At 70.5% G+C, this 57671-nt stretch carries 47 protein-coding genes and 1 tRNA gene (1 of these 48 running past the window's edge); 11 read left to right on the forward strand and 37 right to left on the reverse strand.

Annotation, left to right across the window (positions count from 1 at the left end; genetic code table 11):
- Nucleotides 1-119: 119 nt before the first annotated feature.
- Both ACTWOL_RS14335 and clpS read right to left on the reverse strand, forming a co-directional pair.
- The gene (locus tag ACTWOL_RS14335) at nt 120-713 is read right to left on the reverse strand and encodes a DUF2017 domain-containing protein (RefSeq protein ID WP_474297076.1); all 594 of its coding nucleotides are present in this window, start codon (nt 711-713) and stop codon (nt 120-122) included.
- Nucleotides 713-1024 carry an ATP-dependent Clp protease adapter ClpS gene (gene clpS / locus ACTWOL_RS14340; RefSeq protein WP_474297077.1) on the reverse strand — a complete coding sequence of 104 codons (312 nt, stop codon included), beginning with the start codon at nt 1022-1024 and terminating at the stop codon, nt 713-715. The genes ACTWOL_RS14335 and clpS overlap by 1 nt, the downstream gene beginning before the upstream one ends.
- A gap of 224 nt (nt 1025-1248) precedes the next feature.
- Between clpS and ACTWOL_RS14345 the strand changes: the two genes are divergently transcribed.
- Together ACTWOL_RS14345 and ACTWOL_RS14350 are read left to right on the forward strand one after the other, a co-directional pair.
- On the forward strand, nt 1249-2580 hold the full coding sequence (locus ACTWOL_RS14345; protein ID WP_474297078.1) for a nicotinate phosphoribosyltransferase: 1332 nt from the start codon (nt 1249-1251) through the stop codon (nt 2578-2580).
- A gap of 153 nt (nt 2581-2733) precedes the next feature.
- Nucleotides 2734-3318: an isochorismatase family protein gene (locus tag ACTWOL_RS14350; protein ID WP_474297079.1), complete on the forward strand. Its 585-nt coding sequence runs from the start codon at nt 2734-2736 to the stop codon at nt 3316-3318.
- Between the two features lie 100 nt (nt 3319-3418).
- Here ACTWOL_RS14350 and ACTWOL_RS14355 read toward each other — a convergent pair whose 3' ends face one another.
- A complete protein-coding gene (locus ACTWOL_RS14355; RefSeq protein ID WP_474297080.1) occupies nt 3419-3709 on the reverse strand; it encodes a hypothetical protein in 291 nt (96 codons plus the stop codon).
- Between the two features lie 146 nt (nt 3710-3855).
- Entirely contained in the window at nt 3856-6288 is a 2433-nt protein-coding gene (locus ACTWOL_RS14360) for an immune inhibitor A domain-containing protein (RefSeq protein WP_474297081.1), read from the reverse strand.
- A gap of 417 nt (nt 6289-6705) precedes the next feature.
- On the opposite strand from ACTWOL_RS14360, the gene ACTWOL_RS14365 reads away from it, so the two are divergent.
- Nucleotides 6706-7026, forward strand: coding sequence for a hypothetical protein (locus tag ACTWOL_RS14365; RefSeq protein ID WP_474297082.1), 321 nt, complete (start codon nt 6706-6708; stop codon nt 7024-7026).
- Here the strand turns inward: ACTWOL_RS14365 and ACTWOL_RS14370 are convergent.
- Both ACTWOL_RS14370 and ACTWOL_RS14375 read right to left on the reverse strand, forming a co-directional pair.
- The gene (locus ACTWOL_RS14370; RefSeq protein ID WP_474297083.1) at nt 7012-7767 is read right to left on the reverse strand and encodes an RDD family protein; all 756 of its coding nucleotides are present in this window, start codon (nt 7765-7767) and stop codon (nt 7012-7014) included. The two genes, ACTWOL_RS14365 and ACTWOL_RS14370, sit on opposite strands and share 15 nt — an antisense overlap.
- Nucleotides 7768-7866: 99 nt before the next feature.
- On the reverse strand, nt 7867-9372 hold the full coding sequence (locus ACTWOL_RS14375; protein WP_474297084.1) for an RDD family protein: 1506 nt from the start codon (nt 9370-9372) through the stop codon (nt 7867-7869).
- 253 nt (nt 9373-9625) lie between these two features.
- On the opposite strand from ACTWOL_RS14375, the gene ACTWOL_RS14380 reads away from it, so the two are divergent.
- Entirely contained in the window at nt 9626-10135 is a 510-nt protein-coding gene (locus ACTWOL_RS14380; protein WP_474297085.1) for an SsgA family sporulation/cell division regulator, read from the forward strand.
- 257 nt (nt 10136-10392) lie between these two features.
- Here ACTWOL_RS14380 and ACTWOL_RS14385 read toward each other — a convergent pair whose 3' ends face one another.
- From ACTWOL_RS14385 to ACTWOL_RS14395, 3 genes are all read right to left on the reverse strand, one after another.
- Nucleotides 10393-11484 (reverse strand): IS630 family transposase, encoded by a 1092-nt coding sequence (locus tag ACTWOL_RS14385; RefSeq protein WP_474296322.1) that lies wholly within the window; start codon nt 11482-11484, stop codon nt 10393-10395.
- 33 nt (nt 11485-11517) lie between these two features.
- A complete protein-coding gene (locus tag ACTWOL_RS14390; protein ID WP_474297086.1) occupies nt 11518-11898 on the reverse strand; it encodes a VOC family protein in 381 nt (126 codons plus the stop codon).
- A gap of 158 nt (nt 11899-12056) precedes the next feature.
- Nucleotides 12057-13436 carry an FAD-binding oxidoreductase gene (locus tag ACTWOL_RS14395; RefSeq protein ID WP_474297087.1) on the reverse strand — a complete coding sequence of 460 codons (1380 nt, stop codon included), beginning with the start codon at nt 13434-13436 and terminating at the stop codon, nt 12057-12059.
- 108 nt (nt 13437-13544) lie between these two features.
- Between ACTWOL_RS14395 and ACTWOL_RS14400 the strand changes: the two genes are divergently transcribed.
- Complete coding sequence (locus ACTWOL_RS14400) at nt 13545-15485, forward strand: tetratricopeptide repeat protein (protein ID WP_474297088.1); 1941 nt, start codon at nt 13545-13547, stop codon at nt 15483-15485.
- Nucleotides 15486-15737: 252 nt separating this feature from the next.
- Here the strand turns inward: ACTWOL_RS14400 and hppD are convergent, their stop codons facing one another.
- Nucleotides 15738-16883, reverse strand: coding sequence for a 4-hydroxyphenylpyruvate dioxygenase (gene hppD / locus ACTWOL_RS14405; RefSeq protein WP_474297089.1), 1146 nt, complete (start codon nt 16881-16883; stop codon nt 15738-15740).
- Nucleotides 16884-17004: 121 nt separating this feature from the next.
- On the opposite strand from hppD, the gene ACTWOL_RS14410 reads away from it, so the two are divergent.
- On the forward strand, nt 17005-17481 hold the full coding sequence (locus tag ACTWOL_RS14410) for an Lrp/AsnC family transcriptional regulator (RefSeq protein WP_474297090.1): 477 nt from the start codon (nt 17005-17007) through the stop codon (nt 17479-17481).
- 114 nt (nt 17482-17595) lie between these two features.
- On the opposite strand, the gene ACTWOL_RS14415 is transcribed toward ACTWOL_RS14410, so the two are convergent.
- From ACTWOL_RS14415 to ACTWOL_RS14440, 6 genes are all read right to left on the reverse strand, one after another.
- Nucleotides 17596-18390: a YlbL family protein gene (locus ACTWOL_RS14415; protein WP_474297091.1), complete on the reverse strand. Its 795-nt coding sequence runs from the start codon at nt 18388-18390 to the stop codon at nt 17596-17598.
- 68 nt (nt 18391-18458) lie between these two features.
- On the reverse strand, nt 18459-19100 hold the full coding sequence (locus tag ACTWOL_RS14420) for an IclR family transcriptional regulator (protein ID WP_474297092.1): 642 nt from the start codon (nt 19098-19100) through the stop codon (nt 18459-18461).
- Nucleotides 19101-19624: 524 nt separating this feature from the next.
- Nucleotides 19625-21337, reverse strand: coding sequence for a DEAD/DEAH box helicase (locus tag ACTWOL_RS14425; protein ID WP_474301160.1), 1713 nt, complete (start codon nt 21335-21337; stop codon nt 19625-19627).
- 219 nt (nt 21338-21556) lie between these two features.
- Nucleotides 21557-21946 carry a type II toxin-antitoxin system death-on-curing family toxin gene (locus ACTWOL_RS14430; protein ID WP_474297093.1) on the reverse strand — a complete coding sequence of 130 codons (390 nt, stop codon included), beginning with the start codon at nt 21944-21946 and terminating at the stop codon, nt 21557-21559.
- Complete coding sequence (locus ACTWOL_RS14435; protein WP_474297094.1) at nt 21943-22143, reverse strand: hypothetical protein; 201 nt, start codon at nt 22141-22143, stop codon at nt 21943-21945. Before ACTWOL_RS14435 ends, ACTWOL_RS14430 begins: the two co-directional genes overlap by 4 nt.
- Nucleotides 22144-22192: 49 nt before the next feature.
- A complete protein-coding gene (locus ACTWOL_RS14440; RefSeq protein WP_474297095.1) occupies nt 22193-23710 on the reverse strand; it encodes an MFS transporter in 1518 nt (505 codons plus the stop codon).
- 249 nt (nt 23711-23959) lie between these two features.
- Here ACTWOL_RS14440 and ACTWOL_RS14445 point away from each other — a divergent pair.
- Nucleotides 23960-24034, forward strand: a tRNA-Cys gene (locus ACTWOL_RS14445).
- A 32-nt stretch (nt 24035-24066) separates the two neighbouring features.
- On the opposite strand, the gene mycP is transcribed toward ACTWOL_RS14445, so the two are convergent.
- From mycP to ACTWOL_RS14485, 8 genes are all read right to left on the reverse strand, one after another.
- The gene (mycP, locus tag ACTWOL_RS14450) at nt 24067-25458 is read right to left on the reverse strand and encodes a type VII secretion-associated serine protease mycosin (protein WP_474297096.1); all 1392 of its coding nucleotides are present in this window, start codon (nt 25456-25458) and stop codon (nt 24067-24069) included.
- 28 nt (nt 25459-25486) lie between these two features.
- Complete coding sequence (locus ACTWOL_RS14455; protein WP_474297097.1) at nt 25487-27019, reverse strand: WXG100 family type VII secretion target; 1533 nt, start codon at nt 27017-27019, stop codon at nt 25487-25489.
- 33 nt (nt 27020-27052) lie between these two features.
- A complete protein-coding gene (locus tag ACTWOL_RS14460; protein ID WP_474297098.1) occupies nt 27053-27574 on the reverse strand; it encodes a hypothetical protein in 522 nt (173 codons plus the stop codon).
- Between the two features lie 96 nt (nt 27575-27670).
- A complete protein-coding gene (locus ACTWOL_RS14465) occupies nt 27671-30001 on the reverse strand; it encodes a xanthine dehydrogenase family protein molybdopterin-binding subunit (RefSeq protein WP_474297099.1) in 2331 nt (776 codons plus the stop codon).
- Nucleotides 29998-31614 carry a (2Fe-2S)-binding protein gene (locus ACTWOL_RS14470; protein WP_474297100.1) on the reverse strand — a complete coding sequence of 539 codons (1617 nt, stop codon included), beginning with the start codon at nt 31612-31614 and terminating at the stop codon, nt 29998-30000. The genes ACTWOL_RS14465 and ACTWOL_RS14470 overlap by 4 nt, the downstream gene beginning before the upstream one ends.
- Nucleotides 31611-32489: an FAD binding domain-containing protein gene (locus ACTWOL_RS14475; RefSeq protein ID WP_474297101.1), complete on the reverse strand. Its 879-nt coding sequence runs from the start codon at nt 32487-32489 to the stop codon at nt 31611-31613. Before ACTWOL_RS14475 ends, ACTWOL_RS14470 begins: the two co-directional genes overlap by 4 nt.
- A 1116-nt stretch (nt 32490-33605) precedes the next feature.
- A complete protein-coding gene (locus tag ACTWOL_RS14480; RefSeq protein WP_474297102.1) occupies nt 33606-33890 on the reverse strand; it encodes a DUF3039 domain-containing protein in 285 nt (94 codons plus the stop codon).
- Between the two features lie 128 nt (nt 33891-34018).
- Nucleotides 34019-34579 carry a YqgE/AlgH family protein gene (locus ACTWOL_RS14485; RefSeq protein ID WP_474297103.1) on the reverse strand — a complete coding sequence of 187 codons (561 nt, stop codon included), beginning with the start codon at nt 34577-34579 and terminating at the stop codon, nt 34019-34021.
- Nucleotides 34580-34867: 288 nt separating this feature from the next.
- On the opposite strand from ACTWOL_RS14485, the gene murA reads away from it, so the two are divergent.
- Complete coding sequence (murA, locus tag ACTWOL_RS14490; RefSeq protein WP_474297104.1) at nt 34868-36208, forward strand: UDP-N-acetylglucosamine 1-carboxyvinyltransferase; 1341 nt, start codon at nt 34868-34870, stop codon at nt 36206-36208.
- A 289-nt stretch (nt 36209-36497) separates the two neighbouring features.
- Here murA and ACTWOL_RS14495 read toward each other — a convergent pair whose 3' ends face one another.
- The 8 genes from ACTWOL_RS14495 to ACTWOL_RS14530 form a co-directional block, all read right to left on the reverse strand.
- Nucleotides 36498-36779, reverse strand: a complete 282-nt coding sequence (locus ACTWOL_RS14495; RefSeq protein WP_004571953.1) for an HU family DNA-binding protein — start codon at nt 36777-36779, stop codon at nt 36498-36500.
- A 362-nt stretch (nt 36780-37141) separates the two neighbouring features.
- On the reverse strand, nt 37142-38575 hold the full coding sequence (locus ACTWOL_RS14500) for an NAD-dependent malic enzyme (RefSeq protein WP_474297105.1): 1434 nt from the start codon (nt 38573-38575) through the stop codon (nt 37142-37144).
- A gap of 413 nt (nt 38576-38988) precedes the next feature.
- A complete protein-coding gene (locus ACTWOL_RS14505) occupies nt 38989-41304 on the reverse strand; it encodes a HelD family protein (RefSeq protein WP_474297106.1) in 2316 nt (771 codons plus the stop codon).
- Between the two features lie 76 nt (nt 41305-41380).
- Entirely contained in the window at nt 41381-42343 is a 963-nt protein-coding gene (locus ACTWOL_RS14510) for a zf-HC2 domain-containing protein (RefSeq protein ID WP_474297107.1), read from the reverse strand.
- Entirely contained in the window at nt 42340-42927 is a 588-nt protein-coding gene (locus ACTWOL_RS14515; RefSeq protein ID WP_474297108.1) for a sigma-70 family RNA polymerase sigma factor, read from the reverse strand. Before ACTWOL_RS14515 ends, ACTWOL_RS14510 begins: the two co-directional genes overlap by 4 nt.
- Nucleotides 42928-43207: 280 nt before the next feature.
- The gene (locus ACTWOL_RS14520; RefSeq protein WP_474297109.1) at nt 43208-43771 is read right to left on the reverse strand and encodes a CGNR zinc finger domain-containing protein; all 564 of its coding nucleotides are present in this window, start codon (nt 43769-43771) and stop codon (nt 43208-43210) included.
- 74 nt (nt 43772-43845) lie between these two features.
- On the reverse strand, nt 43846-45003 hold the full coding sequence (locus tag ACTWOL_RS14525) for a uroporphyrinogen-III synthase (RefSeq protein WP_474297110.1): 1158 nt from the start codon (nt 45001-45003) through the stop codon (nt 43846-43848).
- A 75-nt stretch (nt 45004-45078) separates the two neighbouring features.
- Nucleotides 45079-46446, reverse strand: a complete 1368-nt coding sequence (locus tag ACTWOL_RS14530; protein ID WP_474297111.1) for a nitrate/nitrite transporter — start codon at nt 46444-46446, stop codon at nt 45079-45081.
- Between the two features lie 453 nt (nt 46447-46899).
- Between ACTWOL_RS14530 and ACTWOL_RS14535 the strand changes: the two genes are divergently transcribed.
- Nucleotides 46900-47691, forward strand: a complete 792-nt coding sequence (locus ACTWOL_RS14535; protein WP_474297112.1) for a cytochrome P450 family protein — start codon at nt 46900-46902, stop codon at nt 47689-47691.
- Nucleotides 47692-47726: 35 nt separating this feature from the next.
- Here ACTWOL_RS14535 and ACTWOL_RS14540 read toward each other — a convergent pair whose 3' ends face one another.
- The gene (locus tag ACTWOL_RS14540; RefSeq protein ID WP_474301161.1) at nt 47727-49172 is read right to left on the reverse strand and encodes a cytochrome P450; all 1446 of its coding nucleotides are present in this window, start codon (nt 49170-49172) and stop codon (nt 47727-47729) included.
- Between the two features lie 468 nt (nt 49173-49640).
- Here ACTWOL_RS14540 and ACTWOL_RS14545 point away from each other — a divergent pair, with 468 nt between their 5' ends.
- Nucleotides 49641-51050 (forward strand): cytochrome P450, encoded by a 1410-nt coding sequence (locus tag ACTWOL_RS14545; RefSeq protein WP_474297113.1) that lies wholly within the window; start codon nt 49641-49643, stop codon nt 51048-51050.
- A 163-nt stretch (nt 51051-51213) separates the two neighbouring features.
- Here the strand turns inward: ACTWOL_RS14545 and ACTWOL_RS14550 are convergent, their stop codons facing one another.
- The 4 genes from ACTWOL_RS14550 to ACTWOL_RS14565 form a co-directional block, all read right to left on the reverse strand.
- On the reverse strand, nt 51214-52440 hold the full coding sequence (locus ACTWOL_RS14550; protein ID WP_474297115.1) for an acyltransferase family protein: 1227 nt from the start codon (nt 52438-52440) through the stop codon (nt 51214-51216).
- Entirely contained in the window at nt 52437-54620 is a 2184-nt protein-coding gene (locus ACTWOL_RS14555) for a bifunctional polysaccharide deacetylase/glycosyltransferase family 2 protein (RefSeq protein ID WP_474297116.1), read from the reverse strand. Before ACTWOL_RS14555 ends, ACTWOL_RS14550 begins: the two co-directional genes overlap by 4 nt.
- Complete coding sequence (locus tag ACTWOL_RS14560) at nt 54621-55349, reverse strand: hypothetical protein (RefSeq protein ID WP_474297117.1); 729 nt, start codon at nt 55347-55349, stop codon at nt 54621-54623.
- A 156-nt stretch (nt 55350-55505) separates the two neighbouring features.
- The gene (locus ACTWOL_RS14565) at nt 55506-56471 is read right to left on the reverse strand and encodes a LysR family transcriptional regulator (RefSeq protein ID WP_474297118.1); all 966 of its coding nucleotides are present in this window, start codon (nt 56469-56471) and stop codon (nt 55506-55508) included.
- A gap of 153 nt (nt 56472-56624) precedes the next feature.
- On the opposite strand from ACTWOL_RS14565, the gene ACTWOL_RS14570 reads away from it, so the two are divergent.
- A protein-coding gene (locus ACTWOL_RS14570; protein ID WP_474297119.1) for an MFS transporter crosses the window boundary here: on the forward strand, nt 56625-57671 show its 5' portion. The gene runs 171 nt beyond the window's last position; 1047 of the gene's 1218 nt are visible here — the first part of the coding sequence; it begins with the start codon at nt 56625-56627; its stop codon lies beyond the right edge, outside the window.

A 57671-nucleotide genomic window follows, 5' to 3' on the forward strand; every position in this document is an offset into this window, starting at 1 on the left:
ATCAAGTGACGCGATCGTTATCCGGATTTGAGCGTCCTCTGAGCGAACGGTTGGTAACGCTATGGAGTCGCCCAGGTCACGGTATGGGTGTCACTGCGTCACGGTGTGACGGCATGACGTCACGGCGTGAGCGTCTCGACGAGCGTCTCCTGGAGTGCCCCGAGCCAGAGGTAGGCCATCACCATCGGCTTGCGCGGATCGGAGTCCGGCAGCCGGTACAGCTCGCCGCTCTCGTCCTCGTCGGCGACCTCGAGCCGGGTACCGATGGTCAGCCGCAGGTCGTTGAGCGCTCCCAGCCAGTGCATGGAGTCGCCGGCGGTCAGCTTGAGGACCGCACCGCCCTCGCCCGTTGCGGTGAGGGCGTCGAGGCTGCGGACGACGGCCAGGGCGTCATCCCGCTTGCGGGCCCGCAGGTCGTTCTCCGTATAGCGCCTGAACTCGGCCGAGTGGGCACGGAGTTCGTCGTCCTCGCGGTCGCCCTCGGGGTCCCCGTAGGCATCCGGGAAGAGGCGGGCCAGCGCGGGGTCCGACGGCGGCTCGCTCGGGCCTTCGGCAAAGAGCGCGGCCAGCGGGTCCTCACCCTTGGTCTGCTCATCGCCCGGCCCGATCAGCTCGAGCAGCTGCACGGCGAGCGAGCGCAGGATGGAGATCTCGACCTCGTCGAGCGCGACGGCAGCGCCGCCGCCGGACAGCGCCTCGAAGTGGCCGGCCATCAGATGCGGTCCTGGGAGAGCGTCGCCCAGAGTCCGTACCCGTGCATCGCCTGCACGTCGCGTTCCATCTCCTCGCGGCTGCCGCTGGAGACGATGGCGCGGCCCTTGTGGTGGACGTCCAGCATCAGCTTGTGGGCCTTGTCCTTGGAGTAGCCGAAATAGGCCTGGAACACATAGGTGACGTAGCTCATCAGATTGACCGGATCGTTGTGCACGATCGTCACCCACGGGACGTCGGGTTCGGGTACGGCGAAGGTCTCCTCGGCCGACTGGGGACGTTCGATCTCTGTGGGCACAGTCACTCCACCCATGCTGCCACCCGAGGGGGCCCGTCGCACAAACGACCCCACCGTAACGGCCACACCGTTCCCCGTCCGGAGGGCGGTTCCGCTCCTGCGGCGGTCGCCGCGCAAAGACCCGTCCCCATCCCCCGGGTGCGCGTCGGCGGGCCGCCCCGGCCGTCGGCCACCGGCCCCGCAGCACCCCGGCCACGACATCTCGTCAATCTGACGAGATGTGCGCTAGCATGCTTCCCATGGACACCGCGGACCTGAGGCCGCCGGTCGACGTACCGTCGACCGCGCTCTTCACCGACCAGTACGAGTTCACGATGCTGAAGGCGGCCCTGAAGGCCGGCACGGCCGAGCGCCGCTCGGTCTTCGAGGTCTTCACCCGCCGGCTGCCGGACGGCCGCCGCTATGGAGTGGTCGGGGGCATCGGGCGCGTCCTGGACGCCGTGGAGAACTTCCGCTTCGATCCCCGTGTGCTCGGCTTCCTCCGGGACCGGGAGATCATCGACGAGCCCACGCTCCAGCTGCTCGCCGACTACCGCTTCAGCGGCGACATCTGGGGATACCCCGAGGGCGAGGTCTACTTCCCCGGCTCACCCGTGCTGCGGGTCGAGGGCTCCTTCGCCGAGTGCGTGCTGCTGGAGACCGTGATCCTGTCGATCCTCAACCACGACTCCGCGATCGCCGCCGCGGCCTCCCGGATGTCCGCCGCCGCGGGCGGGCGCCGCCTGATCGAGATGGGTGCGCGGCGCACCCACGAGCTCGCCGCGGTCGCCGCCTCGCGCGCCGCGTACGTCGGCGGCTTCGACTCCACCTCCGACCTCGCCGCGGGCTTCCGCTACGGCATCCCCACCGTCGGCACCAGCGCCCATGCCTTCACGCTGCTGCACGACACCGAGCGCGACGCCTTCCGGGCCCAGGTCGACTCGCTCGGCGAGGGGACGACGCTGCTCGTGGACACCTATGACGTCGCCGAGGCGGTCCGTACGGCGGTGGAGGTCACCGGGACCGGACCCGGGGCCGTGCGGATCGACTCCGGCGACCTGCTGCTGGTCGCACACCGGGTGCGTCAGCAGCTGGACGAACTGGGCGCACGGGACACGAAGATCGTCGTGACGTCGGACCTGGACGAGTACGCGATCGCCTCGCTGGCCGCGGCTCCGGTCGACGCCTACGGCGTGGGCACCCAGCTGGTCACCGGCAGCGGGCATCCGACCTGCTCCATGGTCTACAAGCTGGTCGCCCGGGCCACATCGGCGGAGCCGGGGGCGCCACTGGTCCCGGTGGCGAAGAAGTCCACCGCGGGGAAGCAGTCGGTCGGGGGCCGCAAGTGGGCGGCCCGGCGGCGCGACGAGCAGGGCGTCGCCGAGGCCGAGGTGCTCGGCACCGGTCCGCTTCCGCAGGAGCTCGAAGGCAGGGAGCTGCTGGTCGAACTGGTCAAGGGCGGGGAGGTCGTCGCCCGGGAGCCACTGGACGCGGCTCGCGAACGGCATATCGCCGCGCGGGCGGGGCTGCCGCTGTCGGCGGTCCAGCTCTCCCGCGGCGAGCCGGTAATCCCCACGGAGTACCACAGGTGATCGGTATGAACACCGGCGACTCATGAGACGACGGTCGTGACGAGCAGGGCCGCGAACCGCGGACGAACCCACAAATGCCCTCTCCCGCAAGGCGATTGAAGTCTCTACCCTCGAAATATTGCCCGCCGATCCCCACACCGAAGGATATCCGCCATGCACCGCGCATTGGTCGTCGTGGACGTGCAGAACGACTTCTGCGAGGGGGGCAGCCTCGCGGTGAAGGGAGGCGCGGACGTCGCCGCCGCGATCACCGACCTGATCGGCGACTCCACCCCCGGCTACCGCCATGTGGTCGCCACACGGGATCACCACATCACGCCCGGCACCCATTTCTCGGAGCAGCCGGACTACGTCGACTCCTGGCCGCCGCACTGCGTCGCCGGGACCGAGGGGGCGAGCTTCCATCCGAACTTCGCCCCGGCCGTCGCCAGCGGCTCGATCGAAGCGGTCTTCGACAAGGGCGCCTACGAGGCGGCGTACAGCGGTTTCGAGGGCGCCGACGAGAACGGCATGACGCTGGCCGAGTGGCTGCGCGCCCGTGACGTCTCGGAGATCGACATCGTCGGCATCGCGACGGACCACTGCGTACGGGCGACGTCGCTGGACGCGATACGCGAGGGCTTCCGCACGCAGGTCCTGCTGGATCTGACCGCCGGGGTCGCCGAGGAGACGGTGGCCCGGGCGCTCAGGCTGATGCGCGAGGCGGGAGTGGAGCTGTCGGGGAAGCCGGTGGTCTGAGCTCCCCGGCAGGAAAGCCGGTGATCTGCCCGGGGCACGGACCGGACACAACCGGACCCTCGCGCTCCCGGGCAGCCCCTGCCCTCTGCCGCTCTGCCGGTTACGCGCCGGTGGATCGCAGGAGCGCCCGAATCGGGTGCCAGAGCTCCTGTGCGGCGATGCCCTCGTGGGTACGCCAGAGCAGCCCGTCCGGATGGTGCAGCACCGCCGTGATCTCGTCCGGTGTCGGCGGCTCCGAGTTCCCCCGCAGATAGACCGCCCGCAGTCCCAGGTTCCGCAGCCGGGTCAGCGCCCGCGCCCGGTTCGCCGCATGCACCAGAACCCGTACCGTTCCGCCGTTGCCGGCCGGATCGGGCAGGCCGATGGCCACTACGACACTGCCGCCTGGCAACTTGCAAAATCCTCCGCCGGGCATGCCGTATCACTCCCCCGTGAGCTCGCTGTCAATAAGAAGGTGGTCAGAGGCACCTAAACACGATCGGCCGCCGCCCGCTAGGGGGCGACGGCCGATCATGCTTTGACCTGCGACGATGTCACTTACTTCGTCGAGGGACCAACCTTCACGGTGATCGTCTCGCCGCTCTTCGGCTCCTTGACGATCGAGATCCGGGTGTTGGTGTCAGCAACCTTGACACCGGCGGTCGCGGTCTCCTTGTACCAGTACGTACCCTTGCGGTCGTCGAACACCGGGTTGCCCGCGTGCGAGCCGATACGGCGCGCGACATCGGCCTTGTGCAGGGTGATCGTGTCCGAGCGGTACGTGCTGAACGTCGAGTCGAACGCCTGGATGCGGTTGCGCATCAGCGTGCCGTCGGCCCACTTCAGCGGCTTGGCGTTGGCGTCGACCGGGAGGATCAGACCCTCACCCGGGTGCTGGCTGGTGTTGTTGTCCTTCTGGGAGGTGTCCCAGAGCCAGAGCAGCAGACCGTTCTGGTACGGGTAGTGCTCGACCCAGCCGTCCTTCGGCGCCTTGAAGCCGAAGTTGTACGGGCCGACCTTGAGGGTGCCGTCGTACGAGACGTACTGGCGGTTCTCGGCCAGGTAGTACTGCTCGTACTCCTTGGTGAAGGACTCGCCGATGCGGGAGAAGCCCTTCGAGGTCCAGCCGTTGTCGTCGCCCTCGGCACCGTCCGAGAACAGCGGGGCGCCGTCGGCGTTGACGGTGATCCCGTCGGCCGCGAAGCCCTTGCCGCCCGCGCCGCCGTCCGTCTCGTAGCGGAAGCGGACGTCGACCTTCTTGCCCGCGTACGCGTCGAGCGAGTAGGCGAGCTTCTTGTACGCGCCCGACTGGCCGGTCAGGGCCGGGGAGTCACTGGCGTCCCGGGTGATCGGCTTGCCGTCGGCCGTGCCGTCGATCGCGGTCCAGGTCTTGCCGCCGTCGGTCGACACCTCGGTGTACAGGAAGTCGTACTCGGCCTCGATGTCCCACCAGCCCGAGAGCTCCAGGGACGCCTTGGACTTGCCCGTGAGGTCGACGGAGCGCGTCAGGGTGTTCTTGAGGTCGTCACCCATGTCGCTCCACCACTGCTTGGAGCCCTCGGCGGGCTTCACCACGGTGGTGGTCTTCTTCTTGTTGGGCAGCTCGACGAGCAGGGCCTGCGGGTTCTTGGTGTTGTACTCCGCCACACCCAGCTTGTGGGTGGACGACTTGGCCGCCTTGCCCTTGGTGTAGTTGAGCCAGCCCAGCTTCAGCTTGTCCCAGGCGTTCATGTCGCCCGGCATGTCGCCGATGCTGTCCTTGCCGGTGCCCAGCCAGGAGCCGGAGGACATCAGGGACCAGAAGCCCGTGGAGTTGTCGCCGCCACCGGAGGTGTCGTACAGGTCCGGCAGGCCCAGGTCGTGACCGTACTCATGGGCGAAGACACCGAGGCCGCCGTTCTCCGGCTGCATGGTGTAGTCGCCGACCCAGATGCCCGACGTGCCGATCTGGGTGCCGCCGGCCTTGTTGTCGGCCGGGCCGGTCTTGCCCTTGTCGCTGCCGTAGGCGTACCAGCGGTGCGCCCACAGGGCGTTCTCACCCTCGGCGCCGCCACCGGCCGACTCGTCCTCGCCCGCGTGGACGATCTGGAAGTGGTCGATGTAGCCGTCGGGCTCGTTGAACTCGCCGTCGCCGTCGAAGTCGTAGCGGTCCCACTTGTCGTACTCGGACAGCTGCTTCTTGATCTCGGCGTCGGTCTTGCCCTTGGCCTTCTGGTCGGCGGTCCAGGCGTTGACGCCGTCCTTGACCGCGTCCCACACGTTGCTGCAGTTCGACTGACCGCAGTAGTTGGAGCCGTAGCGGGCCTCGTTGTACTCGACCTTCACCCAGTCCGAGACGGTGCCCTCGACCGAGTAACGGCCGGAGGAGGTGCGCTCGTAGTAGGTCTTCAGCGAGTGCCTGGGCTTCCCCTTCTTGTCCTTGCCCTCGCCGAAGTACAGGTCCTGGAAGTGCTGGCGGTTGTAGTCCTTCTGCCAGGCGGTGGAGTTGTCGACCTTGCGGTCCGGCGCGGCGATCTTGTTGTGCAGCGGACCCGCGGTACCGCCGTACTTCTTGACCGGCGGCTTGGGGCCGTCGCCGTCAGGGTCGAACATCGTCGCGTCGTCGACCTTGTCGCCGAACTCCACGAGGATGGTGAAGATCTTGTCGGTCTTCTCCCGGCCGAGCTCGACGTACTTGTTCTTGCCGAGCTTCACCACCTGCGAGCCACCGCGCCTCTGCACGGCCGCTTCACCGGAGATGACCTGCTCCAGCGCCGCCTTGCGCTGCTGTTCCTGCTGCTTGCTGAACGGGCCCTCGAGATTGTGGTTGACGTGGGCCTTGTTCTCGCCGGCCTTCGGGGCTGTGCCCGGGGCCGGGTCGTGGCGCTCGACCCCTGTCGGCGCCTTGTTGTTGTCGGCCTGGGCCATGGTGAAGGCCGAAGCCGTCGCGCCGGTCGCTGCGAGCGCCACGAATATCGCGGAAGCCCTGATTGCCCGTCGTCTGCTGGTCACTTGATGGTGTCCTCCCCCGCGCCCGCATCATCGCGGAACCAAGAGTGTGGGGAGGGTCCGCGCGCGGTTGCGCGTCACAAGTGACGTCATTCGACAGTAGTTACCAAGGAAAAGACAGCCCTTGACTTGCACAGGCCAACTGCACTATGCAGAAGCGCCCTTCCGGTATCCGGACGGGTGGGGGCGCAGAAGACAAGGGAAAACCCTATTGCCCCTCGCGATCAGAGGGGAAGGCGCACCGAACTGTCCAGCCCTCGGAACGGATGACTCCATGCGCCCCCCGTGCAACCGCGCCGTGGGTAAGGTCACGCTTACCGCTGGTTCCGCTCGGGCATCCACCTTCGTAAGGGCTGCTGCCGGACTTCGCAGCCCTGAGCGACACACAACGATTCGATGCTTCGAGGGGCGGAAACCGTCATGCCGCGTCCTACTGCCGCACAGCTCGTCTACGGTTCGGCCACCGTCGTCATCTCGACCGTCGCCATGCTGCTGCTCTCACGCACGACCACGGGTATCGGCGTCGCCGTCATCGGCGTCGCCGCGCTCGCCCTGGGCCTACTGGTCGCGATGACCGTGCCGCTGCCCGGCAGGACGACGGCGGCGCACACGATACGTCAGCATCGTGGCGCCGCCGTTCCCGGTGATGCCGGGGCCGCCGAGCCCGCCGCCCGGATCTCCGTCGCCCACCCGCGTCGTGGGGCCGAGTCCCGGGTGAGTGAACACTCACTGCGTCGTTGACACCACCACCGTCTTCGCGGCCTTGTCGTGGAGGCCCTGCTTGTACGGCTTGTCGACGAGGATCATGATCAGCAGGATCAGCAGCCAGATACAGGGGCAGCAGATCAGCGCCGGCAGCCAGAGCACGGCGGCACGCACGAGCGAGGACCCGAAGTCGGGTGTGCTGCCGTCGTTCAGCATCGCGACGCGCATCTTCATCAGCTTCTTGCCGAGCGTCGCGCCGCTGCTCTTGACCATCAGGGCGTCATAGAGGACGAACGCCAGGATGGTGATGATCTGGTACACCACTGACGAGCCGGTGTTGACCTGGCCGATCCAGTCGTCGAAGTCGAGGTTGTCCATCCCCCGCCTGTCATAGGCGCCGAACGGGATGGCGATGAGCGCAAGCGGAATGACGACGATCAGCCAGTCGATCAGTCGGGCGACGATACGCCGGGCCGAGTCGGCGAGCGGCGGCATCCCATGCATCGGATCGGGCCTGCCGTAGGGGTCGCCGCCGTAGGCGCCCGGATCGTACGGGGGCATTCCGCCTGCCCCGCCGTACGGGGAGCCGGGAGGCGGCGTGCCGTACGGACCCCCTCCACCAGGCGGAGGACCACCGGGGGGAGGACCACCGGCGCCGGGCGGGGGCTGGGGCCCCTGGGGGCCCGGAGGCTGCTGCGGTCCCCCGGGCTCCGGGGGCTTCTTGCGGAAGGGGTCGTCCTCGGGCTGTTGGCCGGGCGGCGGCTGGTCGTTGCTCATGGGGGCAGTGCACCCCGGCCGGGCGGGCCCCGCAACGCTGTACGCGCCGTTCGGGGGAACCCCACCGGGCCGACGACGGGTCGTCGGCCCGGACAGGACCTAGCCGGCGACGAAGGTGTGCGCCACCTTGTCGTGCCAGCACTGGCGCCATGGACGGTCGAACACGCACCAGAGCACATTGACGAGGCCCAGCAGCAGCACGCCCAGCACCCCGTGCACCAGCCAGCGCAGCAGCGCGGCCGTGAAGGCGGGCGTCTCATGGGACTCCATGTGCCGTACCTCGAGGCCCATCAGCTTCTTGCCGAGCGTACGGCCCCACTTGGCGGTCGGCAGCGCCTCGTACAGCACGCCGAGCAGCAGCAGCGCCACGACCGCCAGGCCGAACATCAGGCCCGTCGTCGGGTCGATCAGCCAGACGGTCACCGTCTCGCCGGACATCTTCGCCGCCTGGATCTTCTCGTCGATGTGGTCCACCGCACGGGTGATGAGCGGGAAGGTCACGGCCCCCACGATCCCACCCAGCACGACCGTGTCGATCAGCCGCGCCGCGAACCGCTTGCCCAGCGCGGCGGGACGGGCCGCCGCCTGGGCCTGGGCAGCCTGCAGGAACGGGTCGCTGACCGGCGGCTTCCACGGGGCGACCGGCTGTTCCTCGGCCTCGTACCGCCCCTGGGCCAGCCGGTGCACCTGCTGGGCCCAGGACGCGGCCCCGCCTCCGCTCCCGGCACTGACCGGCGCCTGCTGCTGCGGCACCTGCGCCTCGGCTTCGGCCTGGGCGGCCCTGGCCTGGGGACGGGCCTGTGCCTGGGGCGAGGGTGTACCCGGGGCGGCCTGGGCCTGAGGGGATTCGGGCTGCGACTGCTGCTGCCCCGGCGAGCGAAACGTCATCGTGCCCTCTGCGGGCGCCGTGTCGCCCCTCGGCTGCTGCGGGCGCAGCACGGCGGTGGGGTCGGAGAAGGACGTGCCCCCCTCACCACGGCCGGCGCCTCCCGCGCTGCGCACTCCCGGCAGTGCACCTCCGGTCGGGTCCACCGGAGCATCGGCACCGGCACCGGCGGCGCCGTCTGACGACGGGCCGGGCGCCCGGTCGAAGCGCATGCCGGACTGCGCACCCGCCGCGCCGGTCGCCGCACGCGCCTCCCGGGCCGCTGCCGGACTCCACGCCTCGGCAGGAGATGGAGCCGAAAGACCTTCCGGGGCCGCCGCGGGGCCCGCGCCGGCCGTCCCCGCGCGGGGGTCCTGGGGCGCCCCCCACGAGACCCGGTGGTCGCGGTCGCCGCCGAAGCCGGACTGATGGGCGGTGTCGGCCTGCCAGGCGGAGGCGGGCTCGGGCCCGCGGCTCGCCATCGGCTCCGGGTCCTCGTCCAGGAAGACGGGACCGGTCTCCTCGAGCGAAGGTGCCGGCGGAGCCATCGGTGAGGCCGTCGCCACCGGCATGACGTTCGGCGGTGCGGGCAGCGGCTCGCCGTTGGTGGGCGCCGGCCGGCTCGTGCCCGGCACCCAAGCCACACCGTTCCAGTACCGGACGTAGCCGGGGATGGACGGATCTGGATAGAAGCCGGCGGCGGGGCTTCCGTCACCGGTCGCCGGGGTTGGGGCGCTCATCACCGTGGTCCCGTATCTCCTGGAGGGCCTGGAGGCATCGATTCAGGGTCCACATCTATCAGACCGACGCCCGGCACCGGGCCTGTCCTGCCATAAGGCCCACTTTCCGGTATGGGTGTCCGCCTCCGCCACAGTCGTGTCCCAAGTCACTGAGAAGTTGGTGGGGGAAGTCACGTAATAGTCGGCGGGGAAGGCGCTCTCTCCCTGCGTGGCCCGCTCCGGGGCCTCGTGCCAGGAAAGGAAGTGCACTCTCATGCACACGGTGGTGGAACGCGAACTGGAGCTCAAGCTGGTGCTGTCGCCGGAGCGGAGCGTCCCCGTACCGGCGAGGCTGACCTATCGCACGGACGATCCGTTCGCCGTGCACATCACCTTTCACGTCGGCTCCGAGCACCCGGTGGAGTGGGCGTTCGCGCGAGAACTGCTGGTCGAAGGGGTCTTCAGGCCGAGCGGGCACGGGGACGTACGCATCTGGCCCACCAAGGTCGACGGGCGCAGCGTCATCCTGATAGCGCTGACCTCTCCGGACGGGGACGCCCTGCTGGAGGCACCCGCCGCGCAGGTCGCCGCCTGGCTGGAGCGCACGCTGCGGGCGGTGCCGCCGGGCACCGAGGCGGAGCGGTTCGGGATCGACGACGTCCTGGCGGAACTGCTGGCCGCGGCGCCCCACCGCGTCGACGAGCTGTATCCGCGGGACCCTTTCCCCGCGTTCGGCGGCGAGACGGCGAGACCGGCGGAGGACGCGCAGGACGGCGAAGCGTAGGGCGGCGGCGCGTAGGGAGTCCTTCGGAGACCGGCCAGGGCGGGGTCCGCTGCCAGGCGTAGGCGGGCCGATGACCTATCCGGTCACAGCACTAGGGGGCTTCTGACGGATCTCCGCGGCGTCGCGACGCCCGGCACTCACTCTCGCCGCACCGGCCGAAAGCCCAAGTACGTCCCAGTACGAGGGCTTCCAGCCGGCACCCCGAGAGCACGCACCGGACGCCGCTCCTTCCTCCACGGAGATCCATCAGAAACCCCCTAGTGACCTGAGTCAGAGATTCGTCGGCAGTAGGCGGCGACTTTGTCGAGGATCTCGTCGGCGGTCTTCGTCCAGACGAATGGCCGTGGGTTGGTGTTCCAGTCGGTGAGCCAGGTGCGGATGTCGCGTTCGAGGGCCTGGACGGAGCGGTGGACGCCGCGCTTGAGCTTCTTTTGCGTGAGTTCGGCGAACCATCGCTCGACCAGGTTCAACCAGGACGCGCTGGTGGGGGTGAAGTGCAGGTGGAAGCGAGGGTGAGCCAGGAGCCACTGCTTGATGGCTGCTGTCTTGTGGGTGGCGTAGTTGTCCAGGATCAGATGGACCTCGAGGTCCGCGGGTACCTCCTTGTCCAGCTTGGTGAGGAACTTCTTGAACTCGATAGCACGGTGACGACGGTGGAGGGAACCGATGATCTTGCCGGTGGCCACTTCCAGGGCCGCGAACAGGGTCGTGGTGCCGGCCCGGACGTAGTCGTGGCTGCGACGCTCGGGAACGCCGGGCATTATCGGCAGCACGGGCTGAGACCGGTCCAGAGCCTGGATCTGAGACTTCTCGTCCACGCACAGGACCAGGGCCTTCTCCGGTGGGTCGAGGTAGAGACCGACAACGTCGCGGACCTTGTCGATGAAGTATGGGTCGGTGGACAGTTTGAAGGTCTGCGAGCGGTGCGGAGCCAGGGCGAACGCCCGCCAGATCCGGGAGACCGTCGACTGCGACATCCCGGTGGCGGCAGCCATTGACCGGGTCGACCAGTGCGTTGCGTTAGCCGGCCGCTCTTCGAGCGTCTTGACGATGACCCGCTCGACATCAGCATCGGTGATCTTCCGCGGGACGCCTGGCCTCGGTTCGTCGCACAAGCCGTCCAAGCCTCGCTCCAGAAAGCGACGCCGCCAGGTACGGACCGTATCCGCAGCCACCCCCAGACACCGCGACACCTCCGAGATCGAGTGCCCCTCGGCGCACTCCAGCACGATCCGCGACCGCTGGGCCAGAGCCTGAGCCGTCGTACGCCGACGCACCCACCCCAGAAGCACAGCCCGTTGGGCATCAGTCAACAACAGCGGCGGGATCTTCGGTCCAGGACGACTCACACCGAACTAACGAAGAACCTCCGACTCAGGTCACTAGACGTAGGTATGGGTGATGAACTCGATGGAGTGGCCGTCGGGATCGTCTATGTAGACGCCCCGCCCGCCGAAGTGATGATTGATCTGCTGTGGCTGCGCGTGCGAAGGATCGGCCCAGTAGGGGATCTCCTGCTCCGTGATTCGTCCGAAGATCTGGTCGAACTCCTCTTCGGAGACGAGGAACGCCAGATGCTGCGACACGATGTCCACGTCGGCCCGCTCTTCGAGGTAGTCGAGTGTGACGCCGTTGGCCAGCGGGACGCTGGCGAACGGTCCGAAGGGCTTGGGCTCCGGGGCGTCGATCAGGTCGGTGAGGAAGCGGGCGCCGGCGAAGCGGTCGCGGCTGTGGACGATCGTGTGGTCAAGACGAGCGGGCACGGCTCCTCCTCCGTCGTCGGTCCGGTGGTGTCTCCTCCGGTCCTGCCTCCACGGTAGGCGGCGCCCCCGGCCGTCCGACAGGGCGCCTCGGCGGCCCGTGCAGGGACCGGGGAGCCGAGGGGCCGGAGGCACGGGGGCGAGGACGCCCGGCGGGGCGGCTAGAAGATCTTGCCCGGGTTGAGGATCCCCAGCGGATCGAAGACCTGCTTGATCCCCTGCTGCAACTCGATGCCGACCGGGCCGAGTTCGCGGGCCAGCCACTCCTTCTTCAGCACGCCCACGCCGTGTTCACCGGTGATCGTGCCACCGAGCTCCAGCCCGAGCGCCATGATCTCGTCGAACGACTCCCGGGCGCGCCGGGACTCGTCGGGATCGGTGTGGTCGAAGCAGACGACCGGGTGGGTGTTGCCGTCGCCCGCGTGGGCGCAGACGCCGATCGTGAGGTCGTATTTCGCGGCGATGGCGGCCGTACCGTCGAGCATCGCGGCCAGCCGGGACCGGGGCACACAGACGTCGTCGATCATCGTCGCGGACTTGACGGCCTCGAGGGCCGTGAGCGCGAGCCTTCGGGCCTTGAGCAGCATCTCGGACTCGGCCGCGTCCTCGGCGGGAACGACCTGGGTGGCTCCTGCCGCCGTGCACAGCTCGCCGACGGCGGCCAGGTCGGCTGCGGGATCGGGGGTGTCGAAGGCCGCGAGCAGCAGCGCCTCGGTGCTGTCCGGGAGGCCCATCTGCGCCATCTCGTTGACGGCTCGGATGGTCGTACGGTCCATGAGCTCGAGCAGCGAGGGTGTGTGGCCGCGTTCCATGACGGCGCAGACCGCGTCGCAGGCGGCGGCCGCCGAGGCGAATTCGGCGGCGAGGACGAGCTGCCGGGGTGGCTGCGGCCGGAGCGCGAGGACCGCCTTGACGATGATGCCGAGGCTGCCTTCGGATCCGACGAACAGCCGGGTGAGGTCGTAGCCGGCGACGCCCTTGGCGGTACGGCGGCCGGTGCTCAGCAGCCGGCCGTCGGCGAGGACGACGTCGAGGCCGAGGACGTACTCGGCGGTGACCCCGTACTTGACGCAGCACAGTCCGCCGGACGCCGTGCCGATGTTGCCGCCGATGGTGCACGTCTCCCAGCTGGAGGGGTCCGGCGGATAGGAGAGGCCGTGCTCCGCGACGGCCCGGCTGAGCGCGGCGTTGACGACACCGGGCTCGACGACCGCGATCCGGTCGACGGGGCTGATCTCCAGGATCCGGTCCATCTTGACCAGGGAGAGGACGATGCAGCCGTCGGATGCGTTGGCGGCACCGGACAGCCCCGTGCGGGCGCCCTGGGGGACGACCGGGACGCGCAGCTCGGTCGCGGTGCGCATGATGTGCCGGACCTGCTCGACGGTGCGTGGGAGCACGACCACGGCGGGGGTCCCCGCCGCACAGAAGCTCGCCATGTCGTTGGCGTACGAGGCGGTGACGTCCGGGTCGGTGATCAGGGCGTCGGCCGGAAGCCCCGCACGCAACCCGGACACGAGCCGGGAGAGGAGATCATCCATGAGCCCAGACTGGCACCGGGGGCCATCGGTGTGAACCCGTCCGCGATCCGGTTCGCTGCACCGGGTGTGCTCTTCGTATCGGATGGCCGCTGCTTCAGAGTGATCAGCATGAAGAGGAGATTTGCACCAAATATCAGGAATGCGGCAATCGGTACCGTGATCGCCGCGGGACTGGTTGCCGGCGTCCTGGTCTTCGGCCCGGGGACGGGGGCGCCGCCACCCGCGTCGGGTCCTGCCGCACGCGCCCTGCTCGCCGTGGACGCCGGGGCACCCGCGTCGTTGGGCGATCTGTCGGCGCTGATCGCGGACCGGGAGAGATGGGTCCGCTCGCGCCCTGCCGACGAGGTGGCATGGGCGGTGCTCGGGTCCGCCTATGTGGAGCGGGCGACACTGCTGGGCAAGTGGGAGGACTATCCGAGGGCGCAGGAGGCCCTGGAGCGTTCGCTGGAGGTCCTTCCGGCCCGCGAGGGAAACGCGGACGCGGAGCTGGGTATGGCCGCACTGGCCAACGCCCGGCGCGACCACGCCGCCGCGAAGCGCTGGGGCGAGGGCGTACGGACGCGGATGCCGAAGCGCTGGGCCGTCTATCCGGTCCTGATCGACGCGTACAGCGGTCTCGGCGACGACAAGTCGGCCGCGAAGGCCCTGGCCCAGCTGGAGCAGCTGCGGCCGGGCACGGCGCCGACGCTGGGCCGGGCGGCCCAGGCGTTCCGCGACCACGGGGGCCGGGAGGACGCAGCGGCGAAGGCGTACGAGGCCGTGGACCGTGTGGGCAGCAGGACCGAACGTGCCGTGGCCCTGTACCGGCTCGGCGAACTCGCCTGGGAACAGGGCGAGCCGGGCGAGGCCGTCGGTCACTACGACGCCGCGCTGCGGGCCGATCCCCGCCACCACGCCTCGCTGGCCGGCCGGGCGCGTGCCCTGGCGGCACTGGGGCGCGCCGACGAGGCGATGCGGGACTACTCCGCGGCGCTGGCGGCACTGCAGCTGCCGGAGTACGCGCTGGAGGCGGGTGAACTGTACGAGTCCATGGGGCTGGACGGGGATGCGCGGACGCAGTACGACCTGCTGCGCACCCGGGCGGCCGAGGCGCGCAGATACGGCGCGAACGAGGAGCTGGTGCTCGGGCGCTACGAGGCGGACCACGACGACGCGGCTTCGGCGGTGCGCCGGCTGAAGAAGGAGTGGGACCGCGGCAACCGGAACGCCTCCGTCGCGGACGCCCTCGGCTGGGCGCTGCACCGGGCGGGGCGGGGGCAGGAAGGGCTGCGGTACGTGCAGCGTGCGAGGGCGACGGGGATCCGCGGTGCGCTGTTCTCTTACCACCAGGGCGAGATCGAACGCACGCTGGGACTGGGCGGTCCTGCCCGCCGCCATCTGGCCGAGGCCCTGAGGATCAACCCGTACTTCTCGCCGCTGCTGGCCGAGCGCGCCAAGAAGGCCGTGGCGGCCATGGGTGAGGCTCCGCTGGGCAGTCCGCCCGACGACGTCACGGGGCGGCGGCCGGCGCCGACCGAGGAGGGTGAGGAGTCCGGCCGGCAGGAGGAGTCCGACCAGCGGGACGAGGCGGAACCGTCGGGCGCGGCCCCCGACGACGGGGAGGCACACGAGCGGCAGGACGCGGCCGGCGAGGGCCATGGCCGCGGTGCACGCGAGCGGGAGACGGGGAGCGGGCGGGGGACGGAGCAGAGGGACGACCGGGGCGGAGCCGGCGAGCCGGGGCGCCCGGGGCGGCCGTCGGCGAGCCCGGTGCGGTCGGGACCGGCGGCGCCGCACACATCGGCGTCACCTGGCGCGCCTGCCTCACCCGGCTCATCCGCCGCAACAAGCTCGTCCGGCTCATCCGCTTCGCCGGGGGAGGCTCGCCACCCCGGGAGCCACCCGGTGTCGCCTCAACACGCGCAGCGGGGCGCGGCGGCAGCCCATCCGACCGCCCAGCCGCGTCCCGGGCAGCGGCCTCCCGCGCTACCGCGGTCCGTGGAACGACCCGCCGCGCAGCCGGGGCACGCACGTTCGGGGCCTGCGCAGTCCGGCTCCGGCGCGCGGTGATCCGGGGGGCTCGGCGGTCGCGAGTGAGCCGAGCCCCCGGAAACGGCGGACGGGCGGGAATCGCTTCCCGCCCGTCCGTGTAGCGCCCAGAGGCACCGCCGTGCCCGGAGGCAGCGCTCCCCCACGGCGCAGCCGCCCCGGCAGGCCGCGCTGCCGCACCGCGACTCCGCGACTCCGCGACTCCGCGACTCCGCGACTCCGCGACTCCGCGACTCCGCGACTCCGCGACTCCGCGACTCCGCGACTCCGCGACTACAGGTTGCCGCGCTTCTCCTGCTCGCGCTCGATCGCCTCGAACAGGGCCTTGAAGTTGCCCTTGCCGAAGCCCATCGACCCATGGCGCTCGATGAGTTCGAAGAAGACGGTCGGACGGTCCTGGACCGGCTTGGTGAAGATCTGCAGCAGATAGCCGTCCTCGTCGCGGTCGGCGAGGATCTTCAGCTCGCGCAGGGTCTCGATCGGGACCCGGGTGTCGCCGACCCACTCGCCGAGCGTGTCGTAGTACGAGTCCGGCGTGTCCAGGAACTTGACCCCGGCCGCGCGCATCGTGCGCACCGTCGCCACGATGTCGTTGGTCGCGAGCGCGATGTGCTGCACGCCCGCACCACCGTAGAACTCGAGGTACTCGTCGATCTGCGACTTCTTCTTCGCGATCGCGGGCTCGTTGATCGGGAACTTCACCTTGAGCGTGCCGTCCGCGACGACCTTCGACATCAGCGCCGAGTACTCGGTCGCGATGTCGTCGCCGACGAACTCCTTCATGTTGGTGAAGCCCATGACCTTGTTGTAGAACGCCACCCACTCGTTCATCTTGCCGAGTTCGACGTTGCCCACGCAGTGGTCGATGGCCTGGAAGGTGCGCTTGGCCGGGGGCTCGACGATCGGGTTGGCGGGCACGAAGCCGGGCAGGTAGGGGCCGTCGTAACCCGAGCGGTCCACCAGGGTGTGGCGGGTGTTGCCGTAGGTCGCGATGGCGGCGAGCACCACGGTGCCGTGCTCGTCCTTGACGTCGTAGGGCTCCTCGATGCCGCGCGCGCCGTGTTCGACGGCGTACGCGTACGCCGCACGGGCGTCCGGCACCTCGATCGCGAGGTCGATGACACCGTCACCGTGCTCGGCGACGTGGTCGGCGAGGAAGCGCCCCCACTCGGTGGACGGCTTGATGACGGAGGTGAGGACGAAGCGCGCGGCGCCGTTCGTGAGGACGTACGAGGCGATCTCGCGGCTGCCGGTCTCCGGTCCGGAGTACGCGACGAGCTTCATGCCGAAGGCGGTCGAGTAGTAGTGCGCGGCCTGCTTGGCGTTGCCGACGGCGAAGACGACCGCGTCCATTCCCTTCACCGGGAAGGGGTCGGCCTGCCGGGCGGTGTGAGGGGTCTGCTCCTGGATCTCAGTCATGGCGGCAGACTCCCGCCGATCCGCAAGCTGCGCAATAGTTTGTTTATCGACTGGGCAACCTGCCCAAGTGGTGCCCGAAATGATCGGGCGATCTGTACAGGATGACCATCCGGAGGGCCACATGGCGATCGATCATCTGGACGGCAGACTGATTGTGCTCCTGGCACGTGAACCCCGCATCGGCGTACTGGAGGCGTCCCGGCGCCTGGGCGTCGCCCGCGGCACGGTGCAGGCGCGCCTTGACCGCCTGCAGTCCCAGGGAGTCATCCGCGGTTTCGGCCCGGACGTCGATCCGGCGGCCCTCGGTTACCCCGTCACGGCGTTCGCGACGCTGGAGATCAAGCAGGGCCAGGGCACCGATGTGCGGGCCCATCTCGCGACCGTCCCCGAAGTCCTGGAACTGCACACGACCACGGGTCATGGCGACATGCTCTGCCGGCTCGTCGCACGCTCCAACGCGGATCTGCAGCGGGTGATCGACCGGGTGGTCGGCTTCGAGGGGATCGTGCGGGCGTCGACGGCCATCGTGATGGAGAACCCGGTTCCGCTGCGGATCATCCCGCTGGTGGAGCAGGCGGCCGCGGACGCACGCCGCTGAGGGGCTGTGCGGGTACGGCGGCGCAGGGGTTGCGCGGGCGCGGGGACGACCGCTGACGGCTGACGGCTGCAGGGATCCGTGCGGGTACGGCGACCTCGACTCAGGGGTGACGGCTCAGCAGGTCGGGACCTTGTCCGACCCCTGGCCCAGGAGGCGGAGAGCGTCCACGGTGTCCTTCAGTGTCGTCACGGGGATCAGCCGCATGCCCTCCGGCCGCCCGGCGTGGGCGTCCACACACTCCGCCTTGGGGACCAGGAAGACCTTCGCCCCGTCACGGCCGGCCGCCTGGGTCTTGAGGGCCACCCCGCCGACCGCGCCGACCTTGCCGTCGGGGGTGATCGTGCCCGTACCCGCGATGTCGCGACCGCCGGTGAGGTCGCCGCCGGCCCCGTTGCCGTTGAGTTTGTCGACGATGCCGAGCGAGAAGAGCAGCCCGGCGCTGGGGCCTCCGACGTCCGCGAGGTGCAGTGTCACCTTCACCTTCGCCGGGTCCTGGTCGAGATAGCCCAGGGCGGCCTGCACCGCGCTGTTCTGGGATTCCTCCATCGCGGCGACGTTGCGCTTCTCGATCTCCTCGTCGGACTTCCCCGCCGGATAGACGGCCTCGCGCGGCAGCACCGCACGGTCCTCACGGAACCACGCGTCCACCACCTCGCCGAAGTTCACGTCCACGGACGGACCGGTCGCCATGATCGTCGTCATCCGCAGCGCCCCCTCCGTCTTGCGGGTGGGCGCTCCGCTGATCGTGATCACCGGTTTCCCCTGGTCCGCCCCCAGCACATTGGTGGTCTGCCCCGGCTGTGCCAGGGCGAACGGCAGCGGCGCGAGCCCGGCGACCGCGAGCAGCGCGACGATGGGGAGGGCGCAGACGGCGAGAGCCCAGGGTCGGGGGAGGCGAGAGAGGAACACGGTGTCAATCTAGCGGCACGGCCGGGGAGCCCGGGTGGCGAGGGGACCGTAGGCGCTGGGCCCCTCCCTCACCGCAGTGCGTCGGCCACTTCCCGGGCCGCCTCCACCACACGGGGTCCCACCCGCTCCGGGACGGCGTCGGCGAGCATGACGACGCCCACGCTGCCCTCGATGCCCGTCACACCGATCAGCGGTGCCGCGGCGCCGCTCGCGCCCGCCTCCAGTTCGCCGTGGGTGAGGGTGCACGCGGGTTCGGTGAGTCCCCCCTGCCGGGCGGCGAGAATGGCCTTGCCGGCAGCGCCCCGGTCCAGGGGGTGGCGGAAGCCGGCCCGGTACGCGACGTGGTAGTCCGTCCAGGTGGGCTCGACGACCGCGACCGCGAGCGCCTCCGCTCCGTCGACCAGGGTCAGATGCGCGGTGGCCCCGATGTCCTCGGCGAGCGAACGCAGCGCGGGCATGGCGGCCTCCCGCACCAGCGGATGCACCTGGCGCCCCAGGCGCAGCACACCGAGGCCCACCCGGGCCCGGCCGCCCAGATCACGGCGGACCAGGGCGTGTTGTTCCAGCGTGGCGAGCAGCCGGTAGACGACCGTCCTGTTGACGCCCAGCCTGTTGGACAGCTCGGTGACGGTCAGACCGTGGTCGGTGTCGGCGAGCAGCTTGAGGACGCGCAGTCCTCGGTCGAGCGTCTGAGAAGTCTCCGCGGTCACGACGCCCTCTCCTTCGGAGTTTCGGAGTGAGTCGGCGGCGCTCTCGCGGACCGTTCGGCGGCACGAGTCCCATCGAGCAGCCGCACGCACGGAGAGGCCGCCGGTGGATCCTGGCACACCGGCTGCGCTCCGCGGCGGCGCTGCCACGGGGCGTTGTCTTTGCGGGGAATGTAGCGATCGTCTCCGCTCAGCGGAAGACCTCGTCCAGAATCCGGGCGCCAGAGCTCCGCGCGTACGGTTGCCGGAGCCCGTTGTCCGATGAGCGGCGAGGGCGCGGGAGCCGAGGCCTGAGACCCCTGAGGTGCGCTACGAATCCTCGGAGCGACCGCGGCGCCGGCGGGTGGGGGTGCGGAAGCCGGCGCGGGCGCGCGAACCCCGGCTCGAGCCCCCTGAACACCCCAGCGCCCGGCGGCAGGCGGCAGGCGGCAGGCGGCAGGCGGCAGGCGGCAGGCGGCAGGCGGCAGGCGGCAGGCGGCAGGCGGCAGGCGGCAGGCGGCAGCAAGCGTCACCCCGGCGCGCGGCGCTCACCGCATCCGCGTCGCCCACTCCTGGACCTTCTTGATCCGCTCCCTGATCTGTCCCGCCGTCGCCTCCGCACTCGGCGGCCCGCCGCACACCCGCCGCAGCTCGGTGTGGATCACTCCGTGCGGCTTGCCGCTCTGGTGGACATACGCGCCGACCATCGTGTTCAACTGCTTGCGCAGCTCAAGCAGTTCCTTGTGCGACACCACCGGCCGCCGTTCCGCGGGCAGCTCCAGCAGGTCGGCCTCGTCGTCCGGCTTCTTGCGGCTGTGCGCGATCTGGCGGGCCTGGCGCTTCTGCAGCAGCAGCTGCACCTGGTCCGGCTCGAGCAGCCCCGGGATGCCGAGGTAGTCCTGTTCCTCCTCGCTGCCGGGGTGGGCCTGCATACCGAACTCGGCGCCGTTGTACATCACCCGGTCGAAGACCGCGTCGGACTCCAGCGCCTCGAAGGGCAGCATGTCCTGCTCGCCGGTGTCCTCGTCCTGCTCCTTGTTCGCCTCGTCCATCTCCTTCTCGGACTCGGCGTACGGATCTTCCTCCCCGTCCTTCTTCGGACGGTCGAGCACATGGTCGCGCTCGACCTCCATCTCGTTGGCGAAGCCCAGGAGCATGGGGATGGTCGGCAGGAAGACGGACGCGGTCTCGCCGCGCCGCCGTGAACGGACGAAACGGCCCACGGCCTGGGCGAAGAACAGCGGCGTCGAGATCGTCGTGGCATAGACGCCCACCGCGAGGCGCGGCACGTCGACACCTTCCGACACCATCCGGACGGCGACCATCCAGCGCTCGTGGCTGTCACTGAACTCGTCGATACGCTTCGACGCGCCCGTGTCGTCCGACAGTACGACGGTCGCCTTCGTGCCGGTGATCTCGCGGATGAGCTTGGCGTACGCGCGCGCCGAATCCTGGTCGGACGCGATGACGAGGCCGCCGGCGTCCGGGATCGACTTCCTGACCTCGGTCAGCCGCTGGTCGGCGGCGCGCAGGACGTTCGGCATCCACTCGCCGCGCGGATCGAGGGCGGTGCGCCAGGCCTGTGAGATGGCGTCCTTGGTCATCGGCTCGCCGAGCCGGGCCGCGATCTCGTCGCCGGCCTTGGTGCGCCAGCGCATGTTTCCGCTGTAGGAGAGGAAGATGACGGGCCGCACGACGTTGTCGGCGAGCGCGTTCCCGTATCCGTAGGTGTAGTCGGCGGCGGACCGCCTGATCCCGTCGTTGCCCTCCTCGTAGGTGACGAACGGGATGGGATTGGTGTCGGAGCGGAAGGGCGTACCGGTGAGCGCGAGCCGCCGGGTCGCCGGCTCGAACGCCTCCAGGCACGCCTCGCCCCAGGACTTCGAGTCCCCGGCGTGGTGGATCTCGTCGAGGATGACGAGGGTCTTGCGGTGCTCGCTGCGATTGCGGTGCAGCATCGGGCGTACGCCGACACCGGCGTAGGTGATGGCGATGCCGTCGTATTCCTTGCTCAGCGGGCCCGCGCTGTAGTCCGGGTCGAGCTTGATGCCGATCCGCGCGGCCGCCGCCGCCCACTGCTTCTTCAGATGCTCGGTCGGCGCGACGACCGTGATCTGCTGCACGACATGGTGGTGCAGCAGCCAGGACGCGAGCGTGAGCGCGAAGGTCGTCTTACCGGCGCCGGGGGTCGCCACCGCCAGGAAGTCGCGGGGCTGCTCCTGGATGTACTTCTCCATGGCGCCCTGCTGCCAGGCACGCAGCTTGCTGGCCGTACCCCAGGGGGCACGGCCGGGGAAGGCGGGTGAGAGGTGGTGGGAATGCGAGGCGGTGGTAGTCACGGTCTCCGGTTCGGGGCGCTCGGCTCTCGGCGGTACGGGTGCGGCCGTACGCGCGGTCGTACGACAACCGGGCCACCCTATCGGTGGCCCGGTGCCCGACCGGGCCGAACGCAGCCGTGGCCCCCGCAGGTGCGGTGAGCGTCACAGCGATGGCTCGGCCAGTTCCCGTAGCGCTTCCGCGATCGCCTTCACCTCGTCCAGGGCGCCCGTGGACACCGCGATGACCAGGCGCTCGGCCGCGTCGATATCCGGGCGCAACTGCACCTCGTTCATGGCCAGGAAGACCACACAGGACGTCCACGCCGTGAGTTCGTTGCCGTCGAGGAACGGGTGGTTGATGGCAAGCGACTGGAGCAGCGCGGCAGCCTTTTCGAACAGGTCGCTGTACGCCTCCTGACCGAACATCGACGCAGACGGGCGATGAACGGCCGACGCCAGCAACCCGATGTCGCGAACGACGACGTCCTGGTCATCCACCGCTACCGCGGCGATGGCCAGGACGTCTTCGGAGTCCAGATAGACGTGTGTCACTTGAGCCGCTCCAGCAGCTCCGACCACTTGGCCACCTGCTCCTTGGCGGTCTTGCGCACCAGGGCCTGATGGGCGGTTCTGGCCAGATACTCGTCCACGGCCTTGAGCAGTATGGCGTGCATGCTCGTGCCCTCTTCCTCGGCACGCTGCTTCAGAGCTTCGGTCTGGTCCTCGCGAAGACGCAGGTTCATGGCCATACCAGAATGGTACCAACGATGGGGTCAGACTGGTACCACTCGCTTGCGTCTAGGCAGTGACTCGGCGTGGGGACCCGAGCCGGGTCGCCACCCAGGCTCCCACCAGCGCCACCGCCGCCATCGGTACGAACACCGCAGCGAACGCCAGCGGGTGCGAGCCCTGCGCCGCCGTCACCGTATGGGCCCCCACCGCACCACCGCCGAGCGCCGCGAAGGCGGCGCCCCCGGTGGCGAGCAGCAGGACGTTCGAGAGTCCGTCGGAGATCTGGAGCGCGGCGGAGTTCGCACCCGCTTCCTCCGGCGCCGACAGCTTCAGCAGCAGGACACTCGTGGAGCTGATCACCAGACCCATCCCGAAGCAGCCCCACCCCCATGCGATCGCCACGACCACGACCGGCACCGAGGGGATCAGCACCATGGGCGCGGTCGCGATCGCCGTCGTGACGAGCACCATCCCGATCACCGCGAGCCGCTCACGGTACGGCTCCACTCGCGGCCGGGACTGCACGAACGATCCCAGGGCCCAGGTCGCCCCGCCCACCGCGAGCGAGAGACCGGCGAGCGTCGGCGACAGCCCGCGCTGGGTGACCAGCATCAGCGGGACGAAGGACTCCGCGGAGATGAACGCGCCGGCCGCGATCCCGCGCAGCAGCACCACGGACGGCAGCCCGCGCGCGGCCCGGTACGTACCGCGGGGCAGGAGCCCGAGTGCGGCGGGCACCAGCAGCGCGGCGCCGGCCACGGCCGGGACGAGCGACGGCCACCGCAGGTCCTGGGCCGCGAACTGCAGCAGCCCGGCCCCGAGCGAGATGGCCAGCGCGAGCTTGATCCGGCGGGCGTCGAAGCGGGAGGCCGGTGGCGTGGGGGCGGCCGGTGCCGGGTCGGTGGGTACCCCCGGGTCCCCGGTGGACGAGGACGCCGGGGCCGTGGGTGCGACCGTCCCCGAGGCCATCCGCCGGGTCGCGCGGAGAGCGAGGACCAGGGGCACGACGACCAGGGCCGGGATTCCGTTGAAGACCCAGCGCCATCCGAGCTGCTCGGTGACCGTTCCGGCGACGAGCGGACCGACCACGGACGGGATCACCCAGCTCGCGGCGAAGGCAGCCATGATCGTCGGCTGCAGCCGCTGCGGATAGGCCCGTCCGACGACGACGTACAGCGCGACGATCACCAGTCCCCCGCCCAGGCCCTGGACGGCCCGCCCGCCGATGAACTGCCACATCGTGGTCGCGGTGCCACAGAGCAGCAGCCCGGCGGCGAACGACGCGATGCCTGCGGCGAGCGGCCCGAGGGGCCCGCGCCGGTCCGCCCACTGCCCGGCGACGACCATCCCGAAGAGGCTGGTCGTGAAGTACGCGGAGAACGCGAAGGCGTACAGCCCCACCCCGTGCAGCTCATGGGCGGCGACCGGCATGGACGTCCCGACGGCGGTCGCCTCGAACGCGATCAGCAGGACGACGGAGACGATGCCGACACTGAGCGCGCGATACCGGCTGCCGAGTACACCGTCCAGCCGCTCCTCGGCCTCGACAGCTCCGTCGGCGTGGCGAGGCCTGAGGGTTGTCATGGGCTCAGAGTAAGAGGCATGTATGACGGTCGCCCCTGTCGCAGGGCGGAGCAAGAGTCGTCCTTTGGCCCTACGCCCAGCGGCGCACACTCCGGACCGATGTGAACCGCCATGAACCTCTGCCAACGCGCGTGAACTGCCGTGAACGGCGTGTGACAGTCGTATGGCAGCCCCCGCGGCAGCCTTGGAGCACCCCGCGCCGGCTTCTACGGTCGATGCGTACGGCAGAAAGACGCGTACGACATACACGGCCGTGTGCCCGAGTGGCTCAGGGGCTCGCCTGCAAAGCGAGTTACATCGGTTCGAATCCGATCACGGCCTCCACCGCAATCCCGCGCCCCGAGGCGAGCGGGCGGCTACTGCCCCGATCCGGGCTGCCTCGGGTCGTATGGGGCACCGTACGGAGCACCGGGGTTCGCTCCCGGCTGCGGACCCGGACCGTACGCCGGATACGAGGACTGCGGCGGGTACGCGTTCGGCGGGACAGACGGCATCGCCGGGACAGACGACGCGCGACGACGGGACCGAACAACCAGTGCCGCGACGCCACCCCCGATGAGAGCAGCCGCACCGACACCCAGGGCGACCCAGAGGCCGGTACTACTGCCGCCTTCCTCCTTGGCCGCGGAAGGCGACGCACCGGCAGGCCGGCCCTTCGCCGGGCCTGCCGCGCCCGCGGACCCGGAAGCCGCCGGGGAGGGCGACTTCGGCGCCGCAGCAGCCAGGTCGGGCAGCGGGTATTCATCGGCAGGCCCCGGGTCACCCGGGGTTTTCAGCGCGATGCGGGGACGAATGGCGCCGTAACCGACGAGATCGGTGCGGTCCTTGCCGCTCTTCGCCTTGCCAGCTGTGTTGAGCATGACGCGGAGGACCTGGTTGTTGGTCCACTGCGGGTACTTGGACCAGATCAGGGCGGCGGAGGCGGAGGCCAGTGCGGTGGCATCGCTGGTGCCATGGCTCCTGCAGAGCTGAGTGCCGCCGGGACACGCGTGGATGATCTCGTCACCGGGAGCGGCGAGATCCACCTGGGCTCCACGCTCCGACTCTGTCGTCGCCTTGATCTTCCTGTCAAACGCCGCCATACCCACGACGCCCGGAACTGCGGCGGGATACAACACCGGGTTATCGTCGTTTCCACTGTTACCAACACCGGCAAAAATCAAGGCGCCCTTCTCCAGGGCATACTTCACCGACTCCGCAACTTCGGGTGTCGCTTCTGGGACCGCCAGTGAAATATTGATAACCCTGGCGCCGGAATCCGCCGCGTGACGAACTGCCTTACTCAGTGATTTGTTGAACAAGCTGGGATTCCAGGCGAGTTTCGTACCCTCATCCATCCTAGGCATCCGGATAGGCAGAATCTTGGCATCTGGAGCGAGACCCATTGCCCCCTTGCTGCCTTGCCCACGCCCTCTGCCCGCAATGATCGCAGCAATTCCCGTGCCATGACCGCGGTAGTCAGAGTATTCATCGCCGGACTGCCCGGACAGGTCAAGGCCGTTCAGCACCCGTCCCCGGAGATCGGGAAGGGTTTTGTCCACACCGGAGTCGATCACTGCAACAGTGACGCCCTTACCTGTGCTGACCTTCCACATCTCGTCAGCCTTCATGGTGTCCAGGTGCCATTGCTGGTCCCGCGCACCCTCGGCATATGCGGGAGTCGTTGCGATGCCCACCAGCAGCAATCCCAACGAAGCCGACACAATGGCAGCGGGTCGGACAAGTCGCTTGCTGCTGGTGGTTCGCATCTCTTCCTTCTGACGGTTCAGCTCTGGATCAGTCGATGACCGGCGGAACTACGCGACGCTTTCCTTGCTGCCAGGTCTCTTCATCCTCCACCAGGTAATCGGGGCGTTCGCCGTTGGGCCCTTCAGCGCGCGAGTCCGTGCCTCGCGTACCAGGAGGGATGGCGCCTGCTCGACCTGCATGTCCCACAGGAAGCCCCGCTCCGGGGGGCGAACCGGCCCCTCGTACCAGGCCCGTTCCTCCAGGGGTGAAGGGACGGGCACCGTTGCGCCCGCCCTGCTGCGGCCGACCACCAACCACGCCACCGGTCTCGGACGCCAGACGGCGACCACCCGGGAAACCGCTCTGAGCGTTCCCCGGGGCTCCCCCGCCATGCACCCCCGGCATGCCAGGTACACCAGGCGTGCCGCCCCGGCCCATCGGCGCGCGGGTGGTGCTTTCGCCTCCGATCACCTTGCCTTGAGGGATCCCCACAGGGGGGCGACCGTTACTCGGTGGGACGTTGCGACCACCCAGAATGCCGTCACGCGGCAGCCTCGCATCGACACCGCCAGCTCTGGGCGGCATCGTGACGCGAGCTTGGGGAGCAGCCTTCTGTCCCCCGGGCCCCGCCTGCGGCAGGCGCACATCAACGGTGCCCACAGGGGGAAACGGCCGCGTCGGAAGCGGCGTCACCGGAATGACCGGCCCATCGGGCCTGGCGACCGGCGGGCCTCCCGAAGGCGTCACAGGAGGAGCCGTACGGGGCTCGGGCAGCGTTGTCACACTGTCGATCTCCATGCCGACAGTCCGCTCCGGCGACAAGGGCTGGCGAGGCTCAACAGGGGCAGCCCCCTTGACCGCCGCCGAACTCTCACTTCTGGTAGCGGGTGTCGACGGATCAGCTGCGGACCGGCTCCCGCCACCTGTACCAGCCGATCCGACGTACTCCTCTTCGTATACCGATTCAGCAGTCTTCGGCGGCACGAACTCCCCCGGCGGCGGCGGGAACTCCGGCGGTGGCATGCTCATGATCCGGTCCCCGGAGTGGGTGTACGTCTGCGCCAGCTTCCGCAGCTGGTCCGCTGCCTCGAGGCGCTGACGCTCCATCGCCCCCCGGGCGTCGGTCAGTTGCTTGCTGTACTCACTCGTATCCGTGCCGGGATCGTGGCGTGCAGCCTTCAGAAGGTCCTGGGCTTCCTTCGCCTGGGTCTCGAGTGACCCGTCCTTCTCCGGCATCGACGCCTTGGCCTGGGCGATCGCGGTCGCGACTTGCTCAAGCACCTGCGAAGCGCTCTTGCCGTACTCGCCGAGCTCGAGCGTGGCGATGGCGGCCTTGTGGCCCCAGTCCCTGAACGCCTTGCCGCCCTCTCCCTCCCAAACGACGCGGGTCATATGGGACTTCATGCCCTCGCCGACCTGCGTGATCATGGATGCCGCTTTGGACAGCTTCTTGGCGAGCTGAGCCGCCGAGTCGGCGTTCGTCCCCTCGATCATGGCCAGCAACTCCTCATGGGACTTCGACTCGAAGTCCGTTTCCCGGAGTTGTGGTTCCCGCCTGCTTCCGGCCTTTCCCTCAGCCATGGCGAACCACCAGTTCCGCCCTCCCCGTTTTCATCAGGCCTGTGCCTCTCCGTCAGCCGCTGCCGACGAACCACCGCTGCCATCCGGCGTGTTGGCGCCGGCAGGCTGCGTCGGTCCCGGGCGCTGCTGGGTCTCGGCGGCGAGTCGGAGCATCCGCTGCCTGATGTCCCAGTCAACGTTCTCGTAGCCGACCTGCGATGCCTGGACAGCGATGCTCAGGCCGTCGACCTGCAGGGCGAGCACCTTGGAGAGCTTCTCCAACTCGTCGTGGACGACGGTGTACGCGCCGTAGAGGTACACGCTCTCCCCGAAGTCGGGTTGCCCCAGGTGGCCCTGCTCCAGCCGGTCCGCCGCGACCTTCTTGGGAGCCGCCTCGGATTCCTCGAGGTCCGCGAGGATCTTGTCGACCTCCTTCTTGAAGGTCGACATCGATTCCAAGTCGGCGGCCAGGTCCGCCGCCGCGGCAGCCGTGGCCGCGGCCGCGCCGCCCACGATCGGCATCAACCCGAGCACCCCGGGGTTGATCGCCCTGCCCGTCCCGTCATCCAACGCCATCGTCGCCCCCGTTCAAGACAAGCTACGGAGACTACTGTAGTCACCACCGGTGACACTGCGCACCTCGGCATTGCAGCTGCAACCCGGATCACACGCCTACGAGTTGGGCACCGCCACCGCCGACTGCGGCCTGATCGGGAGGCGGTTGACCGGGCGTCCCGTTGCGGCGCGGACCGCGGAGGCGACGGCGGCGGGGCTGGTGACGACCGGGACGGCGCTGGCCGCCTTGGCGCCGAAGGGGGCCACCACGTCGCGCTCCTCGACGAGTTTGACGATGCGAATGTCCGGAGCGTCAAGGGATGTCGGAAGTGCGTAACCCGTGAGGTCGGGGTGGCGGATCAGGCCGCGGGCGGTGCGGAGGTTCTCGGTGAGGGCGGTGCCGATGCCCTGGGTGACTCCGGCCTCGATACGGGCGGCCAGCTGGGCCGGGTTGAGGATACGGCCGACGTCCTGGGCGACCGCGATCTCGACGACGCGGACCGAGCCGAGCTCGATGTCGACGTCGACGACCGCACGGATCGCGCAGAAGGCGAGGCCGACGAAGGCGTCGCCCTGGCCGTGGCCGTCGAGCGGTTCGGTGGGGTGGGGCCGGCACTGGGCGGTGGCCCAGAGTTCCTTGCCGTCCATGGCCTCGGTGACCGTCGTCGACAGGACGCCGTCGTACGAGGTGATCTTGCCGTCGGTGATCTGGAGCAGTTCGGTGGACATGCCGAACTTGTGGGCCAGCGGCTGCAGCAGCTGCGTGCGGACCATCTTCGCGGCCCGCTCGACCGCGCCGCCCGAGACCCAGGTGTGGCGGCCGTGGGTGGCCGGGCCCGCCGGAGGCTGGTCGGTGTCGACGGGAGCGACGTGGACCTCGTCGATCCCGAGGGTCTCCTGGACGATCTGCCGGGCGAGCGTGGAGAAGCCCTGGCCGGTCTCGACCGCCGCGCAGATCACCGTGGCGACGCCGTCCTGGACCTTGACCGTCGCCGTCGAGACCTCGTCGGTGCCCTCGGCTCCGAGCATGTGGACCATGCCGAGCGCGTAGCCGACGCCGCGGCGTACCGCGCCCGGCTCACCCGCGCCCTCCGGGCCGCCGGGGAGGAGCCAGGCGTCCTCGGGGGTGTCCAGGGGCAGTGCGGGGAGAGGGAAATCACGAACGGCCTGGAGCAGTTCGGCGACCGGGGCGGGGCACGTGACCGTCTGGCCGGTGGGCAGGATGTCGCCGGTCGCGAGTGCGTTGCGGAGACGGAGTTCGAGGGGGTCCAGGCCGAGCTTCGCCGCCAGCTTGTCCATCTGGGCCTCGTACGCGGCGCACACCTGCATGGCGCCCTCGCCGCGCACATGGCCGGAGGGCGGGTTGTTCGTGCGTACGGCCCAGCCTTCGACGAACGCATGCGGGACGACGTAGGGGCCGCAGGCGAAGGCGACCGCGGCGGCCAGCGACTCCGACGAGGCGTCGGCGTAGGCTCCCGCGTCCAGCAGGATCTGGGCCTCCACCTTCACCAGGCGGCCGTCGGCGTCGGCGTGGTGGCGGTAGCGGAGCAGCGTGGGGTGGCGGTGGGCGTGGCCGAGGAAGGACTCCTCCCGGGTGGCCGTCAGCTTCACCGGGCAGCCGGTCTTGAGGGCCAGCAGGCCGAGCGGGATCTGGAAGCCGGGGTCCTCGCGGTCGCCGGTCGCGCCGGGGACGCCCGTGACGACCACCTTGACCTGGTCCGGCGAGAGGCCGAAGCAGGCGGCGGCCAGATCGCGGTCGGTGTGCGGGTCGGTCGACGCGGTGTAGATCTCGACGCCGCCGTCGGGGCGCGGTACGGCGAGGCCCGCCTCGGCTCCGATGGGGGCTGGGTCTTGGCGGCCGATGCGGTAGAGGCCTTCGACGACGGTCGCGCCGGTCGTGCCGGGGTCGCCGAAGCTGAGCGGGATGTGCCGGATCAGATTGCCGTCGGGGTGCAGCGGCTCGGCCGCGAAGGCCTGCTCCGGGTCGGTGACGGGCTCGAGGACCTCGTACTCGACCGTGATCGCGGCCGCCGCGAGACGGGCCGTGTCGGGGTGGTCGGCGGCGACCGCGGCGATCGCCTCGCCGTGGTGGCGGACGGTATCGGATGCGAAGACCGGACGGTCGGCGACGCTGCGGCCGTATGCGGCGTCCCCGGGGACGTCGGCGTGCGTGATGACCGCCCGCACGCCCGGCATCCCGGCCGCGGCCTCGGTGTCGACGGCGGTGATACGGGCGTGGGGGTGCGGGGAGCGCAGGATCGCGGCCCAGAGCAGTCCTTCGGCCCACAGGTCGGAGGCGTACGGGAACGTGCCCTCGGTCTTGGCGCGGGCGTCGGCCTGCGGCAGCGACGCGCCGAGGCCGTGGGCGGGCGGCTCCTGCTGGGGGCCGTCGACCGCCAGGGACGTCGCCGTGGCCGCGGTGGCCGCGGTGGCCGCGTCGTTGCTCACGCCATGCCTCCGTCGTGCGGGTGGGGCTGCACACTACCCGCCCCGGGGGGTGCCTGGTGCGGGATGCGTGCGGCTTCGTCGACGGACTCGGCGGCGGCAGCGCTCGCCTCGCGCTCCGCGACGACTTCGCGCACGGCGTCGAGGACACCGCGGTAACCGGAGCAGCGGCAGAGGTTGCCGCACAGCGCCTGGCGGGTCTCCAGATCGGTGGGGGCGTGATTGCCCTCCAGCAGATCGTGGATGGTCATGGCCATGCCGGGGATGCAGAAGCCGCACTGGACGGCTCCGCAGGCGGCGAGGGCGCGCTGGACGTCCGAGGGTTCGCCGTCGGCGGCCAGGCCCTCGACCGTACGGACCTCGGAGCCCGCCGCCGTCGCCGCGGGGACGAGGCAGGAGGCGACCAGCCGGCCGTCGACCTGGACGTTGCAGGCGCCGCACTCGCCCTGCGAGCAGCCGTCCTTGGCGCCCGCGAGACCGAGCCGCTCGCGCAGGACATACAGCAGGGACTCGCCGACCCATGCGTCCGTGACGGGCCGGTCGGCACCGTTCACGCGCAGGACGTACGAGGTGTGCGGATGCTCGTCGTTGGCCGGAGTGTCGGGCCGCGGGCCGGACAGCGTCTCGGGGGCGGGCAGGTCGGCTCCGGATCCCGCGTCCGGGGCCTCCCGGGCGTCCGTCGCACCGGACGGTCCGTCGTTCCGCCCGCCGTCCTGCGTGTCCTGGGGCCGTCCGTCGGCCGGTGCGGTGTGCGGCCGGTCGGCCGTGGTGCGGGAGGCGGGGGCGCTCGGACCTTCGGTCGCCCCGGGCTGTGCGCCATGCCCCGCGCCGTCCTCGGGGGTGGGCTCAGCCGCCTGTTCGGATCCCGCCGGTACCGTCGCCCAGGGCGCGGGTGCACCGCCAGGCAGCGTGACCGGGTACCCGGCCCGAGCCCCGGCCCGGGGGTCTTCCTGTACGGGATCGCGGGAGGGCCTGGAGGGAGCCTCGGGCTCCGCCGGGGCCGCCGGTGCCGTCGCCCAGGGAGCGGGCGCACCGCCAGGCAGCGTGGCCGGAGGCGTGCCGCCGCCCCACGAGGACGCCGCAGCCGCCGAGAACTCGCCCGATTCCTCCGGAAGATCCCCCTGGGCGACGGGGATGGTCCACTGCCCGGTGAGGTCCGTCGGCCCGCCATGGGACGGCTCGGCCGCTTCCGGGAAGGTCCACTGCCCGGTCGCGTGCGGATCGCGCGGATCACGTGCGCCGTGCGGGCCTCGGGCATCGCGCAGGTCGGCCGGATCGTGGGCCGCGGCGGTCCCGGACTCCGGCGCGGGATCGGGCCAGGCATGGGCCTGACCGCCGGTCGCGCTCCCGGCGTGGTCCGCGGGCATGCTCCACGCCCCCGTCGCGGAGGGGTCCGAGCCCGCCGCGGGCGTGATCCGGGGTGGCACGTAGCCGTGTCCGGGTGCGGCGAGGGGGGCGTCCAGCGAGCCGTCCTGGGGCAGCTGGACGAAAGCCGTCATGTCGGAGTCGTACTCGCCCTGCGGGATGGGCTGCCAGCGCCCCTCGTACCGCTGCTCACGCCCCTGCGCGGGCTGCTGCTGCGACTCCTGCTGCGGGCCGTTCTCTTCGGTGCTCACGACAGCGCCCTCCCCAGTGCTCGTCGGGCCAGCGCGGCGACGGCGCGCCGCAAGTGCCGGATCGCGGGCGGCAACTGCTCGTCCCCCTGCGGATCCGGGATACAGGCCGCGGCCACGTACTCCCCGAAGGCCGTCAGCGCCTCGGGTGCCAGCGCACGCTCGCCGTCCCAGTCGATCAACGACGCGATCCAGGCCTCGGCCTCCAGCGGGCGCAGCGGCATGGGCGCGATCGCGCCGACCGCGCAGCGCACACCGCGCCGGGCCGGGTCGAGGACGACGGCGACGGACGCGGTCGCACGGCCGGGGCCGGTACGGCCGGTGGCCTTGAGGAACACCTGCGGGGCGTGCAGCAGCGGTACGCGCACGAAGCCGATCAGCTCGGCCGGGCCGAGCATCTCCCGGCCGGCCAGCAGATGCGAGACCGGGATCTCCCGGCGGGCGCCGTCCGGGCCGGCGATGACCAGGTCCGCCTCGAGTGCGGCGAGGACGGGCAGGGCGTCGCCGGCGGGCGCCGCGCCGGCGATGTTTCCGCCGAGGGTGCCCGCGTTGCGGATCTGCGGTGGTCCGGCGGCACGCGCGGACGCGGCGAGCGCGGGGATGAGCGCGGCGAAGTCGGGCCTGCCCATCCGGGCGTGGGTGAGGCCGGCACCGAGCAGTGCGTGGCCGTCCTGGTACTGCCAGCCCCGGATCTCGTTGATGCGTCCGAGGCCGACGAGGCCGGCGGGCCGCAGCCTTCCCTGGTTGACGGCGGCCATCAGGTCCGTGCCACCCGCGACCGGCACGGCGGCGGGCATGGCGGTGAGCGCCGCCACGGCCTCGTCGAGCGAGGCCGGCAGCGTCACGGGCTGCGCCGCCTGTGTTGCGTGCGTGGTCAACCCAGCTGCCCCTTCCCGGTGTCCCGGCTGTCCGTCCGTGTTGCCGTACCGTACGTGCTCACAGCCCGGACGTGGCAACTCTGGCACATCTTCCGAGCAATGCGACGCGAGGGTCCGCGAAGGACGTATCCGCACCGGACACCCCAAGAAGTGGGGAATGTCCGGTTTGTTGGGACAGTGGCGTCACATGCGGGTTCCCGCTCTTCAGCGCTCCTTGTACGACTTTTCCTTATCGGCCGTCCACGGTCCCAGGGAGTGGCCCGCGGAGCACTCGCCTTGCACCCGGGCTCACACGTTTGGGGGCGCCCCCTCGATCGGGCGTCCGAGCACCCCGGGGTGCTTCTGCCACGGCGACGGGCCGAACGGTGGCCGGCGGCGGGTCGTCTGCACTCAGCCCGTCGAGGCGCCGGTCGTGGTGCGCGACGCCGAATACCGGGGAGCCGAGTGGAACGGGTTCGAAGCCATGGACGTCCTCCAGGGTGCATACGCGACCGGGCGGCATCGGCTCGTCCTCGCCCGGGGCTTGGCGATGGGCGGACAGGGACCCTCCGGGATCTCGTCCCGGTCGACGAGGCGACGGCCGTGCGGGGCGGGCCAGTTGGAACCACCGGTGACCGGGAAGAGGGCGACCCCCTTGAGGCGGAGGCGGAAGCGGAGGACGTAGCCGCCCACGACGAGCCGCTACGCCTCCGGGACGAGGAGCCGCGGACACCGCCTTCGCGGCCGATGGCACCGACACCGGTGCGCCGAGCAGCAGTTCACACCGCACACGCAAAGGGAGCCGGCGAAGTTGCCGTGCACCGTGCCACCAACCACCGCGCCGGCCGTTCGCGGCCGGTGCCGGGCCGTTCACCCCTCCTCGTCGCCGAACTCCCCGCCCCTGCCATCGAGTCCCACCCTCGCCTACCGCAAACCCGTCGGACGGGGCCGTTCACGGAGCTCACCGGCGCAGCAGCAGCCTCATGGCGTTCGGCACCCGTACGCGGCGGACCGGAGCGGCTTCGGTCGTCTTCCCGCGCAGGCCACCGGCGGACGTACCCGGCATCACACGGACGGCCCCCGGGGCACGCCTGCAGCGTGCCCCGGGGGCCGTCCGGTGCGGAGGGAGGGACCGGCCTACTTGTCCTTGCCGCCCTTGTCCTTGTCACCGCCTGTGCCCATGGACTCGTAGATCTCCTTGCACATCGGGCAGACCGGGTACTTCTTGGGGTCACGCCCCGGCACCCAGACCTTTCCGCACAGTGCCACCACGGGAGTGCCGTCGAGGGCACTCGCCATGATCTTGTCCTTCTGTACGTAATGGGCGAAGCGCTCGTGGTCGCCGTCGCCGTGCGACACCTGTGGTGTCGGCTCCACGAGGGTGCCCGTACCTGCCCCGCGCTCGGGCTCGAGAGTGCTCATAAGTGCCAAGGGTACTGAAGGGCGGGAGGTTCGGGGCGAGAGGTTCCCGGCAGGGCCGCACGATCGTGGGGACGAGGGGCACGGCCGGCCGAAGGGCGAGGAGCCTGGCCGGGCCAGGAGGCGGAGGGTCAGTTGAGCGAAGGGTCGTCCGGATAAGTGGCGACCATGGCCAGCTCGCCGCGCTGGCGCCGCAGCACGGCCCTCCAGAGGCTCTCGGGGCGCGGCGACGACACATCGCCGGGCTCCGACTCGACCACGTACCAGGCACCCTCGGTGAGCTCGTCCTCCAGCTGACCGGGGCCCCAGCCCGCGTAACCGGCGAAGATCCGCAGCGAGCCGAGGGCCGCTGCGAGCAGTTCCGGCGGGGCCTCCAGGTCGACGAGGCCGATCGCCCCGTACACCCGGCGCCAGCCCAGCGGGCCCTCGTCACCGGGGATGACGGCGACGCCGAGGGCCGAGTCGAGCGAGACGGGGCCGCCCTGGAACACCACTCCGGGCTCGCCCGCCAGGCCGGCCCAGGGCTCCAGGATGTCGCCGACACCGACGGGTGTGGGCCTGTTCAGGACCACACCGAGTGAGCCCTCCTCGTCATGGTCGAGCAGGAGCACCACCGCGCGGTCGAAGTTCGGATCCGCGAGGGCCGGAGTGGCGACGAGCAGCCGCCCTGTGAGGGAGGACACCTCGGTCATGCGAGACATGATCTCGCATCTTCGCCCTCCGCGGGGAGCGAGCGGCGGAGTGTGAGCCGACGCAGCTCAGGGCGCACCGCGACAACGCCGGGGCGCGGGGTTCCGGCAAGCGGATGGTAACCCTCCGCGTGTGCGTCCGAACAGAGTGTATTGCACCGAATTCATTACGCATATGGAGTGCACTTGGCCTTACGGAACCGGGGTAGTGGGGCCTTAACCTTTTCCCTGGCCCCTGCCCGACGTCCCTCCCCCCGATCCACTGGAGGGACCCACCGGAACGCGAGATTCATGACCGGCACAGACGATGTACTGCTTGTCCACGGCGGAACCCCGCTGGAGGGCGAGATCCGCGTCCGCGGCGCCAAGAACCTGGTGCCGAAGGCTATGGTCGCCGCGCTGCTCGGCAGCGAGCCGAGCCGGCTGCGCAACGTGCCCGACATCCGCGACGTGCGGGTGGTACGCGGGCTGCTGCAGCTGCACGGTGTGACGGTACGACCCGGTGACGAGCCCGGCGAGCTGATGCTCGACCCGACGCACGTCGAGAGCGCGAACGTCGCCGACATCGACGCCCACGCGGGTTCCTCGCGGATCCCGATCCTCTTCTGCGGACCGCTGCTGCACCGTCTGGGCCACGCCTTCATCCCGGGCCTCGGGGGTTGCGACATCGGCGGCCGCCCGATCGACTTCCACTTCGACGTGCTGCGTCAGTTCGGTGCGAAGATCGAGAAGCGGGACGACGGTCAGTACCTGGAGGCTCCGCAACGGCTGCGCGGCTGCAAGATCCGCCTGCCGTACCCGTCGGTCGGATCGACCGAGCAGGTGCTGCTGACGGCCGTGCTCGCCGAGGGCGTCACGGAACTGTCGAACGCGGCGGTGGAGCCGGAGATCGAGGACCTCATCTGCGTGCTGCAGAAGATGGGCGCGATCATCTCCATGGACACCGACCGCACGATCCGGATCACCGGGGTCGAGCGGCTCGGCGGTTACACCCACCGGGCGCTCCCGGACCGTCTCGAGGCGGCCTCCTGGGCGTCGGCGGCGCTGGCGACCGAGGGCAACATCTATGTGCGCGGCGCGCAGCAGCGCTCGATGATGACCTTCCTGAACACCTACCGCAAGGTCGGCGGTGCCTTCGAGATCGACGACGAGGGCATCCGCTTCTGGCACCCCGGGGGCTCGCTCAACGCGATCGCCCTGGAGACCGACGTGCACCCCGGCTTCCAGACCGACTGGCAGCAGCCGCTGGTGGTGGCGTTGACGCAGGCCGCGGGGCTGTCGATCGTGCACGAGACCGTGTACGAGTCGCGGCTCGGCTTCACGTCCGCGCTCAACCAGATGGGGGCGCACATCCAGCTGTACCGGGAGTGCCTGGGCGGCTCGGACTGCCGCTTCGGCCAGCGCAACTTCCTGCACTCGGCGGTCGTGTCGGGCCCGACGAAACTCCAGGGCTCGGACCTGGTCATCCCGGACCTGCGGGGCGGGTTCTCCTACCTGATCGCCGCGCTGGCGGCGCAGGGCACCTCCCGGGTGCACGGGATCGGCCTGATCAACCGGGGCTACGAGAACTTCATGGAGAAGCTGGTGGAGCTGGGCGCGAAGGTCGAGCTCCCGCACGGCGCCGCGGTCTGACCGCACAGCGCCCGGGGCCCTGACGGCCTCGGATACGGGCATGACGGTGGCCCCCGCCCAGAAAGGCGGGGGCCACCGTCATGCCCGTCGTCGTATGCGCCGGGACGCGGGGCGGGCGACCTCGCGGAGGCCTCATACAGCCTTGTACGGCGTGTGCGACCGTGTACGGGCGTCGCACGGCGCCGGCCGCACGGCGCGGGCCCGGTACGCGAAAGGGCGGTCACCCCGGTTCCGGGATGACCGCCCTCGCACCATGCGGTCGCGCTACGAGCGACGCATCGCGGACGCCTTACTTGCCCTTGGCGGCTTCCTTGAGCTTCGAGCCCGCGGAGACCTTCACGCTGTAACCGGCCGGGATCTGGATCGGGTCGCCGGTCTGCGGGTTGCGCGCGGTGCGAGCGGCACGGTGGGTGCGCTCGAAGGTCAGGAAGCCGGGGATGGTGACCTTCTCGTCGCCCTTGGCGACGACCTCGCCGACGGTCTCGGCGAGGGCGGCCAGCACGGCGTCGGCGTCCTTGCGGGTCACCTCGGCGCGGTCGGCCAACGCGGCCACCAGCTCACTGCGGTTCATGTTCTTACTCCCGTGTTCTTCTTGCCTGTCAGGCGTGAGATCGAAGCCGATGCTGCCAGGGCCCTCGGACATCCCCGGACCCGGGTCTGCCGGCAGACCCTCCGCGTCCGTGGGTTTCCCCCTAGGGCGCAGGCCCTCAGGGGAGCATCCTGCCCCCACCACCGGCGGGAAAGCCAATCCGGCACCCTCCGGAGTCACACGAAAAGCGCCACCGCCTCGTCGTGGTGACGTTCCGTCGACTCCCTGACGACTCCCCGGAGCCGTGGTACGACCGATCCGCACGGTCGGTCGCGGGCTCATGACCCGCCACCCTAGAGGGGCGTTCCTGAGCCCGCGACCTGCGACGCGCCGGAGGCGGCAGGTCAGACCGAGGTGGGTTCCGTCACGACCGCGCCCGCCGCCTTCGCGGCCTCGCGCACCGCTCCCGCCACCGCGCCCGCGACCTTGTCGTTGAAGACGGACGGGATGATGTAGTTCGGGTTGAGCTCGTCCTCGGTGACGACGTTCGCGAGGGCGGTGGCCGCCGCGAGCATCATCTGGGTGTTGACCGTGCGCGACTGTGCGTCGAGGAGACCGCGGAAGACTCCGGGGAAGACCAGCACGTTGTTGATCTGGTTGGGGAAGTCGGATCGGCCGGTCGCCACAACTGCCGCTGTCTGGCGGGCGATTGCGGGTTCGACCTCCGGGTCCGGATTCGCGAGCGCGAATACGACGGCGTCGTCCGCCATGGCGGAGACGTCCTCCGCGCCCAGCACGTTGGGCGCCGATACGCCGATGAAGACGTCGGCGCCGACGACGGCCTGCTTCAGCGTGCCGGTGACACCTTCGGGGTTGGTGTTGTCGGCGATCCAGCGCAGGGCCGTGCCCGGTGCGGCGTCCACGAGGTCCTCGCGTCCGGCGTGCACCACACCGTGGATGTCGGCGACCACGGCGTGCTTGACGCCGGCCGCGATGAGCAGCTTGAGGATCGCCGTACCCGCCGCGCCGGCACCGGACATGACGACCCGTACGTCTCCGACTTCCTTGCCCACCACGCGAAGTGCGTTGGTGAGGGCGGCGAGCACCACGATGGCGGTGCCGTGCTGGTCGTCGTGGAAGACGGGGATGTCGAGGGCCTCGCGCAGCCGCGCTTCGATCTCGAAGCAGCGGGGTGCGGAGATGTCCTCGAGGTTGATTCCGGCGAAGCCGGGTGCGATCGCCTTGACGATCTCGACGATGGCGTCGGTGTCCTGGGTGTCCAGGCAGAGGGGCCAGGCGTCGATACCGGCGAAGCGCTTGAAGAGGGCCGCCTTGCCCTCCATGACGGGCAGTGCGGCCTTCGGGCCGATGTTGCCCAGGCCGAGTACGGCGGAGCCGTCCGTCACGACTGCGACGGAGTTGCGCTTGATGGTGAGGCGACGGGCGTCCTCGGGGTTCTCGGCGATAGCCATGCAGACGCGGGCCACGCCGGGCGTGTAGACCATGGACAGGTCGTCACGGTTGCGGATCGGGTGCTTGGACTGCATCTCGATCTTGCCGCCGAGGTGCATCAGGAACGTACGGTCGGAGACCTTGCCGAGGACGACGCCCTCGATGCCCCTGAGCTTCTCGACGATCTCGTCGGCGTGGGTCGTGGAGGTGGCCGCGATCGTGACGTCGATGCGCAGCTTCTCGTGACCGGATGCGGTGACGTCGAGGCCGGTGACCGAACCACCGGAGGACTCGACCGCCGTGGTGAGCTGGGAGACCGCGGTTCCGCTCGCGGGGACCTCCAGCCGGACCGTCATCGAGTACGAGACGCTGGGCGCCGTTGCCATGGCCGAGTTCCTCTGCTTTCCCTAGCTTCATTGCCGCCCTGTCCGGCGATCGCCGGGCAGGGCCCTCCGATGGTCGCACCTACCTGCGGGTAGCTGGTAATACTGGTCCTTTTGTTTACGGAAATTACTTTCCGCGATCCGAGAACGTGCAGGGAAACGAGAGGCCCGCGCCACCTGGGGTGACGCGGGCCTCCTGATCCACGTGAACAGTGGCACCGACCCGCCATGCTCGCCTCGCGGCAAGTGGTCCCTCTGAGGGACGAAGGTTGGGCCCGGGGGCTTGGATCGAGCCGGTGCCACTGACAGGCTAACAAAGAGTCCCGGAAGGTGATTCCCCCGACGGAGAGTTGACCCCGAACGGCCCCGCCGGGGGATCCGTACGGTCGTACGACCCGCCGCCGCGGTTCCGCAGCTCAGTTCCTGAGCACGGCCGGAACACCTTCCGCGTCCGGCTGGTCGGCCTTCGCCGACACCACCGTCAGCTGCTGGGTGGCGCGGGTCAGCGCCACGTAGAGCACCCTCAGACCGGCGGCGCTCTCACCCCGGGAGCCGCCGTTCTGGGAGCTGCCCGTGACGATCTCCGCCGGGGACACCACGATCGTCGCGTCGTACTCCAGGCCCTTCGCCTCCAGCGAGCCCAGTGCCACCACCCGGTCACCCAGGCCCTTCAGCCAGCGCGCGGCCTCCGCGCGCCGGTTCATGGCGACGACGACGCCAACGGTGCCGTCGACCTGGTCCAGCATCCGCTGCGCCTCCTCCCGTACGGTCCGCTCCAGATCGTCCCGGGCGACGGCGAACCGCGGCCGCACGCCGGTGGAGCGCACCGCGCGGGGCGACCGCATCCCCGGCATGGCCAGGGCGAGCACCCGGGAGGCCAGCTCGGCGATCTCGGCGGGGTTGCGGTAGTTGACGGTCAGCTCGAAGCGGCGCCGCGGCCGGGTGCCGAGCGCCTCGTCACGGGCCGCGGCCGCCTCGTCCGGGTCGGGCCAGGACGACTGCGCGGGATCGCCGACGATCGTCCAGGTGGCATGCCGTCCGCGCCGGCCCACCATGCGCCACTGCATGGGCGTGAGGTCCTGTGCCTCGTCGACGATGACATGGGCGTACTCGGTGCGTTCGGCGGCCAGGCGTTCGGCCCGCTCGCGCTGGGTCTCCTCGCGCTGCGGCATCAGCTCCTCCAGGCCCGTGAGATGGTCCAGCGGGTCGAGCTCGCGCTTCTTCCTCGGGCGCACCGGGGTGCCGAGCAGCGTCTCGAGCTCGTCGAGCAGCGCCACGTCATGGACGGAGAGGCCGTCGCGGGCGAGGCTGCGGGCAAGCCTGCGCACCTCGCCCGGGTTGAGGATCCTGCGCGCCCAGCGGCCGAGCCGCTTCTCGTCCGCCATGGCGTCCAGCACGGTGCGCGGTGTGAGCTCGGGCCACCAGGCTTCCAGGAACGCGATGAAGGAGTCCTCGGACGAGACGTCCTCGTCGAAGGACGCGCGCAGCTCGGCGGCCAGCTCCCGGTCGTTGTGCCGTGCCCCGGCGCCGGAGCGGGCGTACAACGCGTCCAGCAGCAGCCGGCGGGCACGCGGGCGCAGCAGATTCACCGGCGCGGTGCCGCTCAGCACGTTGTGGCGGATGTCGCGGAGCTCCTCGGCCTCGAGCTCCAGACGCCGTCCGAAGGCGACGACCCGCAGCCGGTCCGGGGCTTCCCCGAGTTCCAGCGCGCCGCGCGCGGCCTTGCGCAGGACCTTCGGCATCCGCGAGGAGCCCTTGACCCGGGCGACCGCCGGATCGTCGTAGGTCGCGGCTTCCGCGCCGTCGACCAGGGAGCCGACCGCGCGGATCGCGACCTGGCCCTCCTCGCCCAGGGACGGCAGCACGCCTTCGGTGTACGCGACGAGCAGCGGGGTCGGCGAGACGATGAGGATGCCGCCCGCGTAGCGCCGCCGGTCCTGGTACAGCAGATAGGCAGCGCGGTGCAGCGCGACCGCGGTCTTGCCGGTACCCGGGCCGCCCTCGACATAGGTCACGGAGGCGGCAGGGGCCCGGATCACCAGGTCCTGCTCCGCCTGGATGGAGGCGACGATGTCCCGCATGGTGTGGCTGCGGGCCTGGCCGAGCGCGGCCATCAGTGCCCCGTCGCCGATGACGGGCAGCTCGGCGCCGGCCAGCCGCGCGGTGATCCCCGGGCGCATCAGGTCGTCCTCGACACCAAGGACCCTGCGGCCCTTGGACCGGATGACCCGGCGGCGCACCACCCGGCCGGGATCGATCGGGGTGGAGCGGTAGAACGGCGCCGCGGCCGGCGCGCGCCAGTCGATGACCAGCGGCGTGTAGTCGGCGTCGAGGACCCCGAGGCGGCCGATGTGGAGGGTCTCGGCGATCTCGGCCGTGTTGTCCTCCCGTACGGCGTCCTCGGCCGGCTCGACCGAGGTGTAGGCGCCGTCCTCGCCCCTCTGGCCGGTCTTGCCTCGCAGCAGATCGATGCGGCCGAAGAGGAAGTCCTCGAACTCGCTGTTCAGCCGGTTGAGGTGGATACCGGCACGGAACACCTGGGCGTCACGCTCGGCGAGCGCTCCGGGCGTTCCCACCTGGCCGCGTTTGGCGGCGTCGTGCATCAGGAACTCAGCCTCGTGGATCTTCTCCTCGAGACGTCGGTACACCTGGTCGAGATGATCCTGCTCGACGCCGACCTCCCGGTCGCGAACCGTGTCGGATCTGGTACCAGCAGCTTCCTGCGCGGCCACCGAGGCCCCCTTCTGACGTGCACTGGGCAGCCGTCAACCGTACGCGAAGGGGGCCTCTCGTGTCAGGCTCTGAAGGTCAGGCGTCGACCTCCACCAGGCGTTTTCCATCGAACGTACGGACCTCGAAGTGATCGATGGCGTTGCGCTCCATGGCCGTGACGCCGTGGACGTACAGCGGCTTCTTCGCCTTCTCGTCGGTGCTGTCGGCGATGCCGTAGCCCCGCTGAGGGACGGACCACGAGCCGAGGACCTCTTCCGTGCCGGTGCTGGAGACGGCCACCAGCTGGCACTTGAGCGGGCCCTTGACGTTCTTGAGCTCCATGACCGTGTGGGTGCCGTACGGCTTCTCCTCCAGCCCGATCGTGGCACTGACCTTGGAGACCGCGTCGGTGGCCTGGACCTTCTCCGCCACGTGGCCGAAGGCGTCCTCGGCCGGGCTCGTGGGATGCGGAGCGGCGGTGACGCCCGCCTCGGCGTCGTCGTCGGTGACCACGATCGCGACGGCGGGACCGCCGAGGATCAGGACCGCCGATGCGGCGATCATGAACATGCTCCGCTGACGCTTCCTGGCGCGCTTGACCGCGACCTCGCCGACGAGCTTGTCCAGCATCTGCGGGCTGGGCGCGGTCGGCACCGAGGGAGCGGGATGGCGTGGCGGCTCCATGAGCGTGCTGGTGTACGGCAGGTCGCCGCCCCCGCCCGGCTGCGAGGCGGACTTCAGCCCTGGGGCCTCCGCCAGCATCGCCAGCATCGGCTCCATCCCGGAGAACTCCTCGAGATGGGCGGCGCAGATGTCACAGCCGGCCAGATGCGCCTCGAAGGCGGTGGCTTCCGCATCGTCCAGAATCCCGAGGACATACGCCCCGGCGGTCTCATGGATCGATTCCTGCTCGGACTGCTCGGACTGACCGGACAGCCCTGGCTGTCCGTACTGCCCGGGCGACCCTGGCTGCCCGGGCAGCCCCGGCAGTCCGGACTGCCCGGGCACTCCGGACTGTCCGTATTGCCCAAACTGCCCATACGGATCCTGCGTGTTCATGCCGTGACCCCCCTCTCCTCCAGAGCGAGCTTCATGGAACGCAATGCATAGAAGACACGGGACCGGACGGTCCCACTCGGTATGCCAAGCGTCTCGGCCGCTTCATTGACCGTACGCCCCTTGAAGTACGTCTCGACGAGTACTTCCCTGTGCGCCGGGGTCAAATCATCAAGCGCATCCGAGAGCGTCATCAGCCACAACGCCTTGTCGATCTCGTCCTCCGCAGGCATGACCTCCAGCGGCGACGGGTCGACCTCCTGCGGCCGGGCCTGCCGGCTGCGGTGACCGTCGATGACGATGCGGCGCGCGACCGTCACCAGCCAGGGTCGGACAGAGCCGGTCGCCCTGTTGAGCTGACCGGCGTTTTTCCAGGCACGGATAAGCGTCTCCTGCACCACGTCCTCGGCGCGCTGGCGATCGCCGGCGACGAGGCGCAGTACATAGGCGAGGAGGGGTCCGGCATGCTCCTGATACAGCGCGCGCATCAGCTCCTCGTCTGGGACGGAGGAGCCGGTGCGCGATGTCGCAGCTCGATGCCGGGCCTGCCTAGAACGGTCATCGGCCACGGCGGCATCCTTGCGCACCTGAACCTCCCGGTCGAGACCCTGTGTGATGTCTGGACTGCTTCCCTGTCGCCTTTCACTACGCATCCGCCGCACGTTCTTCTCACCGCGAGCGCGAATTTCTTTCAAGATCTTTTGAGGAGGGCGCCCGGACGGGCCTCTTCGCTGGTCACAGGGCCGCACCGAAGGCGGGCAGAGGTCCCGGGTCACGGAGCGGTCCGGGTGTGAGAATCCGAACCGGAACTTGCCCGTCCCAGGATGCGGACTGGGGCCGGACCAGGCCGAGTTGAGGCGTATGCCGTCAGGAACGCGCGAGGGCCGCCCTGCGCCGGTGGCGCGCCACCCGCTCCCGGTTGCCACACGCCGCGCTCGAGCACCAGCGGCGCCGGCGGCCGCGCGAGGTGTCCACGTACACGCGCCGGCACCCGTCGCCCTCGCAACGGCGCAGCGCGGCGCGGGCCTCGGGGTCAGTGAGCAATTCCACAGCGTCGCGCGCGACGGCGGACAGCAGTGCGGCGCACTCGGGGCGGGCGAGCGGGGCACGGACCAGGGCTCCGTCGGCGGCGCGTACGGCCCTGACGGCGGGCGGCGCGGCGCCGGTGGCGAAGGCGTTGAGCCGGGCGAGGGCGATGTCGTCGGTCAGGCCCTCCATATGAGCGTGCACCAGGCACGCCACGCAGTCGCGGAGTTCACGGAACGGCGGGGCCCAGTGCGCGGTCACCGAGTCCAGCGGGGTGCCCGGGGGCAGCAGCCCGGCGTCCGCCAGCCACCGCCCCAGCGGTTCGGCCCCGTCCGGTGCCGCCGCCATGAGATCCAGGCAGACGCGCCCGGAGTCGAACCGCCCCTCACACCCGTCCATCTCCATGACCATGACAATAGAGTGCCCCCGGTGCGGCGTCGCGGGAAGCCCGCGCGGCGGTGCCGGAGGTCCGCCTCCGGTCAGGGGCCGTCCGTGTACTTCGCGTCCGCGGCCGGGTCCAGCGCCAGCCGGTATCCCCTCTTCACCACGGTCTGGATGAGGTTGGACGCGCCCAGGGCCGTACGAAGCCGGGCCATCGCCGTCTCGACGGCGTGCTCGTCGCGACCCGCACCGGGCAGCGCGCGCAGCAGGTCGGCGCGCGAGACGACCCAGCCGGGGCGGCGGGCGAGGGTGTTGAGCAGCGCCATGCCCGCGGGCGGCACGGGCCGCAGCGCGTCGTCGACCAGGACCGCATGGCCGCGGATCTCGAGGCGCCGGCCGGCGACCGGCAGGGTGCGGGCGCGTGCGGGCAGTTCGAGGCAGAGGAGCTGGACGAGCGGGCCGAGGCGGAAGCGCTCCGGCTGGACCGTGTCCAGGCCACGGGCCTGCAGCGGGAGGGCGGTGACCGGACCGACACAGGCCGGGAGCACATCGTGCCCGAGCGCGTCGAGCAACTCCGGGAGCAGACCGCGCTCCTCGGCGCGGGAGAACAGCGATGCCGCCGCCGGTGCGCTGGTGAAGGTCAGCGCGTCCACCTGACGGGCCACGGTGGCGTCCAGCAGCCGGTCCAGCGGGGCGACGTCGTCGGGCGGCATCCAGCGGTAGACCGGGACGACGACGACCTCCGCTCCCCCGGCCCGCAGCGCCTCCACGAAGCCGGGCAGCGGTTCGCCGTGGAGCTGCAGGGCGATACGCCGGCCCTCGACGCCCTCCGCGAGGAGCCGGTCCAGCACCTCGGCCATCGACTCGGACGCCGGCGACCACCGCTCGGTCAGCCCGGCCGCCCGGATGGCACCCTTCACCTTCGGCCCACGGGCCAGGAGTTCGACACCGCGCAGGCACGCGAGCAGATCCTCACCACAGCCCCAGCCGTCCGCCGCCTCCACCCAGCCGCGGAAGCCGATCGCGGTGGTGGCGACGACGACGTCCGGGGCGTGGGCGATGAGTTCCTTGGTCGCGGCGAGCAGCTCACCGTCGTCGGCGAGCGGCACGATCCGCAGGGCGGGTGCGTGCAGCACCGCCGCACCGCGGCGCTGGAGGAGCGCACCGAGTTCGTCGGCGCGCCGGGCCGCGGTGACCCCCACGGTGAAACCGGCGAGGGGGCCCACCGCAGGGGCGTCGTGCTGTTCGTCGTACATGCCGACCGAGCCTGGCAAGAGAGCATGACAGGCTCGGTTCGGTTGCATTTCCTCGTCGTTACGAGGCACCCCGGATCACACCTCGGCGTAGCTGAGCTGCGGCTTTGCCTCAGGCTCCGCCAGCGGCCCGGGCGCCGGAGCGGGTCGGCGAAGGTATACCGCCCAGGTGACCGTGAGACACACGGCGTAGCAGAGGAGGAAGGCGACGAACGCCCCGGTTCCGGTGCCCGCGGTCAGGAACGACTGCCGGAAGGCGAGGTTGATCGCGAGCCCGCCGAGCGCGCCGACCGCGCCGATCAGACCCATCGCGGCTCCCGAGAGCCTGCGGCCGTACGCCTCCGCCGCCTCGCCCGTCATGCCCCTGGCGAGTGCCTTGGCCTTGAAGATGCCGGGGATCATCTTGTACGTGGAGCCGTTGCCGAGCCCGCTGAGGACGAACAGGGCGGTGAAGCCGACCAGGAAGACCGGCAGGGACTTCACCGTGGAGGCGTAGACGACGACACCCGTGGCGGCGGCCATCGCGGCGAACGTCCACAGCGTGATCCGCGCCCCGCCGAAGCGGTCCGCGAGCGATCCGCCGACCGGCCTGATGAGCGAGCCGAGCAGGGGCCCGATGAAGGTGAGGGACGCGGCCTGCAGCGGGGTGCGGCCGAACTGGGTCTGCAGGACGAGACCGAAGGCGAAGCTGTAGCCGATGAAGGAGCCGAACGTGCCGACGTAGAGGAAGGCCATGATCCAGGTGTGGGCGTCCTTGGCGGCTTCCTTCGCGGCGCCGGTGTCGTTTTTCACGGGCGCGAGATTGTCCATGAACAGCGCGGCACACACGGCGGCGATCACGATCAGCGGGATGTAGATCCCCAGCACGAGCCGTGGATGCGCGGCCCCGGCGGTGCCGATGACCAGCAGCCCGACGAGCTGCACGGCCGGCACGCCGATGTTGCCGCCGCCCGCGTTGAGCCCGAGCGCCCAGCCCTTCTTCCGGAGCGGGAAGAACGCGTTGATGTTGGTCATGGACGAGGCGAAGTTCCCGCCGCCGACACCGGTGAGCGCGGCCACGGCCAGGAACGTGCCGTACGACGTGCCCGGTTCCATCACCGCATAGGCGGCCCCGGTCGGCAGCAACAGCAGCAGCGCGCTGAAGACCGTCCAGTTCCGGCCGCCGAACCGGGCCACGGCGAAGGTGTACGGCACCCGGATCACCGCTCCGACCACGGTCGCGGTCGCGATCAGGGAGAACTTCCCGGCCGGGTCGATGCCGTACTCGGGCCCCATGAACAGGACCATCACGGACCACAGGGTCCAGATGGAGAATCCGATGTGCTCGGAGAGCACGGAGAAGACCAGATTGCGCCGCGCGATCCGCTCGCCCTTCTCCGCCCAGAAGACCTCGTCCTCCGGGTCCCACTCCTCGATCCACCTGCCGCCACTGCTGCCACCGGCCATGGCATGCCTCCCTCGCTGCTCCGTGTCGTGATTCCGAAGGTAGGGAGGACGCGTTTCAGGGCCGTGGCACGAGGTGACCAGTGTGGAACCTTGCTCTCACCGGGGGCGGGGGGCGGGTGTGAGCGGGGGTTGCAGGAGCCCGCTCGGGCGCTGCCGTGGTTCGCCCCGGGCCGCCGGTACGGGCACGGCGGCACCGTTCCCCGACGATGCGGCGGAGGGAGACGGATGGTTCGTCGACCGGTATGCCCCGCCCGGGCGGTGCTCGTGGGCCCCCATCAGCGTGATGAAGCCCCCCGTCATCGCCGCCCCACTGCCCGCTGCAAGCACGGGGAAACGTCGTTTCCCCTTTGGCTGATCCGGTGTGGGTGGGGCGTTGCCGTGCGGTAAGAATCCAGGAGGCCGGTCCGGTCCGGCCGGTGTCCGTGTCCGCCTTCCGCACCGATGGGAGATCATGTGACCGTCCGCCCCGGCTACCTCGACCGCGCACTCGCCCAGCTCGGCCCCCACACCGGCGCCTACGTCCGGCAGATCGCCGACGAAACGGTCGACGAGTTCGCCCCGGCCGGGCGTGAGGACCTGGTCCTTCGGTATGCGCGGCCGGTGCCCATCCGGGTGACCGCGGGCCTGTTCGGGATGGACGAGCGGCATTCCGCGCGGCTCGGGCAGACCGTCTCCGCGTACCTGTTCGGCTCGTCGAATCCGGAGCGGGCGAGCGAGACCCTGACGCGCTTATGCCATCAGGTGGTCCAGGAGAAACACCAAGCGGCGGGGCCCGATCTGGTCTCGTGGATGCTCCATCACGCACCGCCCGCCCACCGGGCCGGCGTCTCCTCGTGGATGCGCAGGCTCCTCCTGGAGATCACCGGCGGCGTGACCGTCCGCATCATCCTGGCGCTCACCAGCCGGCTGCCCTCTCCGTCCCTTCGCCCCGCGCCCGCCACGACCGCGCCCGGAGAGACCTCGGCGGTCACGGACGCGGGGCTGCCGACCTCCGCCCAGGGCCTGATCCGCCTCGTCACCGAGACGGTGGTCGGACAGCTCACGGCACGCCTGCCGGGCCTGCGGCTGCAGATGCCGCTGGCCGAGGTGCTGTGGTCGCCCGTGCGCGGGGTGCGGTGTCCGCAGACCCTGCCGGTCACCTTCCCGCCCGTGCGTATGACCTACGCGGCGGACGGCGAGGTGGCCTGGTTGCCTGAGCCGGTCTTCACCACCGCACCCCCGTGTGCCCCGATGCAGCACAGCTGAGCTCCGTGGGTGCCGAGGTGCGGGACAACCGGGGCTCAGCCCTCCCTGCGCCGGACGATCATCGGCACCCGCGTCGGGTGCGCCATGGACGCCATCGCCTCCTTCGGGGGCCTGCTGCCGGGCACGGAGCGCAGCTGCCAGCGCCGCAGAACGGTGGCGAGCGTGATGGTCGCCTCCAGCCAGGCGAACTTGTCGCCGATGCACTTGCGGTTGCCCGCGCCGAAGGGGACGACGTGGTCACGCGGTCTGGCCGCGACCTGCTCGGGCAGCCAGCGGTCCGGGTCGAAGCGGTCCGGGTCCGGGTAGAGGTCGGGATTGCGGTGCAGGGCGTAGAGGCTCACCAGCACCTCGGTCTCGGCGGGGAGGGTGTAACCGCCGAGGATGACGGGCTCGTTCGTGCGCCGCATGAGGATCACCACGCCGTGCAGACGGATGACCTCGTCGAGGACCCTGGTGATACCGGGCAGTCGGGGCATGTCGGCGAAGGTGACCGGCCGGTCGCCGACGGCCTCGTCGATCTCGGCGAGCAGCTGCTGCTCGACGTCCGGGCGCTGCGCCAGGTGGTACAGGGCCCAGGAGAGGGTCGACGCGGTGGTCTCGCTGCCGGCGAAGAGCATCGTGGTGAGTTCGTCACGCACCTCGTCGTCGGTGAGGCCCGAGCCGCTGTCGTCCCGGACCGAGAGCAGGAGCGAGAGCAGATCGGTGCGGTCCTCGCAGTGCGATGCGCGCGTGCTGGTGATGACGTCGTCGATCACCGACCGCATCCGGGCCGCGGACCGGTCGAAGGCCCGCCAGATCGGCAGCCCGTCGAAGGCCTTCGGGGCGAGGGCACGGCGCAGCATGTCCTTGAGGATGACCGGGAGGTCTTCGCGTACGGACTCGACGGCCGGGCGGCCGATGTCGGCGCTGAAGAGGGTCGCCGCCAGCGTCTCGATGGCGTGCATGCCCATCACCTCGATCGCGTCGATCTCCTGGCCGTCGCTCCAGGAGTCGGCGAGGGCCTCGGCCCGTTCGCTCATGACCTCGGCGTACCCGTTCAGCCGCTCCTTGTAGAACATCGGCTGGATCAGACGGCGGTTGCGCATGTGCTGCGCGCCGTCGGAGTTGGCGAGGCCGTTGCCGACCAGTGGCCTGACACGGTCGAAGAGCCGGCCCTTCCGGAAGGAACGTGCCTGCTTGACCATGATCTCGTTGACCATCGCGGGGCTGGTGGCCACGACCGCCGGCATGGTGCCGATGTCGAGCCGCAGCACCGGCCCTTCGGCGTGCAGCGACCTGAGGACGCCCAGCGGGTCCCGCAGCATTCGCGGTACGTGGCCGAGGCCGGGTATGCGACCCCGGGCACGGGGTACGGCTTCAAGTGACACAGTGCGTCCTCTCGCATGACTCACGCGCCGGTACTCAACTCGGGTACCGGCATGGGGGGAACGGGTTGGGTGCGAACAGAGGCCGGACGGAACGATCAGCAAAACGGACGGCATAGTATTCACGCCCGGCACATTCAGGCCAGATCCCGCGACGCTCTGACGGCTTCGGTGCCACCGTCCTTCCGGAAGCCCCGTTCGCGGACAACCCCCTGGTGGCGCGCGCGAGTCGGCCTTTCGCTTCTGCGTCCGTGCCTCGCATCCGGGCGTCGGAATCGCCGCCTCGCCCGCCCCGGGACCCCGGTGCCACGGCGGTTGGCGTGAGCCGTCGACCCGGTCGGCGGAAGTGAAGTGCCGCCGGTGCTCGGATGATTGGTCTTACGCTGTCTTTAACAGGCTGCGGTCTCAAGCGGACTGACAGCCTGTCTACTCCTGCACTTGTGGGGTTATGCTGCCGTCCGGCGCCTGATCTGCAGAGCACAGGCGGGAGCCTCGACCGTTGCGTACGGTCGACAATGCCGATCATGAGCGCGCCCCCGACCGGCCATCGTGACGGGGGCTGCTCTCCATCTCCGGAGGCCACGCGTGACCCCCCACCCCCCTATACCTGCTGACGGGCTCGTGCCACCGCCCGGGTGCCCGGCCCACGGCATGGCGCCGGGCGGTCTCCGGCGCCTGCCGGAGATCACCGACCCGGCGCGGGCGTACGAGGAGCTGCGCCAGGAGTACGGTGCGGTGGCCCCGGTGCTCCTGCACGGGGACATCCCGGCGTGGTTCGTGCTCGGGTACCGGGAGAACCTGGAGGTCATGCGCACCACCAGCCTCTTCAGCCGGGATTCGCGCCGCTGGAACGCCTTCCGGGAGAACCGGGTGCCGGCGAACTCCCCGCTCATCCCGATGGTGGGCTGGCAGCCGCTGTGCGTCTTCGCCGACGGGGAGGAGCACGCACGGCTGCGCGGCGCAGTCGTGGACGGGCTCGCCCAGTTCAACCGGCGCGGTATGCGCCGCTACGTCACGCACTACACGCGCCAGCTCGTGGCCGGCTTCGCGGAGAACGGCCGGGCCGACCTCGTGCGCGACTACGCCGAGCCGCTGCCCATGCTGGTCGTCAGCCGTCTGCTCGGCATGACCCCGGAGAAGGGTCCGCTGCTGGTCCGGCCGACGCTCGACCTGATGCGCGGCAGCGAGACGGCAGCGGCCAGCAACGCGGTCGTGACCCAGGTGCTGGAGAGCCTGGTCGCCTACAAGAAGACGGCTCCGGGCAACGACCTCGCCTCGAGTCTCCTCGCCCACGAGTCGCGGCTCAGTGACACCGAGATCGTCGAGCATCTGCGTCTGGTGCTGGTCGCGGCGCACCAGGGCACGGTCAATCTGATCGCCCAGACCATGCGGCTGATGCTGACCGACCGGCGCTTCCGCGGCAGCCTCTCCGGTGGGCACATGACCCTGCCGGACGCGCTGGAGCAGGTCATGTGGGACAACCCCTCCATCGGTGTGATCCCGGGCCGGTGGGCTACCTGCGACACCAAGCTCGGCGGCCAGGACATCAAGGCGGGTGACATGCTCCTGCTCGGCATCGCCGCCGCCAACGTCGACCCCGAGCAGCGGCCCGACCTGAGCAGGCCCATGCACGGCAACCGCTCCCACCTCGCGCTGAGCAGCGGCCCCCACGAGTGCCCCGGCGGTGACATCGGCCGCGCGATCGCGGACACCGGCATCGACACCCTCACGGCCCTGCTCCCCGACATGCGTCTGGCCGTCCCCGAGCACGAGATCGGCGTCACCGCGGACTGGCTCACCCGCCGGCCCTCCGCCCTCCCCGTCGAGTTCAGCCCGCCGCGTGCCTCCAGCCTCCCGCAGATGTCGCCGAACGCGCCGGCGACGGCCCGGCCGCTGCCTCCGGTCGCCGCGCCGCGCGCTCCGAGGCCCGATGCGGCGGTCCCGTCCGCGGCGCAACCGGCGAAGCCCTGGTGGCGTTCCCTTCTGACGCGCTGATCCGGCTTCGGGGAGCCGCGAGAGGCCCCCGGATCGCAAGGTCCTGAGTCCGCGGAGCTCCGGGAAGAGCCCGGGATGCCGGACACGAAGAGGGCCGGTTCACCCCGTACCACGGGGTGAACCGGCCCTCTTCCGTCACGCGTTCATGCCTGCTGGCGCGCGTTCATGCCTGCTGGGAGCGGCGTCGCTTCCTGCGCGAGGCTCCGTTCGGCCACAGCCGGGGCCTGCGCTTGGCGGCCACGTCCTCCAGCCAGCCCACGGAGACGATCACCAGGGCGATCAGCGGCCAGACGGCGAGCAGCATCAGCACGGGGTACACCGCTTCGACGTAGCCGCCGAGGTGCCCGTCGACGAACGGGATCTCCCACAGGAGGTCGATGACCGGGATCGTCGCCATGATCAGCATGTTGTGCCAGAGGTAGATCGTCACGGCACGGTTGTTGGCGAGGGTGACCAGGCGGTCGAAGCGGGCCAGTTTCCCGGGCAGTTCCTGCCAGGACGGCGAGTACGTCAGCAGGATCACGCAGAAGCCGAACGACCAGGTCGCCTGGGCGAGCGGGATGTCGTTGAGGTCCCAGCCGTCCTCCCCGAGGTGTCCCGAGGCCCACCACAGCCCGAAGGCCATGACGAGCGCGGAGGCGGACACCGCCAGATAGCGCGGGACCTTCTCGAACATGCCCTCCTGGTGGGCGAAGCCGAGCACCCAGCAGGAGCCGTAGCAGGCGAAGTCGGTGATCGCGTTGCCGGTCTCCCCGGGGATCGTGAACAGCCCCGAGCCGACGACGGCGGTCAGTCCGAGCGGCGCGAGCAGGGTGGCCCAGGGTGCCCTGCGGAAGGCCCACAGCAGCAGCGGGGAGGCGATCACGAACCACAGATAGGCGCGGATGTACCAGAGCGGTCCTGCGGCCTGGACGGCCCAGGTCTCCTCGAGCAGGCCGGCCTGGTCACCGCTGAACCAGGGGAACGGTGGTGCGCCGACCGGGACGACGTACCAGGCGAGCTTGACGAACCACCAGACGCCCTCTTCCTTCACCGGCTTCCAGCCGAAGTAGAAGATCAGCGGCAGGACGAACGCGGAGAACGCCCACATCGGCGGCAGCAGTCGCCGCACACGGCCCCGGATCACCTCCCACGCGGGCCGCGAGAGCGAGCGCGCCATCAGCGAACCGGCCAGCGCGAACATCACGCCCATGGACGGGAAGGCGATCGTCAGCCAGGCCCAGCCGAAGATGTGGTAGACGACGACGCGGACCAGCGCGACGGCGCGCAGCAGGTCGAGATAGCGGTCCCGGCCGGGCCGCTTCGCCGCCGGTGCCGGTGCTTCCCCGGCGGCCCGGTGCCGGGTCTCTCCCTGGGGAAGGCCGCCGAGGTCGAGGGGCTGGGTGGTCACGCGACGGGCCTCCGGTCGTCATTGCGCTGGCGCTGGCTCGGTATCGAGCCGGGCGCCTCCACCACTCCCGTGCGGCGGAGCTTCTGCCAGCGGAGCCGGCCGCCGGTGAGAGCGGTGATCCAGGACTGCAGCAGCACCACGTACATGAGCTGCCGGTAGAGCAGCTGCTGGAGGGGCAGCGCGATCAGATGCACCATGCGTTCGTTGTCGAGCCGGAACGCGTACGCGGCGCACGCGGCCTGGATGGCGAGGACGCCGAGCCAGGCGACGACGGTCTTCCCGGTGGGGCCGAAGACCAGTCCGTAGAGCAGGAACACGTCGATGAGCGGAGCGAGCAGCGGGAACAGCACCATGAAGAGGGAGACCAGCGGCAGACCGACGCGGCCGAAGCGGCCGGACGGACCGCTCTCGACCACGGCCCTGCGGTGCTTCCAGATGGCCTGCATGGTGCCGTAGGACCAGCGGTATCGCTGGGACCACAGCTGCTGCACGGATTCCGGTGCCTCGGTCCAGGCGCGCGCCCGCTCGGCGTAGACGACCTTCCAGCCGTCACGGTGCAGCGCCATCGTGATGTCGGTGTCCTCGGCGAGGGTGTCCTCGCTCATGCCGCCGACCCGCTGCAGCGCCTCGCGCCGGAAGGCACCGACCGCACCGGGGATGGTGGGCATGCAGCGCAGCATGTCGTACATCCGCCGGTCCAGGTTGAAGCCCATCACGTATTCGATGTGCTGCCAGGCGCCGATGAGGGACTCGCGGTTGCCGACCTTGGCGTTGCCCGCGACGGCGCCGACGTTCGGGTCGCCGAACGGCTGGACCAGCTCACGGACGGTGGTGGGCTCGAAGACCGTGTCGCCGTCCATCATCACGATGATGTCGTGGCGGGCGTTGCGTATGCCGTTGTTGAGGGCCTCGGGCTTGCCGGCGTTGGCCTGGCGCACGACCCGGACGTTCGGCAGCCACATCGCGTCGACGATGTCGGCGGTGCCGTCGCTCGAGCCGTCGTCGATGACGATGACCTCGATGGGGTGGTCGCTGGCCATGAGCGAGCGCACCGTGTTCTCGATGCACTCCTTCTCGTTGTACGCGGGAACGAGCACCGTCACCGGCTCGGTGACGGCCGGACCCCAGCGGAAGCGGCGGCGGCGCACCTTGCGGGCGTGTCCGAAGGAGAGCAGCAGCATCATCCCGAAGCGGACGAAGACGAGCACGCCGATCACGGCGAGGCCGACGGTCAGGGCGCTGGTGGTGCTCTCCGAGACGGCGACGGCCCCCACCCAGGCCTTGCCCTTCCACAGCTCGGGTCCCGTGACCTTGGTGTGGGCGCTCGGTGCGCCGAGTGCCTCGGTGAGATTGGTGAACGCGTAGCCCCGCTTCTGCATCTGGGGCAGGAAGCGGTCCAGCGCGGCGACGGTCTGGGAGCGGTCACCACCGGAATCGTGCATCAGCACGATGGAGCCCTTGGTGCCCTTGGGCGTGGCGCGCTCGATGATCGCGTCGACGCCGGGGCGCTTCCAGTCCTCGCTGTCCGTGTCGTTGAGCGCGGTGATGTAGCCCTGGCTGCCGACGTACTCGGTCACCTTCCAGGAGAAGTTGTCCTGGGCGTCCGAGAACGACGAGTACGGCGGCCGGAAAAGCGAGGTCCGGATGCCCGCGGCGCCGGCGAGCGCCAGCTGGTTCTGGGTGAGCTCCCAGTCGATGCGGCTCTTCGACTGGAAGGACAGGTCGGGGTGGTTGAAGGTGTGCAGCCCGATCTCATGGCCCTCCGCGACGATCCGCTCGACCAGCTCGGGGTAGCGGGAGGTCATGGTGCCGGTCACGAAGAAGACCGCGTGCGCGTCGTACTGCCGCAGCTTGTCGAGGACCTTCGGCGTCCAGGCGGGATCGGGGCCGTCGTCGAAGGTCAGCACCAGCTTCTTGTCGGGGACCCTCATGGCCTTGGGCTGGATGCCGGCGCGCGCGTCGATGACCGGGCCGCCCTTGAGGACGCTCGCCGGGACGCGGTCGCTCGAGTCCGGGGGCCGTACGCGGTGGTCGGCGAGGATCTCGCTGTGGACGTAGCCGCGCAGCATCAGCATCGCGAGCAGCGCCACGAGGAACAGGGAAGGCAGCAGGTAGCGCATGGGCAGCCTGCGTCTGACGGCCGTGCGCTGTCGCCGGGCCCGCCTGCTGGGGGTGGTCATCTACTCCGCGCCTTCCAGGGCCTGCCGGCCGCCTTCGCCCGCCACTGGATCGGTGGGCGGTTCTTCCGTGGGTGCTGTCGCGGTGTCGGTCGGCCCCGGGCTCTCCGGCGGGGGCTCCTCCCCGCCGGGTTCGCCGCCCGGGGTGGCCGAGCCGCTGGGGCCCGGGGCGGGCTTGCCGCCGCCCTCGGTGTCCGTGCCGGCACCGGTGCCGGCGTCCCCGGGACCGGGGTTCGCCCGGGAGGCGGCGGGGCCGCTGGGCCGACCGCTGGCGCGGGAGCCGCCGTTCGCGCCGGCGGGCTGCTGGGGAAGGAACGCGCCGGTGGAGTCGGTGGGCGCGGGGGCACCGGATTTGCTTCCGGGGACGGCCGGGTTTGCCGCCGGGCCGGTGGGGGCGGCCGGCTCCTGCACGGTGCCGGTGTTCTTCTCGTCCGCGGGGCCGGGTATCAGCAGCCAGGGGGCCCTGGAGTTGCCGCCGATGAGGGCGACGACGAGGGTGATGGCGTAGCAGGCGCAGGCGATCGCCAGGACCCAGCCGAGGCGTCGGAGCTTCTTGCTGCGCCGGCCGCTCGCGTCGACGAACACCGGTCCGTCCGAGGCGTCCTGTGCCGTCTGCGCCGTGGTGTCGTCCCGCAGTTCCGCGAGCTGCCGTCCCAGTCCGTCGAGCTGGACCGTGACCTCGTTGGGCTCATGCGTATGCCCGAAACGGGCATCTTCTCGCCAATTTTCCACTGCAGAACGCACATCCCCCACTGAACGTAACGGGTGCGCGTATGAATGGCCGGATTTCAGTCACCCGACACGGCCCCCACCGTGTCCAAGCACCTGCTTTCCCATGGCACCCGGACCATGAATGTAGCGCACACCGCCCACGGTTGGGTCGCTGTATCAGTTGTTGTCCGGCATAAGTGACCGGTCCGTGTCCGAGACCCAGGAGCCGGGAGACATTTTCAGCCATTTTTCCTCGCGGGCGAGCCGGGTGGCCGCGACCCGGAGGGCATCCAGCCCCGGATGCCGCAGCCCACGCCGCCAGACCAGCGAAAGAGGCGACAGAGGTATGGGTGAGACGAGGGGTCGCAGCACGGTGTCCGGCATCGGCGGGAACTCGGTAACCGCGAGTACGGGGCTACGGTATTTGGCCATGATCCGGCGAAACTCGGCCTTCCCCAGAGCCACCGGTGCGGGCGGGGCGATCTCGATCCCACGACCCTCGAACAGCCGTCGCGCCAGGTCGGTCCACTCCAGCGTCTTCGGGTTGCCCGCTCCGGCGTAGATCCGCTCGCCGGCGAGTGCGTCGAGCTCCACCCGGTGGCATCGCGCCAGCGGATGGTCGGCGGGCAGGAGGACGGCCATCGGCTCGAACCGCACGAGCTGATGTTCGAGATGTGAGCGTATGGATGGATCGAGCCCGGCGAACCGGCCGAACGACACATCGAGCCGGCCGGCGACGATCTCCCCGGCCGCACCCGTCAGACCGCTCTCGAAACGGGCCATCAGCTCGCTGCCGGGTGCGAGTTCACGGGCGCGATCCAGCACCCGCCCCGAGACCATGCCCTCGCTGTTGAGATCCACGAGCAGCGGCCGGTCCCGGTCCGCGAAGGCTGCGGCCATGTCGTCATGGGCGGCCAGCACCCGGCGTGCGTACGGCAGCAGCCGCTCCCCGTCGGCCGTGAGCGTCACCTGCCGCGTGGTCCGCACGAAGAGCTCGACGCCCAACTCGCGCTCCAGTCGCCGGATGTCCCGGCTGAGTGCCTGCTGGGCGACGAACAGCCGGGCGGCGGCACGGGTGAAGTGCAGCTCGGCCGCGACGGCCTCGAAGGCGCGCAGCAGCCGGGGCTCGACGTCCTGGTTCATGCCGCCGAATTTACAACAGGGGTGCGTCAATGCGCTCCGCACAGGTGTTGGACCGTCGTTCTCCCTCACGGCGAAGCTTGATCCATGCCCCGGACGACCACGTCACACACGACCGCACCGCACACGCCCGCACCGCACACGACCGGCCCTCGGATGGCCACGACAGGAGGAACGCTGGTACTGGCACCGCCCTTCCAGGAGCCGGCCGCTGACCGCCCGACCGGACCGTACGCCCGTCTCTTCCGGATCCCCGGAGCACGCGCCTTCACCGTGGGCAATCTCATCGCCCGCCTCCCCATGGGGATGTTCAGCGTGAGCGCCGTGATCATGATCGCGGGGGCCCGCGGCTCCTACGCGCTCGCCGGGGCGGTCATCGCGACCGGTCTCGCGGCGACCGCCGTGGTGGCGCCCTGGACGGCCAGACTGATCGACCGCCACGGGCAGGCGAAGATCGCCGTACCCGCCACCGTGCTCGCGGTGCTCGGAGACCTCGCCCTGGTGCTGTGCGTACGGTACGAGGCTCCGGCCTGGACGCTCTTCGCCTCGTACGCGGCGACCGCCACGGTGCCCAACACGGGCGGGATGTCCCGGGCCCGCTGGGCCCATCTGCTGAAGGGCGACGCGGCGGCCCTGCACACCGCCAACTCCTTCGAGCAGGCGGCCGACGAGCTGTGCTTCATGCTCGGCACGGTGCTCGCGGCCCTGCTCTGCTCGGCCCTCTTCCCCGAGGCCGGCACACTTGCCGGGGCGCTGCTGCTGCTCACGGGCGTCCTGCTGTTCGCGGCGCAGCGGTCCACCGAACCGCCGCCGGCGCCACGCGCGTCGGGCGGATCGCCCCTGGGGATCGCCGGGATGGCCCCGCTGCTGGTGGTCTTCCTCGCGACGGGTGCGGTGTTCGGGTCCATGGAGGTCGTGACGATCGCGTTCGCGGACGGCCCGGCGGCCGGTCCGGTGCTGGCCCTCCAGGCCGCGGGCTCGTGCGTCGCCGGGCTCGCGTACGGCAGGGCCCGGCGCGGCGCGGGACTGCGGATGTGTCTGGCCGCGATGACCGTGTTGATGGCTCTGCCGCTGCTCGCGGCGGCCGTGACGGGCTCGCTGCTCGCCGTGGCCGGTGCCCTGCTGGTCGCGGGCATGGCGACCGCTCCCACGATGGTGACGGGGATGGGAGTGGTCCAGCGCCTCACCCCCGCGGGCCGGTTG

It is taken from the genome of Micromonospora sp. IBHARD003 (assembly GCF_056106285.1).

What these genes read in the sequence shown, in the direction of transcription:
- ACTWOL_RS14335 (WP_474297076.1), bottom strand. Translation starts at nt 713, where the DNA reads ATGGCCGGCCACTTCGAGGCGCTGTCCGGCGGCGGCGCTGCCGTCGCG.
- clpS (WP_474297077.1), bottom strand. Translation starts at nt 1,024, where the DNA reads ATGGGTGGAGTGACTGTGCCCACAGAGATCGAACGTCCCCAGTCGGCC.
- ACTWOL_RS14345 (WP_474297078.1), top strand. Translation starts at nt 1,249, where the DNA reads ATGGACACCGCGGACCTGAGGCCGCCGGTCGACGTACCGTCGACCGCG.
- ACTWOL_RS14350 (WP_474297079.1), top strand. Translation starts at nt 2,734, where the DNA reads ATGCACCGCGCATTGGTCGTCGTGGACGTGCAGAACGACTTCTGCGAG.
- ACTWOL_RS14365 (WP_474297082.1), top strand. Translation starts at nt 6,706, where the DNA reads ATGCCGCGTCCTACTGCCGCACAGCTCGTCTACGGTTCGGCCACCGTC.
- ACTWOL_RS14370 (WP_474297083.1), bottom strand. Translation starts at nt 7,767, where the DNA reads ATGAGCAACGACCAGCCGCCGCCCGGCCAACAGCCCGAGGACGACCCC.
- ACTWOL_RS14375 (WP_474297084.1), bottom strand. Translation starts at nt 9,372, where the DNA reads ATGAGCGCCCCAACCCCGGCGACCGGTGACGGAAGCCCCGCCGCCGGC.
- ACTWOL_RS14380 (WP_474297085.1), top strand. Translation starts at nt 9,626, where the DNA reads ATGCACACGGTGGTGGAACGCGAACTGGAGCTCAAGCTGGTGCTGTCG.
- ACTWOL_RS14395 (WP_474297087.1), bottom strand. Translation starts at nt 13,436, where the DNA reads ATGGATGATCTCCTCTCCCGGCTCGTGTCCGGGTTGCGTGCGGGGCTT.
- ACTWOL_RS14400 (WP_474297088.1), top strand. Translation starts at nt 13,545, where the DNA reads ATGAAGAGGAGATTTGCACCAAATATCAGGAATGCGGCAATCGGTACC.
- hppD (WP_474297089.1), bottom strand. Translation starts at nt 16,883, where the DNA reads ATGACTGAGATCCAGGAGCAGACCCCTCACACCGCCCGGCAGGCCGAC.
- ACTWOL_RS14410 (WP_474297090.1), top strand. Translation starts at nt 17,005, where the DNA reads ATGGCGATCGATCATCTGGACGGCAGACTGATTGTGCTCCTGGCACGT.
- ACTWOL_RS14435 (WP_474297094.1), bottom strand. Translation starts at nt 22,143, where the DNA reads ATGGCCATGAACCTGCGTCTTCGCGAGGACCAGACCGAAGCTCTGAAG.
- ACTWOL_RS14440 (WP_474297095.1), bottom strand. Translation starts at nt 23,710, where the DNA reads ATGACAACCCTCAGGCCTCGCCACGCCGACGGAGCTGTCGAGGCCGAG.
- mycP (WP_474297096.1), bottom strand. Translation starts at nt 25,458, where the DNA reads ATGCGAACCACCAGCAGCAAGCGACTTGTCCGACCCGCTGCCATTGTG.
- ACTWOL_RS14455 (WP_474297097.1), bottom strand. Translation starts at nt 27,019, where the DNA reads ATGGCTGAGGGAAAGGCCGGAAGCAGGCGGGAACCACAACTCCGGGAA.
- ACTWOL_RS14460 (WP_474297098.1), bottom strand. Translation starts at nt 27,574, where the DNA reads ATGGCGTTGGATGACGGGACGGGCAGGGCGATCAACCCCGGGGTGCTC.
- ACTWOL_RS14480 (WP_474297102.1), bottom strand. Translation starts at nt 33,890, where the DNA reads ATGAGCACTCTCGAGCCCGAGCGCGGGGCAGGTACGGGCACCCTCGTG.
- ACTWOL_RS14485 (WP_474297103.1), bottom strand. Translation starts at nt 34,579, where the DNA reads ATGACCGAGGTGTCCTCCCTCACAGGGCGGCTGCTCGTCGCCACTCCG.
- murA (WP_474297104.1), top strand. Translation starts at nt 34,868, where the DNA reads ATGACCGGCACAGACGATGTACTGCTTGTCCACGGCGGAACCCCGCTG.
- ACTWOL_RS14495 (WP_004571953.1), bottom strand. Translation starts at nt 36,779, where the DNA reads ATGAACCGCAGTGAGCTGGTGGCCGCGTTGGCCGACCGCGCCGAGGTG.
- ACTWOL_RS14500 (WP_474297105.1), bottom strand. Translation starts at nt 38,575, where the DNA reads ATGGCAACGGCGCCCAGCGTCTCGTACTCGATGACGGTCCGGCTGGAG.
- ACTWOL_RS14510 (WP_474297107.1), bottom strand. Translation starts at nt 42,343, where the DNA reads ATGAACACGCAGGATCCGTATGGGCAGTTTGGGCAATACGGACAGTCC.
- ACTWOL_RS14520 (WP_474297109.1), bottom strand. Translation starts at nt 43,771, where the DNA reads ATGGAGATGGACGGGTGTGAGGGGCGGTTCGACTCCGGGCGCGTCTGC.
- ACTWOL_RS14525 (WP_474297110.1), bottom strand. Translation starts at nt 45,003, where the DNA reads ATGTACGACGAACAGCACGACGCCCCTGCGGTGGGCCCCCTCGCCGGT.
- ACTWOL_RS14530 (WP_474297111.1), bottom strand. Translation starts at nt 46,446, where the DNA reads ATGGCCGGTGGCAGCAGTGGCGGCAGGTGGATCGAGGAGTGGGACCCG.
- ACTWOL_RS14540 (WP_474301161.1), bottom strand. Translation starts at nt 49,172, where the DNA reads ATGCCGTCCGTTTTGCTGATCGTTCCGTCCGGCCTCTGTTCGCACCCA.
- ACTWOL_RS14555 (WP_474297116.1), bottom strand. Translation starts at nt 54,620, where the DNA reads ATGACCACCCCCAGCAGGCGGGCCCGGCGACAGCGCACGGCCGTCAGA.
- ACTWOL_RS14565 (WP_474297118.1), bottom strand. Translation starts at nt 56,471, where the DNA reads ATGAACCAGGACGTCGAGCCCCGGCTGCTGCGCGCCTTCGAGGCCGTC.